Here is a 52,779-nt window from a genome sequence, read left to right as displayed (position 1 = left end):
CGGCCCGCCTCGTCCTCGCCATAGACCAGTTCCTTGCGGTAGGCCGCCTCGACCCGCTGGTTGGCGAAGTTGAGGCCGGGCAGGCGGACGCCCGCCACCGCGAACAGCACCGTGCCGAACACCGCCTGGAACAGCGCCAGCCACACCAGGCTCCCCTCGACGTGGCCGAAGAACGGCAAATCGACGATGTGGCTCGACAGCCCCCACAGGATCGGCAGGAACACGATCAGCGTCATGAACGACGAGATGATGTTGAGCCCGATGCCCTCGACGATCTGCGAGAAGTTCTGCGTGTCTTCCTGCACGCGCTGCGCCGCACCCTCGATGGTGCGCACCTGCGGCCAGTTGGCCATGTAGTAGAACGTCATCGCCCGCCGCCAGCGGAACAGGTAATGCGCGTTGAGGAAGGCGTTGAGCACCAGCACGAAGATGTTGACCGCGAACACGATGGCCACGGTCGCGATCTGCCCCAGATACTGGTCGATGCTGACCGAATTGGGCTTGGCCAGGGCGCTCTGGATCAGGTCGTAGAACGAGCCGTACCAGTCGTTCAGCCAGGCGCTCACCTGCACGTTGAAGTAGATCACCTCGAAGATCGTCACCGAGCCGACCACGCTCCACCAGTACCAGCGCCGGTTGTCGTTGAAGATCGCCCAGGGCACGCAGAACAGATAGCCGGCGAGGATCACGTATTCGTACAGCCACACCCGGTGCGCGTCGAAGAACGGTTCGGCGGCGCCCGGCGTCGGATGCACCGCCAGCCATGGCCCGAGGCTCAGATACGGCTCCAGCGCCGGTCCGGCTGTGAACCAGAGCGTCATCGCCACGGCGGTCCAGGCGACCGCGGAGATGAAGAAATTGACCGGCGAGGGGAAGAACGAGCGGAACACGGGAAGCAGCTCTCCTCGGGCGCTAAGGTTCTGTTATGTAACTGGAAGAAACGGGCCGGAGCAAGGAATTGGCATGGCCTTACCCCGATGTAATCCACCTAAACGCATTGTTATCTCGGGGCCTGCGGCGTAGGACACCGCCATGAACGAGATCGTCAGCGCCGACCGCATCGAAGAGAGCGCCGAGGACGCCGCCGGCGCCCATCCGATGTTCCGCGCCGCGCCGCGCTCGGTCGAGTTCAACAAACTCAGGAAGCGCCTCGTCCGCCTCACCCGCGAGGCGATCGACAAATTCGCCATGGTCCGGCCCGGCGAGCGCTGGCTGGTGGCGCTGTCGGGCGGTAAGGACAGTTACGGCCTCCTCGCCATCCTGCTCGACCTCAAATGGCGCGGTCTGCTGCCGGTCGAGCTCATCGCCTGCAACCTCGACCAGGGGCAGCCGAACTTCCCCAGGCACATCCTGCCCGGCTTCCTCGAGGCCAACGGCATTCGCCACCGCATCGAGTATCAGGACACCTACTCCATCGTCACCGACAAGCTGCCCGAGGGCGCCACCTATTGCTCGCTCTGCTCGCGGCTCAGGCGCGGCCATCTCTACCGCATCGCGCGCGAGGAGGGCTGCTCGGCGCTGGTCCTCGGCCACCACCGCGAGGACAGCCTCGAAACCTTCTTCATGAACCTCTTCCACGGCGGCAAGCTCGCCGCCATGCCGCCGAGACTGCTCAACGACGAGGGCGACGTCGAGGTGCTGCGGCCGCTAATCTACTGCGCCGAGCCCGACCTCGCGCGCTTCGCCGAGCACATGGCCTTCCCGATCATCCCCTGCGATCTCTGCGGCAGCCAGGAGGGGCTGGAGCGCAACGCCATGAAGGCGATGCTCGACGACATCGAGCGCAGGATGCCCGGCCGCAAGGACGTGATGATCCGCGCCCTCGGCAACATCCGCCCCAGCCACATGCTCGATCCCAAGCTGTTCGACTTCCTCGGCCTCCGCCCGCTTGCCTGACATCTGAAAGACCGTTCCACATGCCTGAGATCGACGTCATCGAGCTTGCCGACATCCTGCGCGATGCGGCCAGGGCGGAAATCCTGCCGCGCTTCCGCCGGCTGGACCCGGAGACGGTGCACACCAAGAGCAGCCCGACCGATCTCGTCACCGAAGCCGACACCGAGGCCGAAAAGCGCATCACCGCCGTGCTCAACCGGCGCTGGCCTCAGGCGGTGGTGATCGGCGAGGAGGCAGTCTCCGCCGACCCCGGCGTGCTGCAGCGGCTCGCCGGCGCCGATCTGGCGGTGACGCTCGATCCCGTCGACGGCACCGCCAATTTCGCCGCCGGGCTGCCGCTCTATGCGGTCATGGCCGCAGTCGTCGCCCGGGGCGAAACCGTCGCGGGCATCATCTACGATCCGATGGGCGACGACTGGGTGCTGGCCGAGCGCGGCGCCGGCGCCTTCCTGCGCCGCCCCGACGGCGAGACGCGGCGCCTCAGGGTGGCCGAGCCGGTGCCGCTGGCCCAGATGGTGGCGCATGTCTCGATCGGCTTCCTGCCGCCGCACGCGAAGGTGCAGGTGCTGGGCAATCTCGCCAAGCTGGCGATCTCGGCCAACTATCGCGTCGCCGGCCACGACTACCGCACCTTCGCCAGCGGCCACTGCCACGCCGTGATGTTCAACAAGCTGATGCCGTGGGACCATCTGCCTGGAACGCTGATCTCGGTGGAGGCGGGGGCCTGTGTGCGCAAATTCGACGGCTCCGCCTACCGCCCGAGCGATCTCGGTGGCGGCCTGCTGCTCGCCACCGACCAGGACAGCTGGAGCCTTTTGCGTCGCGAGGTGTTCACGGTATAGGCTCGGCAGAGCCATGCAGGGCGGAGGAGCGCCGTGGATCTCAAGGACTATTGGGCCATCGCCGAGGCCGACATCGAAATCCAGAACCCGGTGACCGACCGCAAGCTCCGGCTGCTCGACGATTATTGCGACATCCGCGACGGCCTGCGCGTCCTCGACGTGGGCTGCGGCAAGGCCTGGCTGATGCGGCAATGGGCCGATCGCCACGCCATCGACGGCACCGGGCTCGAGCTCAATCCGGCGTTCATCGACTTCGCCCGCCGCCGGCAGCCGGCGCGCGGCCGCATCGACTATGTCGAGGGCCCGGCGGAGGATTTCGTCCCCGAGCCCGATAGCTATGACGTGGTGCTCTGCCTCGGCGCCACCTTCGCCCTCGGCGGCTTCGTGCAGGCGGTGGAGTGGATGGTCGCCGCGACCCGGCCCGGCGGCGCCGTGGTGGTCGGCGACCTGACGCTGAAGCACCGGCCGGCCGTCAACACCCACCAGCACCTGCCGCTCGACGCCATCGAATCCCTGGGCGTGGTGCAGCGCCACGGCGCCGACGTGTCGGCGATGATCTCGGCCTCCGACGCCGATTTCGAGCGCTACGCCAGCCACCACCGGCACGCCACGCTGCGCTGGGCCAGGGAGCACCCGGACCATCCCGACCACGACGAGGTGCTCGACAAGAGCCGCGCCGGCTGGGACTACTATTTGCGCACCATCCGCCCGATGCTGGGCTGGACCGTGCTCGTCGGCCTCAAGACCTGACCGCAGGTCGCCGCCACCGATATCGCAGTCGGGCCCCGCTGGGGTGGGGCCACCAGCACCGGCCGGCGGATGCGTCCGCGCTACTCCGCCATCGCCGTCGCCGGCGGCGCCTGGTACTCGACGCCGACGCCGAACAGCCGGCCCTTTTCGGCGATCAGCACGCAGCCCAGCACCAGCACGCCCATCACCACATAGGCCAGCGAATTGGGGATCAGCGTGCCGTTGAACTGCTGGCCGATGAAGGTGCCGATCAGCGCGCCGCCCACCGTCTGCATGAAGCCGAACACCGCCGCGGCGGTTCCGGCGACCGCGCCGAGCGGCTCCATGCTCAGCGAATTCATGTTCGACGTCGCCCAGGCGAACACGAACTGCAGCACCATCAGCAGCGCGTAATACACCCAGAAATTGACCGGCCCGAGCAGCGCCAGCACCAGCATCGCCACGCCGCAGGCGACGTAGATCAGCGTCGCGAGGTGGCTGATGCGGCGCATGCCGAAGCGCTTCACCACCACCGAATTGAGGAAATTGGCCAGCGCCATCAGCAGCGCCACGCTGGCGAAGGCCACCGGGAACAGCGTTCCGAGCCCGTAGATGCCCACGAAGATCTGCTGCGTGCAGATGATGAAGCCGAACATCGCCGAAAAGAACAGCATGCCGGCGAGGCCGTAGAAGAACGCCACGCGATTGGTGAACACGACGCGGAATCCCGCGCCGATCACCGACAGCTTGAGCTCGCGGCGATATTCGGGGTGCAGCGTTTCGGGCAGGCGCAGCCAGGCCCAGATGCCGAACACCGTGGCGAGCCCCGCCATCAAGAGGAAGATGTAGTGCCAGCTGCCGAACAGCAGGATCACCTGGCCGATGCCCGGGGCGATGATCGGGATCGCCATGAACACCATGAAGGCCAGCGACATCACCGAGGCCATCTCGCGCCCCGAATAGCGGTCGCGGATCACCGAAATGGCGATGACGCGCGTCGCCGCCGCCCCCAGCCCCTGGCAGAAGCGCAGGGCGAGCAGGATGGCGAAGGTCGGCGCGAACGTTGCAAGGAACGCGCACAGCACGTAGAGCGCCATGCCCACGAACAGCGGCGCCCGCCGGCCGAAGCGGTCGGTGATCGGCCCGAAGGCGAGCTGCGCCGCGCCGAACCCGATCATGTAGGCCGACACCACGAGCTGCCGCTCGTTCTCGTTCGATACCCCCAGCGCGTCGCCCATATAGGGCAGGGCCGGCAGCATGACGTCGATCGCCAGCGCGTTGAGCGCCATCAGCGCCGCAACAAGGCCAATGAATTCCGGCCGGGAAAGGACCCGGTTGAGGTGGGACTGCTCTGCCATGTGATATCCATCGGGCGAGGAGGAGGCGACCCGAGAGGGTCGGACCATGAACCTGCCGTCCCGCCTTTGCAAGCTCGGGATGCCAGGACGTTTAAGAACTTAGGCGGCAACCGCGTGAAATTTGCGGTCCGCAATCTCCCGGATCGGCAAATTGATCGCCGCCGAGCCGAGCCCCAGCAGGATGCCGAGGTACCACACCAGGCTGTACGAGCCGGTGGTGTCGTAGACATAACCGCCCAGCCACACCCCGACGAACGAGCCGATCTGGTGGCTGAGGAAGGCGACGCCGTACAGCATCCCCATGTAGCGCGGCCCGAAGAACAGCGTCACCAGCCCCGCCGTCAGCGGCACCGTCGACAGCCACAGAAAACCGATGGCGGCCGAGAACAGGTACGCCGTCAGCGGCGTCACCGGGAAGAACACGAAGCCGGCGATGGCCAGCGCCCTGAGGAAATAGATCGAGGCCAGCAGCAATTGCTTGGGCAGCTTGCCGCCCAGATACCCTGAGGCCAGCGAGCCGGCGATGTTGAACAGCCCGATGATGGCGATCGACCAGCCGCCCACCTCCGGGCTCAGCCCGCATTGCACCAGATAGGCCGGCATGTGGACGTTGATGAACGCCAGGTGGAAGCCGCACACGAAGAACCCGATCACCAGCAGCCGGTACGAGCCGAAGCCCCAGGCCCGCGACAGCGCCTGCATGAACGGCAAATCGGCGGCGCCCGACGCCTGCTCGGTCTTGCCGCGCAGCGCGAAGGCGAGCGCCAGCGCGATGGCGAGGAACAGCGCCAGGTAGACCAGCGCGCTCTGCCAGCCGAAGGCCGAAATGAAGCCCTGGCCGATCGGCGCGAAGATGAACTGGCCGAACGACGAGGCGGCGGTGGCGACCCCGAAGATCAGCGGCCGCTTCTCCTGCGGCACGTTGCGGCCGAAGGCGATCATCACGATCGAGAACGACGAGGCCGAAATGCCGACGCCGCACAGGATGCCCGCGGTCAGGTTCAGCAGCAGCGCGCTCGGCGACACCACCATCAGCACCAGCCCCGCGGCATAGATCACCAGCCCGGCGACGATCACCCGCGCCGTGCCGCGCTTGTCGGCGATGGCGCCGGCGAACGGCTGCACGATGCCCCACACCAGGTTCTGGATCGCCATCGCCATGCCCCACGCCTCGCGGCTCAGCCCGAGCTCGGCGGTGGCCGGCAGGGTGAACAGCCCGAAGCTGGTGCGGATGCCGTTGGTGATCGCCGCGATCACGCAGCCGGCGACGACCACGAGGATCAGCGGCACGGCGGCGGAGCGGGCGGCAGGTGCGGAGACGGCAAGGCTCATGGGCAAACTCTAGCCGAGGTTCGGAACAGCCCGAAACGACATGTTGTGATGGCACCCATCATCGCCGCTCATGCGCAAAAACGAAATCCCCGGCCGCGGGGCCGGGGATTTGCGAGAGACGGCGCAGGCGTCAGGCGGTCTGCTTGACCGCGATGCCCTTGTCCGTGAGGTGCGCCTGCAATTCGCCGGCCTGGAACATCTCGGTCACGATGTCGGCGCCGCCGACGAACTCGCCCTTGACGTAGAGCTGCGGGATGGTCGGCCAGTTGGTGTAGGCCTTGATGCCCTCGCGCAGCTCCTGGTCCTCGAGCACATTGGCCGATTTGTAGTCGACCCCGAGATAGTCGAGAATCTGCACCACGCGGCCGGAAAAGCCGCACATCGGAAAGTCCGGCGTGCCCTTCATGTAGAGGAACACGTCGTTGGACTTCACCTGCTCGTCGATGCGGGCGTTGATATCGCTCATGACTCTGCCTTTCGCCGCCGGGGAGACCGGAATTTGCCGACTAGATAGGCCCAGTTTGCCCATCTGTCGAGCCGTTCATCGGGATGTGACGATGAAGCGCGGGCGCAGCAGTCGGGGTTCCCGCAGTCGGGACTCCCTTCTCCCCAAGGGGGAGAAGGTGGATCGGCCCGTAGGACCGAGACGGATGAGGGGGCCTTGCCCCACCCACTGGAGGGGCCCGCCCCGCGCGAGCATCGCACGCGCCTAGTTGCCGCCCGTCTTCACCTGCGCGGCGTCGCCGCTCGCCGGCGCCGAGGTCTGGATGGCCAGCGAATGCAGCACCGTGCCCATGTCCGCGCCGAACGCGGCGTTGACCATCTGGTGCTGCTGCACCCGCGATTTGCCGCGGAACTGTTCGGAGACGATCGTCGCCGCCCAATGGTTGTCGTCGCCGGCGAGGTCGCGCAGCTCGATCCGCGCATCGGGCAGGGCGGCCTTGATGCGTTTTTCGATTTCGGATGCCGTCATGGGCATGGGAACCTCCGCCGCTGATCTGCCTGCAGATATGGCATGGCCGACCGGCAGCGACAACGCGCCGGCCACGGCAATTAACCTCACGATTTTACTGTGCTCGCGACAATCGTTTGCCTCGAGGACTGCGCAGGTCTTTCATCCCGGCGTTGCCGACAAGTCGTTTTGAGGGATGCGTATGATGAAGTCCGTTTCTCGCAAGAAGAAGCCGCTGGACGCCGTGCTCGCCGGGCTCGAGGCCGATATCGCCATGGTGGTGGCGGGCATCGCCGCCGAGCGCAAGGCCGCCCAGGCGGCAGCCCGCCGTCGCTCCCGCGCCCGCACCAGGGAGCACGCCCACGCGGCGTGACCTTACGATGTGGATGCAGCCGCTGCTCGATTTCACCGACGTCGCCATCCTCGTCGCCTTCGCGGCGTCGACACTGGCCCTCATCGTCTATGTCTGGCGCGCCGAGCACGGCCGCCGGCACGACCGCCTGAGTTGAACGCCTACGCCGCGATCTCGCCGGCCATATAGGTCGGGAACCAGCTTTCGTGCGCGCTCCTGAGGTCGGTGACCGCGATCGGCCGCGCCTTGCCCAGCACCAGTTCGGTGCCGCCGGTATTGCCGATCCACGGCGCGAACACCCCGGCATAGGGGTAGATCTCGTCGTAGAATGTGTCGACGAAATCGCGCTTGAGCGTCACCAGATAGCGCCCCTGGTCCTCGCCGAAGAATTGCGGGATCGGGTCGCCCCCCTCGAGCTGGTTGACCACGGCGCCGATGCCCGAGGCCATCGCCATCTCCGCCAGCCCCACCGCCAGCCCGCCGTCGGACAGGTCGTGCACGGCGCTGGCGTGGCCGTCGCGGATCAAAAGCCGCACCAGGTCGCCGGCCTTCTTTTCCATCGCCAGGTCGACCGGCGGCGGCGGCCCGTCGGTGCGGCCGAACAGGTCGCGCATGTAGATCGACTGCGCCAGATGCGTGCCCCACCAGTCGGGCGCCCCGACCAGCAGGATGCACTCTCCCTCGCCGGCAAAGCCGATGCGCGCCGACCGGCGCCAATCGTCGATCAGCCCCACGCCGCCGATGGTCGGCGTCGGCAGGATGCCCTGGCCGTTGGTCTCGTTGTAGAGCGACACATTGCCCGAAACGATGGGGAAGCCGAGCGCCCGGCAGGCATCGCCGATGCCGCGCACCGCCTCGACCAATTGCCCCATGATCTCGGGTCGCTCGGGATTGCCGAAATTGAGGTTGTCGGTCGCCGCCAGCGGCTCGGCGCCCACCGCGGTGAGGTTGCGCCACGCCTCGGCCACCGCCTGCTTGCCGCCTTCGTACGGATCGGCCTCGCAATAGCGCGGCGTCACGTCCGAGGTGAAGGCGAGGCCCTTGTGCGGGTTTGGTCCATCGACGCGGATCACCCCCGCATCGCCCCCCGGCCGCTGCAGCGAATTGCCCTGGATCCAGGTGTCGTACTGCTCGTACACCCAGCGGCGCGAGCTGAGGGCAGGGCCTCCGACCAGCTTGAGCAGCGCCTCGGCCACCTCCATCTGTGGAATATCGTTCTCGGCGAGCGGCGCCACCACCGTCGGCTGCGTCCACGGCCGGTCGTATTCCGGCGCTTCGTCGCCCAGCTCCTTGATCGGCAGGTTCGCGACCTCCTCGCCCCGCCACGTCACCCGGAAGCGGAGGTCGTCGGTGGTGATGCCCACGGTGGCGAAATCGAGCTCCCATTTCTCGAACACGGCGCGCGCTTCGGCTTCCTTCTCCGGATGCAGCACCATGAGCATGCGCTCCTGGCTCTCGCTCAGCATCATCTCGTAGGGCGTCATTTCGGCTTCGCGCACCGGCACCCGGTCGAGATCGAGCGCGATGCCGAGGTCGCCCTTGGCGCCCATCTCCACCGCCGAGCAGGTGAGGCCGGCCGCCCCCATGTCCTGGATGGCGATCACCGCGCCGGTCGCCATCAGTTCGAGGCAGGCTTCCAGCAGCCGCTTTTCGGTGAACGGGTCGCCCACCTGCACCGTCGGGCGCTTCTGCTCGATGTCGTCGCCGAATTCCGCCGAGGCCATGGTGGCGCCGCCGACGCCGTCGCGCCCGGTCTTGGCCCCGAGATAGACCACCGGCAGCCCGACCCCTTCGGCCTTCGAGTAAAAGATCTTGTCGGTGTCGACGAGGCCCGCCGCGAAGGCGTTGACCAGGATGTTGCCGTTGTAGCGCGCGTCGAACTCCACCTCGCCGCCCACCACCGGCACGCCGAACGAATTGCCGTACCCGCCGACCCCCGCCACCACGCCCGACACCAGATGCCGGGTCTTGTCGTGCTCCGGCGCGCCGAAGCGCAGCGCATTCATCGCCGCCACCGGCCGCGCCCCCATGGTGAACACGTCGCGCAGGATGCCGCCCACGCCCGTCGCCGCCCCCTGATACGGTTCGATGAACGAGGGATGGTTGTGCGACTCCATCTTGAACACGATCGCCTGGCCGTCGCCGATGTCGACCACCCCGGCGTTCTCGCCCGGCCCCTGGATCACCCGCTCGCCCGTCGTCGGCAGGGTGCGCAGCCATTTCTTCGAAGATTTGTACGAGCAGTGCTCGTTCCACATCGCCGAGAAGATGCCGAGCTCGGTGTAGGTCGGTGTGCGCCCGATCAGGCCCAGAATCTTCTGGTATTCGTCGGGCTTGAGGCCGTGGTCGGCGACCAGGTCCGGCGTGATCTCGCGATGATTGTCGAATGTCATGGCACCGCCAGCGGGGAGAGCGCGATGCGGCCCTCTTAGCCCAGCTCTCCGCGAGCGAACAGGGGACGCGCCCGCTTATCCGGCCTCAATCGAAGCCATAGTGCAGCCGCACGCAGCCGGCCGCCAGGGTTTGCGCCGAGATCAGGCGCGGCGTCCGGCGCAGGCCGGTGGCCGGAAACAGCGGGGTTCTGCCGCCGATGATCTCGGGGATCACGAAGATTTCGATCTCGTCGAGCGCCCCCCGCTCGAGGAATGCCATCTGCAGGCGTCCGCCGCCGACCATCCAGACGTCGCCGTCGTCGAGGCTGCGCAGGTGCGCCGCCAGCGCGTCGACGCCCTCGCGCCAGATTTCGATGTCGGCCGGCGCCCCGGCGAGCCGCTTCGAGGTGACGACGATGGTGCGCTTGTCGGGGTAGGGCGAGGGCGACCCGTGCGCCGCCGACCACTCGTAGGTGGCGCGCCCCATCACCGTGGTGCGGATGCGGCCGATGAACTCGGCATAATGCCGCTGGTAGTCGGGGCCGAGCAGCTCGTCATATTTCGGCGTCAGCCAGTCCAGGCTGTCGTTGTGGCCGGCGATGAAGCCGTCGAGGCTGCTGGCGATGTAGCCGACGATGCGCGCCATGGGGGCCTCCGTGCTCAGCTCAGATCCAGTGCATACGCCTTGAGCGTGGCGAGGTCGGTGTAGTCGAGCGCGCCTTCGTGCGTCGAGAGCAGCGCCACGCGCGGCGCCACCCCGGCGGCATGCGCCTCCACCCAGCGCGGCGCCACCAGGCACCAGCGGTCGCCCGGCTTGAGGCCGGGAAAGGCCATCTCCGGGCGCGGCGTGCTGAGGTCGTTGCCGACCGTCTTGCTGAAGGCGAGGAACGCCGCGCTCATCTCGCAGCAGACGAGGTGCCGCGCCCCGCCGTCGGGGCCGGCGGCGCAATAGCCGGACCGGAAGAAGCCGGTGAGCGGGTCCATCGAGCAGGGCACCAGCGGCTCGCCATAGACATTGCGTTCGCCCGGGCTCACAACGGCAGCCTCCGCGCCCGGGCCAGCAGCCCGTCGGCCCCGATGGCGAGGGCGCACAGCACCGTGAGGCCAACCAGCACCAGCACCACGTTGAGCGCCACCAGCATGTAGCCGATGCGGTTGGCCTCGAGGATGGGGTAGGGATATTCGCCCACCACGGCGCCGCGCGCCATCGCCCAGGCCAGATAGATCGTCGGCGGCAGCAGCATGGCTGGAATGTCGCTCCAGCGCAGCGCCCCGTGCCGGCTGCATAGCACCCACCACAAAAGGTACAGCAGCGGCGTCACGTAGTGCAGCGCCACGTCGCAGACGAGGCTCAGCCCTTGCGGGTCCCACGTCTCGGCCAGGATCAGATGGTAGAACACCATCACCAGCGTGATCGCCGCGGCCATCATGCCCTGCGTCACCGGCCGGCGGAACCAGCCGAGCGGCGCGCGCGGCCACAGCTCGGCAGCATAGATCAGCACCAGCGCCAGATTGGTGAGGATGGTGAAGAAGCTGAAATAGAACACCAGCCCCCCCACCAGGCTGTCGCCCTTGTCGAGGCGGGCTGGCAGCGTGATGGCGAGTTGCAGGATCAGGGCGGCGGCGCCGGCGACGAAACCAACCCAGGTCAGCGTCTGTTTCACCTTGCCCTCGGCCGCTGTTGATCCTGCCGGATCAAACCGTCAATGGCCGGCCGGAGCAAGCCGGAATCACGCGACCTGCAGCAGCCCCGCAAACAGCGCCCGGCCGTCGAGCCCGCCATGCGCGCTTTCGATCAGATTCTCGGGGTGCGGCATCAGGCCGAGCACGTTGCGCTCGCGGTTGAGCACGCCGGCGATGTCGTTGACCGACCCGTTCGGATTGGTGCCCTCGGCATAGCGGAACGCCACCTGGCCGTTGTCCTCGATCGCCTTGAGCGTATTGGCGTCGGCGAAATAATTGCCGTCGTGATGCGCCACCGGCGTCGTGATCACCTGGCCTTGCGCATAGCCGCGGGTGAAGGCGGTATCGGCCGTCTCGACCCTCAGCCGCACCTCGCGGCAGACGAAGCGTAGCGAGGCGTTGCGCATCAGCACCCCCGGCACCAGCCCGGCCTCGGTCAGGATCTGGAAGCCGTTGCACACGCCCAGCACGTGCACGCCCTTCGCCGCCCGCTCGCGGATCGTCGCCATGATCGGCGAGCGCGCCGCGATGGCCCCGACGCGCAGATAGTCGCCATAGGAAAAGCCGCCCGGGATGACGATCAGGTCGACATCCGGCAACTCCGTCTCCTTGTGCCAGACGACAGCCGGCGCCCGGCCCGAAATCGTGCCGAGCGCCGCGATCATGTCGCGGTCGCGGTTGAGGCCGGGGAAGACAACGACGGCTGATTTCATAGGCCGACTAGTGCTGCGTCCACCGCCAAAAGGCAAGCCCGACCCAAGGTGTCATCCCACCGAAACCGTTGCTGGCAGTCAGCCTCACCTCGCCCCTTCAGGGGAGAGGTCGGCGCCTTGGCGAGCGTAAGCGAGCCTAGAAGCCGGGTGAGGGGTGCGATCTCTCGGCGCACACACCGCCACCGCAACGCCCCGTCCTATTCCGCCGGCACCGCCGCCGGGCGATACGACCGGCTGCCCTTGACGCCGCTGAGATGCGCCCAGGCCGGGCGCTCGAACAGGAACTTGCCGCGGCCGGTCTTCTGTACCAGCAGGTACAGCCCCACCGAGGCGCCGATGGCAATCACCATCACCAGGAAGCTCGACAGCGTCACGTCCTGGATCAGGCCGAGCTTGCTGAGCCCGATGCGGGCGAACGACATCGGCAGCACGAACACCAGGTAGACCACGATCGAATGCTCGCCCAGCCAGCGCAACCAGGTGACCGCCTTGAAGTTGGTGATCAGCCCGGCGGTGACGCACAGCGCCAGGGCGCCGGCGATGGCGAGCAGCAGCCGCACCCCCGGGACGCCGCCCCAGCCGAGCTGGATTTCGCCGGGCAGCACCTCGAAGCCGGGCGAGAACACCAGCACGACGTTGACCACGGCATAGGCGGCGAGCCCGAGCAGCGCCAGCCGTGTGTTGGCGGCGGCCCAGTCGACCAGCCGGAAGATCATCGGCGCAAAGATGTAGCCCGAGTAGAAATAGACGAAATAGGCGCAGAACTGGTCGACCAGGTAGCTGCCGGTCTGCACGTGCGCCATCTGGAAGGCGGCGCCGAACGCCCACACCGCCCATTTCGGCGCCTTGAGGTCGTAGAACAGCTTGGTCACGGCGCTGAAGGCGGCGAGCAGGTAGATGAACCACAGCACGCCATAGGGCTCGACGATGGCCCACAGCACGTCGTTGGCCGCCTCGATGGGCGCCGCGCTCATGATGCCGATCTTGAGCACGATGTGGATCACCGCCCACACGGCGTAGAAGTAGAAATAATGCAGCACGCGCCGGTCGGCATACGCCTTCCAGGTTCGCGACAGCACCTGGTCGAGGAACAGCCCCGAGATCAGGAAGAATTCCGGCATCCGGAACGGGGTGGCAAAGCCGATGACGTAGTGGAACAGGCCGATGCCCTCGGCATCCTGGCCGACGTTGAACACCGAATACATCATCACCACGAGGATGATGGAGATTCCCTTGGCCGTATCGACCCACGAAAGCCGCGCGTTCTGACCTGACATGCCGCAAAACTCCAGGTTGGAGCTTCCGACATAGAGCAGCGGGCGCGTTAACGCCCGTGACAACCGTCGCGACGGTTACCCGGCGTGCTTAATGCCGAAAATTGTCAGGAAATCAGAAGCCCGTCGGCACCGACGCATAGGCGGCGAACATCACGCCCAGGGTCAGGAAGAACAGCACGGACAGCGAGAAGGTCTTGAGCATTTGGGGCGGGCTTTACTGGTGGTCGCGCGCGCTACGCAGCGCATGTCTCGGTTATAGGGTCGGCCGGTTAAGCCGTGTTGAATCGGTTTGGTTAAGCGGCCGGTAACGACTACCGCACCGCCGCCGACGCGCTTGTGACGGCGTCCGGCTGAACGTGACCTGAACGCCGCGCGCCGGTGCGCTCGATGAGATCGGCGGCGGCCGCGAACCCGCCGGCCGCTTTGAGGCTCTCGCCCAGCGCCAGCGCCTTGCTGCGGTAGCCCGCGAGGTCGGCGAACACCGTATCGACCGCCCGCCGTAGCTCGGCCGGGCTGACCGTGCCGCCATGCGCCTCGTCCGGCAGCGTGATGCCGGCGCCCCGCGTGCTCATCGCCTCGGCATTGTGCAGTTGCTCGAAATGCTGCGGCACCGCCACCATCGGCACGCCGAACCACAGCGCCTCGTGCAGGCTGTTGAGCCCGGCCGGGGTGATGAACAGGTCGGTACGCTGCAGCACCTCGAGCTGCGGGAAGGTCTCGGCGACGATGAAGTTCCCGGGCGCCTTGGCGAAGCGGCCGAGGTCGGAGCCGCGCCCGGCCGACAGCAGCACCTGGCCGGAGAAGTCGGCCAGCGCCTGCATGCAGCGCTCGTAGAAATCGGTCTTGCCGAAGATCAGCGTCCCCAGCGACACATAGATCACCGGCCGCCCGTCGAGCCGCGAGAAATCGAAGCTGTCGAGCCGCGTCGCCGGGTCGATCATGGCGCCGACGAAGGCCCAGCCCTTCTTGTCGAAGATGGGCGAGGGCGGGTGCACCTCGCGGCTGGTCAGCATCAGCGTCAGGTCGCCGCGCACCGGCTGGATCGGCCAGTGCAGCGGCAGCAGCCACACCCCCTTGAGCGCCACCGCGATCCAGCCCCAGACCAGCGGCCCCAGATGTCTGAGGAAGCTCTTGAGGCTGGCCGGGAACTCGCCCGGCGCCTGGTTGCGCCCGATCTCGTAGGCAAAGAACGGGCTGGTGATCACATGCGGCACCCGCAGCGCCCGCCCCACCATTTCGCCCCACAGCGCAATGCCGTCGGCGACGATGATGTCGGGCTTGTCGCGCTTCAGCGTGCGGTAGCAGAATTCGTGCAGCGCCGGGGTCGAGCGCACGAACAGCTCGAACGTCGCCATCAGGTCGCCGCTCATCAGCACGGCGGCCATGTCCTCCATGCTCATCACCGGCGGGTAGGCGACGAATTTCGCCCCCGTCGCCGCGATTACCGGGGCGAAGGGCGGCTCGTCGAACACCGTGACCTCATGGCCGCGGCGCACCAGCTCGCGCACGATCGGCAGCACCGGATTGAGGTGTCCGTAGGCCGGCACGCTGAGGAAGACGATACGAGCCAATTCGGCCCCGCCGCTGGATCAGGTTGGGATGCTGGAATAGGCCGCGATCATGAGCCCGAGGGCAAGCATGAACAGCAGCGACAGCGAGAAGGTCTTGAGCATGGCAGGGGCAACCGGACGAACGGCATCGCTCTAGCGGATTCGCCGGCCCGAAACAGGGCACTTTGGCGTCGCAGGCGCGATTGCCTCGCGGTGTGACTCGAACGCCGCACCTGCCGCCATGACAGAGCCTGCGAGACGCCCTGACAGAGTATTGTCGATTTCGCCCTTCGTCGCGCGATTACCTGCGACACAAGCATGGAGACTCCAGATGAAATTTATGTGCCTCGTCTATTTCGAGCCCGGCGCCTTCGATGGCGTCTCCGAGGCCGAGCTGACCAAGCTCACCGACGACACCATTGTCGAGGACATCGATATGCGCCGCTCCGGCCATCTGATCCTCGGCCAGCCGCTGCAGGGCCCGGAAACCGCGGTCACCATCCGTGGCGGCCGGCGCGGCATCAGCCGCACCGACGGCCCGTTCCTCGAAACCAAGGAATGGCTCGGCGGCTTCACCCTGATCGAGGCCCGGGACATGGACGAGGCCATCGCCCTGACCAGGGACAGTGCCCTGATGAAATACGCCAGCGTCGAAATCCGCCCCACCCTGGAGCAGACGCACAGCGAGACCGGAGAAGGCCGCCCGCAGGTGAAATTGTAGCGGGCAGCAGACGGTCCGAAAGCCCCGCCCGCCTTCCCGCGTACGCAACGACGGGAGGGCGGGCGGGGCTTTGCGGTTCAGACGATCTCGATCGCGTAGTTCTCGATCACCGTGTTGGCGAGCAGCTTCTCGCACATCGCGGCGAGGCTGAGCCGCGCCTCCGCTGGGTCGGTCTCGCCCAGCTCGAGGTCGAACACCTTGCCCTGCCGCACGGCGGAAACCCCGGAAAAGCCGAGGCTCTTGAGCGAACCGGTGATGGCCTGGCCCTGCGGGTCAAGCACGCCGGCTTTGAGGGTGACGGTGACGCGGGCTCTCATGCGCGCTTCTTACTGGACCAGGCGCGGCCCGGTCGTCAGCGCGTTGTCGGTTTCCACAAGAATGCCGAGCCGCTGCGCCACTTCGCGATAGGCGTCGACCAGCCCGCCCAGATCCTCGCGGAAGCGGTCCTTGTCGAGCTTGTTGCGGGTCTTGATGTCCCACAGCCGGCAATTGTCCGGGCTGATCTCGTCGGCCAGCACGATCCGCATCGTGTCCCCCTCGTAGAGCCGCCCGCACTCGATCTTGAAGTCGACGAGCTGGATGCCGACGCCCATAAACAGGCCGGTGAGGAAGTCGTTGACGCGCACCGCCAGGCTCATGATGTCGTCCAGCTCGGGCGGGGTGGCCCAGCCGAACGCGGTGATGTGCTCTTCGCTCACCATCGGGTCGTTGAGGGCATCGTCCTTGTAGTAGAATTCGATGATCGAGCGCGGCAGCTGCGTGCCGGCCTCGAGCCCGAGGCGCTTGACCAGCGAGCCGGCCGCGACGTTGCGCACCACCACCTCGAGCGGAATGATCTCGACTTCCTTGATCAGTTGCTCGCGCATGTTGATGCGGCGGATGAAATGCGTGGGGATGCCCAGCGTATTGAGCTTGGTGAAGATGTATTCGGAGATGCGGTTGTTGAGGACGCCCTTGCCGTCGATGATATCGTGCTTGGCGCCGTTGCCGGCGGTGGCGTCGTCCTTGAAGTACTGAACCAGAGTGCCCGGCTCCGGACCCTCGTAGAGGTCCTTCGCCTTGCCCTCGTAAATCTTCCGCCGACGGTTCATTGGCAAAATCCTGACAGCGATCGGGTGGGGGAGGTTGGGCCGTTCATGCGCCAGAACCCCTCCCGAAAGCAAGCTCTTTCGGGGCGTGGCCGGGCTGCCCGGAAATAGCTGAAGCCGCAGAACGGCTTGCCCCGGATTCCTCGCTCCATGTGGCATGCTTCACGGGCCGTTGATTAAAGCCATCGCACCGACTATCTCCTCTACGGAGGCGGCGCGCGGCGCCGCGTTTGAGAGCACGAGGCGAGACCGAGATGGCCCAGTTTGACGACCGCGAAAAAGCCCAGGAAGCCAAGTTCGCGCGCGACGACGAGCTGCGGTTCAAGGCCGAGGCCCGCCGCAACAAGCTGTTGGGCCTGTGGGCGGCCGAGCACATGGGATTGTCCGACCAGCACGCCAGGGACTACGCCGCCGAGGTGGTTGCCGCCGACTTCGAGGAAGCCGGTGAGGAAGACGTGTTCCGCAAGATTTCCGCCGACCTCAAGGCCAAGGGCGCCTCGGTGTCCGACGACATGATTCGAAAGAAGATGGCCGAACTGACCATCACCGCCCGCGAGCAGGTGCTGGCCGAAGGCTGAGGCCTTGCCGCGACGAGCCTCGCGGGCATAACCTGCCGGCATTTGCTTGCGGGAGTATGATCATGCGTCAGCTTGCCAATATGCTTGCGGTGCTCGCAGCCTGCCTGTTCATCTTCACCAGTGCCGCTTCGGCCGTCGAGCGCGACGTCCGGGTCGCGGTGCCGGATGTCCCGGGCGGCGTCATCGTCTCCAACTGCTATGCCGCCGTCGGCAATATCTATGACAAGTACAGCTTCAGCTTTTGCCTGAAGCATCGCGGCACCTATTCGGTGCGGGGTGGCGGGCTGCGCTGCGATGGGCGGTTGAACTGGAACGTCGCCGGCGTGTTCGTCGACGTCAGGCTGAGCCGCACCTCGTGCAACAAGGGCATGGCCTGGACGGCTGACACCATGACGTGCCGGCCGAGCCTGGTTCTCGGCTTTATCGCCGGGCTGCTCAAGGAAAAGCGCCCGCTGCTCGACAATCTGGTCTGTGAGTATACGCCGGCCAAGGGAACGGGGCACAAGAAGATCTCGTTCATCGCCCACCGCCGCTAACGCGTTCGCGCCGAAGGAGCGCAGGCCGAGGCCGCAATCCTCGCACTCCTGCGCGACGACACCGTTCTGCGACGGGTTAGGCCTTCAGCCGCTGCATCAGTTCCGCGAACATCAGCAGCCCTTCCGGCCATGGGCCGTGGCCGGAGGCGGCGTTGATGTGGCCGGCGTCGCCCGCGAGCTTTAAGGCGCTGCCCCAGTCGGCGGCAAAGCCCTGCGCGCGCTCGACCGTCACCAGCGGGTCGGTGGTCGAGGCGATGACCATCGAGGGAAAGGGCAGCGGATCGGTCGGCGGCTTGAACGGCCTGGCTTCGGGCGGGAGGTCAGGGCCGTCGAAATCCGGCGGCGACACCAGGAATGCGCCGCGCACCTTGGTGTCGGCGAGGCGCTGCGCCGTCAGCACGATCGCGGCGACCGACAGGGAATGGCCGACCAGCACCACCGGCCGGGTCGCCAGCATGATCTCCTGATGGATGCGGCCGATCCAGTCGGCCGGCGCCGGCGTCTGCCAATCGTCCTGCTCGATGACATGCGCATTGGCCATGCGCCGCGCCCAGCGGCGCTGCCAGTGCTCGGGCGGCGAATTGCCCAGCCCCGGCGCGATCAGGATGTCGGCTTCCGCGATCTTCACCGGTCAGAGATCCGGCCCGAACACCCGCTCGAAGATCGCATCGACGTGCTTGAGGTGATAGAAATCGTCGAACATGGCGTCGATCTCGGCCGGACTCAGATTCTGAGAAACCTCGGGGTCCGCCTTCAAAAGACTCGCGAATTTCCCGGCGCGGTCGCCGCGCATCTCCCACACCTTCATGGCGTTGCGCTGCACCGCGGCATAGGCGGCCTCGCGGCTCATTCCGGCCTGCGTCAGCGCCAGCAGTACGCGTTGCGAGTTGTGCAGCCCGCCCAGCAAATCGAGGTTGCGCTTCATGGCGTCGGGATAGACCAGCAGCTTGTCGATCAGCCCGGTCAGCCGCGCCAGGGCGAAGTCCAGCGTCACCGTGGCGTCCGGCCCGATCATGCGCTCGACCGACGAGTGCGAGATGTCGCGCTCGTGCCAGAGCGCCACATCCTCGAGCGCCGGCGTGACCATGCCGCGAACAAGTCGAGAAAGGCCCGTCACGTTCTCGCTTAACACCGGGTTGCGCTTGTGCGGCATCGCCGACGAGCCCTTCTGCCCCGGCGAAAAGAACTCTTCCGCCTCAAGCACTTCCGTCCGCTGCAAATGCCGAATCTCAGTCGCCAGCCGCTCCGCCGAGGACGCAATCACCCCCAGCGTTGCAAAAAACATCGCATGCCTGTCCCGCGGGATGACCTGCGTCGACACGGTCTCGGGCACCAGCCCGAGCTTGTCGGCGACATAGGCTTCGACCGACGGGTCGATATTGGCGAAGGTGCCGATGGCGCCGGAGATGGCACAGGTGGCGATCTCGCGGCGGGCGTTGACCAGGCGCTCGCGGGCGCGGGCGAACTCCGCATAGGCCTGGGCGAGCTTGATGCCGAAGGTCGTCGGCTCGGCATGGATGCCATGCGAGCGCCCGATCGTGATCGAATATTTGTGCTCCTTGGCGCGGCGCTTCAGCGCCGCAAGCAGCGTGTCGATGTCGGCGAGCAGGATGTCGCTGGCGCGCGCCAATTGCACCGCGAGCGTCGTGTCGAGCACGTCGGAACTGGTCATGCCCTGGTGCACGAAGCGCGCCTCGGGGCCGACGATTTCGCTGAGATGGGTGAGGAAGGCGATGACGTCGTGCTTGGTGGTCGCCTCGATCTCGTCGATGCGGGCGACGTCGAAGGTGGCCTTGCTGCCCTTGTCCCAGATGGTTTCGGCCGCCTCTTTCGGCACCACGCCGAGATTGGCAAGCTGCGTCGTGGCGTGCGCCTCGATCTCGAACCAGATGCGGAATTTCGTCTCGGGCGACCAGATGGCCACCATCTCGGGACGGGAGTAGCGCGGGATCATGGTTAAGTCCTCGATGGTGCCGCGGCAGCATAGGCCGCCAGCCGTTCGGCTAGTGTGCCGGTGTGCAGCTCGAACAGATGATTGTCGTGGTCGTGGAAATAGAGCGAGCGGCCTTCGCCGGCGATTCGCGGGCGGCTCTCACGCAAATCCAGCCCTAGGGACGCGATGCGCGCGCGATAGATCTCGAAATCGCTATCGTCGATCTTGAAGGCCACGTGATTGTAACTGCGAGCCGGAAGGGCCTCGCCCTGCATCGTGGCGACCCACAGCGGCTCTTCGCCGATTTCGAAGAAGCGCTCCTCCGACAGCGAGAACTGCTTGGGGCCGCTATCGTAGACTTTCCGTGCGCCCAATACGCCGACGAGGATCGCCTCCATCGCATCGAGGTCGGCCACGACGAAGGTCATGTGGCTGAGACCCGAGGGCACAGGGCTAGACATCGAGCGTCGAGGCGGCATCGCGGATCGCCTTGATGCGCGGAGCGTAGGTCTTGGGGTCGTTGCCGGCGAACACCGCATTGCCGGCCACCAGCACATTGGCGCCCGCGCGCGCCACGGGCCCGGCGGTTTCCGGATTGATGCCGCCATCGACTTCGAGGTCGATCGGCCGTCCACCGATCAGCGCCTTGGCCTGTTTCAGCTTGGTCACCGCCTCGGGGATGAAGCTCTGCCCGCCGAAGCCGGGGTTGACGCTCATCACCAGGATCAGGTCGACGCTGTCGACAACGTGCTCGAGCGCCGACACCGGCGTCGCCGGATTGATCGCAACGCCCGCCTTCTTGCCCTCGGCCCGGATCGCTTGCAGCGAGCGGTGCAGATGCGGACCGGCCTCGGCGTGCAAGGTGATGATGTCGGCCCCCGCCTTGGCGAACGCTGGAATATAGGGATCGGCCGGCGCGATCATCAGATGGCAATCCAGCACCTTGGTCGTGATCGGGCGTATCCATTGCACGAGGATCGGGCCCAGCGTGATGTTGGGCACGAAATGGCCATCCATCACGTCGACATGGATATAGTCTGCGCCCGCTGCCGCGATGGCCCGGATTTCCTCGCCCAGACGCGCGAAATCGGCGCTGAGGATCGATGGCGCGATACGGATCGGTAGGGTCATGCGCTTTGTATCCGATGTTGGGTAGATATCCGAAAGCGGGTAGATGCGACTTAGCCGCGGTTGGTGTGGTGAGCAAGAGGCGCGTCTCGCCCCGATGCCATCACGCGACGTTGAGGCAGTTGCCTTGCCGACAACCCCCTGCCACAAGCCCGGCATGAACGGGTTTTCGTTTCCGCTGGTGTTCGGGGCAGGGGTGCTGAGCTTCCTGAGCCCCTGCGTGCTGCCGCTGGTGCCGCCCTATCTTACCTATATGTCCGGCTCGAGCTTCGACCAGTTGCGGGCAGATGGCGCGACAGCGGGGGTGATCTGGCGCAAATCCGTCTTCACCTCGGTGTTCTTCATCCTCGGCTTCTCGCTGGTGTTCGTCACCTTTGGGGCGACGGCGACGGCCTTCGGCCAGGCGTTCCGGCAGGCGCTGCCGGTGATCACCCCGGTCGCCGGTCTGTTCATCATCGCCATGGGCCTGCATTTCCTTGGCGTCTTCCGTATCGGCTTTCTCGACCGCCAGTTCCGGCATTCCGGCCCCGGCGCCGCGAGCGGGCCGATGGGCGGCTTTCTGCTCGGACTGGCCTTCGCCGTCGGTTGGACACCGTGTATCGGCCCGGTGCTGGCGGCGATCCTGTCGGTCGCGGCGGTACAGGATACGGCCTGGCAGGGCGCCGGCCTGCTCGGCATCTATTCGCTGGGGCTGGGCGTGCCGTTCCTGCTCGCCGGCATTGCCATCGGGCCGTTCCTCACCTTCTTCGCCAGCTTTCGCAGACATCTGGGCACGGTGGAGAAGGTCATGGGCGTGCTGCTGGTGCTCACCGGCCTGCTGTTCCTGACGGGTCAGTTCACCCGCCTCAGCTATTGGTTCCTCGAAACCTTCCCGATCCTGCAAAGCTTCGGCTGAAATTAACCCTGGCGCCAGAAAAGCCAGTCCTCGCGCGGGATTAGCGGCAAAGTGAACCGCAGATTCATGCCTGCCCGCCAGCTTGCAAGCGGGAAGATGAGGATTGCCGGAATGGCGCAGAGTGCAGCCCTCGCACGCACGTCGCTGGTCGAGGCCATGCCGCGGACGATCGAGTCCGCGGTGGGAAGCTTCCATGTTTCGGTCGGCCACCGGCTGGAGGGCGTCGAGGCGGTCTGGCGCCGACTCACCGCCGGCGGCGTCGAGTCGCCGGGCCAGATTTTCGAATTCGTACGGCTGTGGATCTCGAACCTCGGCGTCGCCGAGGCGAACCAGTATTTCATCCTCGCCGAGGACGCCGGCGTGCCCGTGGCGCTGCTGCCGCTGCAGCGGCGCTGGGACAAGGGCGTACGCCTGCTCTCCTGGTTTCCCGGCGCCCATGTCGGCTGCAACGCCCCCCTGGTCGACACATCGCGGCTCGCCGCGATGCCACCGGCGCGCCGGGCGGCGCTCTGGCGGCAGATGCTCGCGGACGTTCCCGGCGCCGATCTGGTCTACCTCAAATCGGTGCCGCAACTCGTCGTCGACGGAGTCGACCTGTTCGCCGAGCTTGGCCAGTCGATCGAAGCCGACACCCTCTATCGCGCCGCCTTCGCCGGCTTCGAGGACGCCGACAAGACCCAGCGCAACAAGTCGCGCCGCAAGCATGACCGTCAGCAGGGCGACAAGCTCGAGGCCATGGGCGAGGTGCGCTTCGAGGAGATGGAGAGCGGCATTCCGGCCGGCCTCGTGCTCGACACCATGTTCCGCCAGCGCGCGGCACGGTTCCGCGAGATGGGTGTGTTCGATCCGTTCTGCGGCCCCAATATCCGCGCCTTCTACGATGCCACGGCCACTCTGGGCTCGCAGGTGCCGGTGAAGCTGCATGTGCTGACGCTGAACGGCGACGTCGTCGCGGTGCGCTACAACATCGTCTATGGCGACCGCATCTTCTGCCTGATTTCGTCGATGAGCGAGGACCCGGCGCTTCGCCCCGGCTCACCGGGCAAGCAATGCCTGCTGCGGGTGATGCAGACCGTGTTCGACGCCGGCTATCGCGTCTTCGACATGGGCGAGGGGCTGACCGACGAGAAGCGCCATTGGTGCAATGTGCAGGTGCCGGTGCGGCACCACTACGTGCCGGTGACGCGCCGCGGCCTGCTGGCGGCCGCCGGCCACCGCGGCCTGCACCAGCTCAAGGCGCGGGTGAAGTCCGATCCCAAGCTGCTGGCGATGGCGAAATCGGTGCGTGGCGCAGTCCTGAAATTGGGCGGCAGGGCCGCCACCTCGGCACCGGACTCCGAGTAGCGTACCCGTCAGATCAGCCGCTGCGCCTTCATCGAGGCGTGGCCGGACTTGCCGATGATGATGTGGTCGTGGACGGTGATGCCGAGCGGCTTGGCGACGTCGATGATCTGGCGCGTCATCTGCACATCGGCAGTGGAGGGCGCCGGATCGCCCGACGGGTGGTTATGCGCGAGGATCAAGGCGGTAGCGCCGAGTTCGAGCGCGCGCTTGATCACCTCGCGCGGATAGACCGGGGTGTGGTCGATGGTGCCGCGCTGCTGCACTTCGTCGGCGATCAGCCGGTTTTTCTTGTCGAGGAACAGTACGCGGAACTGCTCGACGTCCTCGAACGCCATGGCCGAGCGGCAGTAATCGATCAGGGCCGCCCATGAGCTGAGGATCGGCTGCGTCTGGTCCACCCGGTCACGGGCATAGCGCTGCGCCGCCGCCTGCATCATCTTGAGGCTGGTGATCGTGGTATCGCCAAGCCCGGCGAATTCGTCCAGTTGCGCCCTTGGCGCCGCGAGGACCGCGGAAAACGAGCCGAAGCGCCTGAGCAGGAGCTTTGCGAGGTCCTTGGTGTCGCGGCGCGGTATCGCCAGATGCAGCACCGCTTCCAGCAGTTCCGCATCGGTGAAGGCCTCGCCGCCGACGCGCTTGAAGCGCTCGCGCACCCGGTCGCGATGGCCCGTCTTGAGGTCGACCGCAGGGGCTTCGGCCAGTCCGTCCAGCGCCGGCTTGGCCTCATCCCCCATCGCTATTTGCGGGCGTCGAGCGGGTTGAACAGGCCGCGCGGGGAGAGGGTGAAGATTTCGTGCCCCGTCTCGGTGATGCCGATCGAGTGCTCGGCTTGCGCCGACAGCGTGCGGTCGCGCGTCACCGCCGTCCAGCCATCCGACAGGATTTTGACGTGCGGGCGGCCGAGATTGATCATCGGCTCGATGGTGAAGATCATGCCCGGCTTGAGCTCCACGCCGGTGCCCGGCACGCCGAAATGCATGATGTTGGGCTCGTCGTGAAACAATTGGCCGACGCCGTGGCCGACGAAATCGCGCACCACCGAGGTGCGCTCGGCCTCGGCGTGCGCCTGGATGGCGGCGCCGATGTCGCCGGTGGTGTTGCCGGGCCTCGCTGCCGCGATGCCGGCATAGAGCGACTCGTAAGTCACTTCGATCAGCCGCTCCGCCTTGCGCGAGATTTCGCCCACCGGGTACATGCGCGAGCTGTCGCCGTACCAGCCGTCGACGATCAGCGTCAGGTCGATATTGACGATGTCGCCTTCGCGTAGCGGGCGCTCTTCCGGCATGCCGTGGCACACCACATGGTTGATCGAGGTGCAGATCGAATAGCGGTAGCCCTTGTAGAACAGGGTCGCCGGGATCGCCCCGTGATCCATGGCGAACTCATAAGCCATCCGGTCGAGAAAGGCCGTGGTGACGCCGGGCCTCACATGCTCGGTCAGCAGGTCGAGCGCCTCGGCGGTGAGGGCTCCCGCCTTGCGCATGCCGGCAAACCCGGCCTCGCCGTGCAGCGGAATGATGCCCGAGGTGCGGCGGGTCTTGGTTTCGGCGTCGACGTACGTAATCATCTCGATATCTTTCGCGTCGTTCAGAAATAGTCCGTCGGGGACGGATTTGGAAGGCCGGGCTGCCTTGCGTCGGAGGGAGCGAACGATCGGGCACTCCCGCGACCGATCCGACAGAGCGCGAAAAAAAGCCGGGAGCAGCCGCGAATCGGCAATCCCGCTCTGGTGCAAAAGCCCGTGCGCCCGTTGCTTTTGCCGCGCCGGCGCGCGATGCATGCGCCTTTCCCGCTCCGGCCGACGAAGATGACTGACGATCCGAAGAACCCGACCGCCGCGCTGCTCGTCATTGGCGACGAAATCCTCTCGGGGCGCACCAAGGACGTCAATATCGGCGCCACCGCCGATTTTTGCACCGACCTTGCCATCGACCTGATGGAGGTGCGGGTGGTTGCCGATGTCGAGGACGACATCATCGCCGCCGTGAACGCGCTGCGCGCCCGCTACACCTACGTCTTCACCACCGGCGGCATCGGCCCGACCCATGACGACATCACCGCCGACGCCATCGCCAAGGCGTTCGGCGTGGCGCTTCCGATCAACCCGGAGGCGCGGGCCATGCTCGAAGCCCGCTGGAAGGAGCGCGGCACCGAGCCCAACGAGATGCGGCTCAGGATGGCGCGTATTCCCGAGGGCGCGAGCCTGATCGTCAACTCCGTGAGCGCCGCCCCCGGCTTCCGCATCGGCAACGTGCACGTGATGGCGGGCGTGCCGGTGATCATGCGGGCGATGCTGGATTCGATCGCGCCCACCCTCAAGGGCGGCCGCAAGGTGCATTCGCTGACGGTCAAGTCGCGGGTAGGCGAGGGCAATATCGGTGGCCCGCTGGCCGCGCTGCAGCAGCAATTCCCCGACGTGAAGATGGGCAGCTACCCGCGCATGGGCGACGGCACGGTGATGACCGAGCTGGTGCTGCGCTCGGCCGACGAGGCACGGCTCAGGCAGGCGGCGAAGGCCGTGTACGACATGGTGGCTGCGGAACACGCCAAGGGCGGCTTCCCGTCGCCCGATCCCTATTGAGATTGCGAGGAGAGCAGTCGTGAACGATCCGCGTACCAAGAGTTTCCCGGTGAGCTGGGACCAGTTCCATCGCGACAGCCGGGCGCTCGCCTGGCGGCTGAATGGCGAGGGACCGTTCGAGGCCTGCGTCGCCATCACCCGCGGCGGCCTGGTGCCGGCGGCGATCGTCGCCCGCGAGCTCAACATCCGCACCGTCGATTGCGTCGCGGTCAAGAGCTACGATCACCAGTCGCAGGGCGAGATCAGGCTGCTGAAGCCGATCGATCCGCAGATCGTCGAGAAGGCGAAGGCCGGGCGGAAAATCCTGATCGTCGACGATCTGGTCGATACTGGCGCCACCGCCCGGGCCGTACGCGACATGCTGCCGGGCGCCCACTTCGCCACCGTTTACGCCAAGCCCAAGGGCCGCGAGATGGTCGACACCTTCATCACCGAAGTCAGCCAGGACACCTGGATCTTCTTCCCCTGGGACCTCGACGTCGCCTACGTGGCGCCGATCGCGGGCGGCACGGACTAGCCATTGCCTTGCCGCACCGCTCCACGTACGTCCAGCATGTGCGGGCGTGATGGAATGGTAGACATACGGGACTTAAAATCCCGAGGGGGTATCCCCGTGCGGGTTCGAGTCCCGCCGCCCGCACCACTTATTGATGCGTGTAGACGCCGAGCCAATCGTGGGGCGTCAGCGCCTCCGCCTGCGGCGCCGTGACCAGAGCCAGCCGGGTGGCCGCGGGCAGCACCAGCACCAGGTCGCCGCGAGGCCGATGGCAGAAAACATTGCGCGTGCTCCTTCCCCCCAGAGCCGCTATCAAACGCCCGGCGCGGTGCGCCGCGAGCCGGTTATGAGGAGGGCAGGGCGATGTTGATCAAGGCCGAGGTGCTGGAGGCGATCAGGCGGGGCGACATCACGCTGCAGTTCCGGCGCTGGACGCGGCCTTCGGTCAAGGCGGGCGGCACGCTCAAGACCAGGATCGGGCTGCTGCGGATCGGTCGCATGGACGAGATGGACCCGGCGGACGTGACGGCCGCCGATGCGCGCAAGGCCGGATTCCGGGATCGCGCCGATTTCGACAAATGGCTGTCCGGCATGAAGCAGGGACCGCTGTTCCATCGCATCGAGGTGAGCTATCTCGGCGAGCCGAGTTCCGCGGCCGCCCCCGGCGTTCCGCCCCGTTGACCCCTGACGTCGTGTGAAGAATGGCGTTCCGGCCGACGGCCGCGCTTTTTGGACGTCACGCAGCGGCAATGAACGCCTGTGCAGCGCAGCTTGCCGCTGAGATGGGCCCCGAATTCATGAAACGGACGGGAACCGCCGCGGCGTCCGGCCGTTTCCTCACCGACTGCATTCTGAGGAGGTTAACCAGATGCACAAGGACCAGATCGAAGGCGCGGGCAAGCAGATGAAAGGCGCCGTGAAGGATGCCGCCGGCAAGATGACGGGCAACGTCAAGCTGCAGGCGGAAGGCAAGCTCGACAAGGCGGCCGGACAGGTACAGTCGGCCGTGGGCAAGGCCAAGGACGAGGCCCGCAAGGACCTCAAGCACTGAGAATCGACGACATTTAGGATTGGCAGGTGAACTCACGCACGTGCCGCGACAGGGCCGCCCTTCGGGGCGGCTCTTTATTTATGGCACCCGCTCACGCGCAGATGTTGCGTTCCGCCAGCGCCGCCCCGAACAGCGCCTTGACGTTTTCCGGCGTTCCGCCGAGGAAGCCGGCAAAATCGGTGGGGGCGACGAGGCCGTCGCGCGCCAGTGCCCGAATGGCCTTGGCCACTCGCCCATTGTAGGTCTGCATGAAGGCGAGGACTTCGGCGCGCTGCGCCTCATAGATGCCGGAACCGGCGGCGGCTTCGCCGCCGACGATCTGCCCCATGATCGCCATCGGCGCGCCCTGCAATCCCAGCGCCCCGACGATGAGGTCGGTGCGGGTGAGATAGTCGTTCACGGCCTCGACCAGCTTGCCCTTCTGCTCGGGATCACAGAAGCGCTCGACCTTTCGCGTAATCTTGCATTCCAGCAGGCTCGCCATGCCGGCAAAGCCCGGCGCCAGCGACGGGTTGGGCGAGATCACCTGCCGCGGCCCCTTCGACTGCGCCTCGGCGCGGGCCTTTTGCACACATCGGGCGTCGTCCGCATCCGTCCAGGGCTGCGGTGCCGGCTTGGCGGGGAGAGCGGCGGCGAGCGCGGGCGGTTGCTGCGGGGCGCCAGGGCCCGAAAGGCGCGGCTGCAGCCAGTTCGTGTAGCCAAAATAGCCCACGCCGGTGAGCGCGACGATTGCAACGAGGGCGAGCGCGATGTCGACAAGTCCGACGGAGCGCGCGGCGCGCGGCGGCGGCTTCGCACCGCTGCGCAAATCTTCGACGAGATCCCGTCCCGACACCGTTGCCCCCAAGGCTTCCGATCGCCGCGAGACTACGGCCGGCGCGTAAACGAAGCTTTGCGGAATTGCCGGCGTTTCGCCGTCGTTGGCCATGGACGGGGGAGGCTGTAAGAAAGACCTCATGATCGCCAACATCCTCACCGGCCTTGTCGCCGTCATCCATCTCTACATCGTCGTGCTGGAGATGTTTCTCTGGGACACGCCGCGCGGCCGCAAGGCGTTCGGCACGAGCGAATCCTTCGCCCGGGAAAGCAAGGTGCTGGCCGCCAATCAGGGGCTCTACAACGGCTTCCTGGCGGCCGGGTTGATCTGGGGCATCTGGCTGGGTGACGCCGGCGACCCGGTGAAGATCTTCTTCCTTCTCTGCGTTGCGGTGGCGGGTGCTTACGGGGCGGCAACCGTCGGTGTCCGCATCCTCCTCATCCAGACAATTCCGGCATTGCTTGCACTGGCCGCCGTGCTTTTCACCTGATCGACAGGCGTCGCCTGCGGTGAATTGCCGCCGCGGCGCGATTCGCGATAACCTCGCACCGCGCGGGGCGCGCATCGAGGTTCGCCATGTGGGACTTTTCCGTCGGCCGCACGCTCGGCCTTATGGGCCAGACGCTTCCTTTCATCGTCTTCCGCGTCATCGTTTATTTCGGCATCGCCGTCGCCTATGTGCTGGTGACGGGAACCGGCGTCGGCATCGGCTGGGGCGTCGGGGCCTTCGGCGATCCGGACTTCCGTGTCGGCGCCATGGCCTGGGGCGGCATCATCGGCTTTGCGGTGACGGCCGGCACCATCTGGTTCCTGCGCGAATATCTGCTCTACATCGTCAAGGCCGGCCACATCGCCGTACTGGTGGAACTGCTCGACGGCCGGCAGATCCCGCAGGGGCAGGGCCAGATCAACTACGCCACCGAGATCGTGCGCAACCATTTCACCGAAACCAGCGTGCTGTTCGGCGTCGACCTGCTGGTCCGCGGCGTGCTGGCGGCGATCCTCGGGCTGATCCAGGGCATCGCCTCGTTCCTGCCGATCCCGGGGCTGCAGAACGTGCTTGCCGTGGTCCGCGCCTTCCTGCGCGTCGCCATCGGGCTGATGGACGAGGTGGTGCTCGGCTATCTGTTCCGCGTGCGCACCACCAATCCGTGGCAGGACGCCGAGACTGCCGTGGTGCTCTACGCGCAGAACTACAAGGTGATGCTCAAGAACGCCGCCTGGCTGACCATCATCATGTACGTGCTCAGCTTCGTGGTGTTCCTGCTGATGCTGGCGCCCGCCGCAGCGCTGGTCTGGTTCATTCCCAACGCCTGGGGGGCAGGCGGCTTCGTCTTCGCCATCCTCTTCGCCTGGGCGGTGAAGGCGGCGCTGATCGAGCCCTTCGCCATCGCCGCCATGATGGACGTCTATTTCCGCGTCATCGCCGGACAGTCGCCCGACCCCGCCTGGGACGAGCGCATCGGCCAGGTGAGCCGGAAGTTCCGCGAGCTCAAGGACAAGGCCGCCAACTGGGCAGGCATCGGCCGGCCCGCACCGGGCGCGCCATTCACCGCGCCGGGCGGCCCGGTCGCCTGAGCGGGCTGGTGCCCCGCATGGAGGCAACGAAGGAAGATGGGAACATGGCGCACCGATGGCTGCTGGTTCCCTTCGCCGCCGCGACGCTCGCTGTTGCGGGCCTCATGGCGTTCCTTACCGTTGTTGTGATCGCGCGAGGGCTTGCCCTGGCTGGCTATCCCGAATGGCTGGGGCTGTTCTTGATATGGGGGCCGATCGCTTGGGTAGTAATCGTAGCTGGCGCGTTCGCTGTCGTCGGAAAGCGGGCTCGGTTTCTGTTGATCAGCCTGCCTTTCGCCTTCGGGCCATGGATATGCATTGCCCTCGCCTTCGTTTCATTGCCGTTCCTGTGCTTGTTTTCCTCATGCTCACTTTGATTGACGCTGCACCGCCAAAACCGGGTTGGGTCCGTCGCAGCCCGCGACTATATTGCCGGCCATGCGCTACTGCCTTGTCGACACCGCGCTCGGCACCTTCGGCCTCGCCTGGACCGATACCGGCGTGGCGCGTGTGGCGTTGCCCGGCCGCGACCGGGCGAGGACCGAAATCTGGATTTCGCGCGATCCGGCCGAGCCGGGTTTCCCCGACGGCCGCTTCGCCGCGCTTCCCGATATGATCCGGCGCTATGCCGAAGGCGAAAAGATCGACTTCACCGGTGTGCCGCTCGACCTGGACGGCATCCCCGAGTTCAACCGGCAAGCCTATGCCGAGCTGCTGAAGATCGGCTATGGCGAAACCACCACCTACGGCGCCATCGCCCGTACCCTCGGCGACGTGGCGCTGTCGCGTGCCGTGGGGCAGGCGATGGGCGCCAACCCCATTCCCCTGATCATTCCGTGCCATCGCGTGCTGGGTGCCGGCGACAAGGCGGTGGGCTTTTCCTCGCCCGGTGGCGTCGGCGCCAAGATGCGCATGCTGGCGCTGGAGCACGCCGCCAGCCCCACCGGCCAATACGCGTTCGGCTTCTGACGGTGGCCCCGCGTGCCTAGATCCCGCTCCGTCGGTCCCATGGAGCGTTATCGCCGCTTCGTCGCCGAGACGATGGCGAAGCGCATCCCGATGATCGTTCGCAATGCCGGCGACGGCTTCGACACCGAAACCGTGGCGCGGCTCGAGGCCATCTCGCGCGCCATCGCCGCCGGCGCGCCGATGGTGGTTGACCTCGGCAACTGGCCGTTCGCGGGCTGGGAGGGATTTCCGGCGCGCGTCAACGGCCGGCGCATCGGCGAGGCGCCGTTCTTCGATTTCGAATTCTGGATGTATTTCCGCATCCTCGAAGCGGTACGCTTCGCCGACACCCGTGCCGATCCGTTCCGCGCCACCAAGCACCGCGATCTCGACCGGCACCTCAAATGGGCCGACGACGCGCTCGGCCGCGTCTCGACGCTGGCTGAGGGTCTGGCGCTGGCGCTCGACGCCAATGCGCACGATCTGTCGCAGATCGGCTCGCCCACCGGCCGCTACGAGCTTGGGCGCGAGGCGCTGGCGCTCGACGCCGGCTCCGTCCGGCGGCTGAACCTCATCGCCGACAATTTCGGCGGCGAGTTCGTCGCCGACCTGATCCTGTGCGTCATCGCGGCGGAGGCTGGCGTCGAGGTGGTGGTGCACGTCAAGCAATTGCCGATGTTCGTCTCCGACACCACCGCCGACGACGTCACCATCCTGTTCGACCGGCTGGGCAGCGACGGCTTCGGCAAGCGCCTGCAAAACGCGGTGCAGCGCGGCGGAATCCGCTTCGCCGCGCATGCCTTCTGGTCGTCGCCGAAATTCTTCGACCGGCTGCCGCTCGACGAATTGGGGGAAGGGCCGGATGTCCTCAACGTCCTCAAGGGCGACCTCAATTTCCGCCGGGCTATCGGCGACGTGACCGTGCCGGTCGAGACGCCCTTCCAGGACCTGCCCGTGCTGCCGGCCGCGCCGCTCCTGTCGCTACGCTCGATCAAATCCTACTGCCTTGCCGGCATGACGGATTGGCCGACGGCGCTGTCGAAGCACGAGTTTCCGATGGATGGCTCGATCGTCGCGGTGCAGCAGGTGCCGGTGCGCGACGCTACTGCTTCCGCCGGAAGCTCTTCAAATGCGGAACCGCCTTTACGACGCGCTCGGCGATGGTTTCGACGGGCAGGGTGACCGGCTCGCTGATAGCGTTTTCGTCCGCGCCGGGGACTTCGAGCGTCTCGAACTGGCTGCCGACCAGCGACGAGGGCATGAACTCGTGGTGGCGAGCCGAGGCTCGCTCCTCGATCAGCTTCTGGCTGCCCTCGAGATAGACGAACAGGATCGGCTCGCCTGCCTCCTTCAGCAGATAGTCGCGATAGCTGCGCTTGAGCGCCGAGCAGGCGCCGACGGCCACGCCCTTTTGCTCCGCCGCCTCGTGCAGCGCCTTGGCCAAGGCCGACAGCCACGGCCAGCGGTCGTTGTCGTCGAGCGGAATGCCCGCGTGCATCTTCTGCTTGTTGGAGTCCGGATGGTAGTCGTCGCCATCAAGGAACGGGGCGTGCAGGCGCCGCGCGATGGCCTTGCCGGTCACGGTCTTGCCGCTGGACGAAACGCCCATGACGATGAGGATGCGGGCAGGCTGAAGACTCAAGAGAGAAGGACTCGTACGGCTGAAAGCGCTTTTCAGCCTTATCTGATACGACCTCGCGAGAAAAGGGCGCCGCTACACCGTCGCCATGAAGGCACCGTCGACGTAGAGGATGTGGCCGTTGACGAAGCTCGCGGCATCGGACGCCAGGAAGATCGCTGCGCCGCCCAGTTCGGCGACCTCGCCCCAGCGGCCCATCGGCGTGCGGCGGCCGATCCAGGCGCTGAACTCGGCATCCTTGACCAGCGCCTCGTTGAGCTCGGTCTTGAAATAGCCCGGCGCGATGCCGTTGACGTTGAGCCCGTGCCGCGCCCATTCGGTCGCCATGCCGCGGGTGAGATTGGCGACGGCCGCCTTGCTGGCGGCATAGGGGGCGATCGATGGGCGCGCCACCCCGCTCATCAGCGAGCAGATGTTGACGATCTTGCCGGCGCCGCGCGGGATCATCCGCTTCGCCACGGCCTGCCCGACCAGATACACCGAGGTGACGTTGGTCGACATGATCCGCTCGAATTTGTCCTCGGGGAACTCCTCCAGCGGCGCACGGAACTGCATGCCGGCGTTGTTGACCAGGATGTCGATCGGCCCAATGTCGCGCTCGATGAACTCGACCGCGTCCCCGACGCTCACCGAACTGGTGACGTCGAATGCCACCGCGCGGGCCCGTGCCCCGGACTCGGCGAGGTCGGCAGTGGCCTTGCCCAGCGTTTCGGGATCGCGCGAGTTGAGGATGACGTCCGCACCCGCACCGGCCAGCGCAGCAGCGATGGCAAAGCCGATGCCGCGGCTTGATCCGGTGACCAGGGCGCGCTTTCCGGCGAGACTGAACTGGGACAGGCTATCCATTCACGGGCCTCCGATCCAATGGGCCGGCAGTAGCGCAGCCGCGGTCGGCTGTTAAGGGCTGACAGCGCTTGCAGCCTTGGATTCCCGGCCGCTTTTAGGCTGGCAAAAGCCGGTGTCGCGTGCCAGAAAGTTCACCGAAAAGAACACTTTGCGCCTTGGAGGAGCTTTCATGCCGTCTGCCGATATCGGCCTTATTGGTCTTGCCGTGATGGGCTCCAACCTGGCGCTGAACATTGCCGAAAAAGGCTACACCATCGCAGTGCACAACCGCACCGCCAGCAAGATCGACGATTTCATGGTGGTGGCGAAAGCGCAGGGGCTCGACGGCAAATGCATTCCTGAAGCCGACATCAAGGCCTTCATCCAGTCGGTGAAGCGGCCGCGCTCGATCATCATCATGGTCAAGGCCGGCAAGCCGGTCGACGAGATGATCGAGCAATTGCTGCCGATGCTCGAACCCGGTGACGCCATCCTCGAATGCGGCAATTCGCTCTATACCGACACGCAGCGGCGCTTCGACTATCTGCAGCGCAAGGGCATCGGCTATCTCGGCATCGGCGTTTCCGGCGGCGAGGAGGGGGCCCGGCACGGTCCCTCGATCATGGTCGGCGGCGCCGAGGCGCAGTGGAAGAACGCCCAGCCCATCCTCGAAGCCATCTCGGCCAAGTTCAACGGCGAGCCGTGCTGCGCTTATCTGGGCGAGGGCGGCGCCGGCCACTTCGTCAAGACCATCCACAACGGCATCGAATATGGCGACATGCAGATGATCGCCGAGGTCTATGGGGTGATGCGCGACGGCCTGGGGATGAACCCAAAGGCGGCGTCCGACGTGTTCAAGGCGTGGAACAAGGGGCCGCTCAACTCCTACCTCATCGAGATCACCGGCTACGTGCTCGAGGCCATTGAGCCCAAGACCGGCAAGCCGCTGGTCGAGCTGATCCTCGACAAGGCCGGCCAGAAGGGCACCGGCGTGTGGTCCGCCATCGCCGGCCAGCAACTCGGCGTGCCGGCGACGGCCATCGAGGGCGCCGTGGCCGCCCGCTCGATCAGCTCGCGCAAGGACGAGCGCGTCGCCGCCGAGAAGGTCTACGGCAAGCGCAGCGCCGGCAAGGCCGACGTGCCGCTCGCCGAGCTGGAGAAGGCGCTGCTCGCCGGCAAGATCGTCTCCTACGCGCAGGGCTTCGCCGTGCTGGCCAAGGCGTCCGAGGAGAACGGCTGGAACCTGCCGCTCGCCACCATCGCCAAGATCTGGCGCAATGGCTGCATCATCCGTTCGCGCTTCCTTGACCAGATGTCTGCCGCCTATGCCAAGGGCGGGGCGCAGAACCTGCTGATGGTGCCCGATTTCGTCGCCATCATGCAGGACGCGCACAAATCGCTGCGCAAGGTGGTGGCCGAAGCCGCCCTCGGCGAGTTCCCAATGATCTGCCTTTCCGCCTCGCTCGCCTATTTCGACAGCTACCGTCAGGCGCTGGGCACCGCCAACCTGACGCAGGGCCAGCGCGATTTCTTTGGCGCCCACGGCTTCGAGCTCATCGACCGCCCCGGCGAGCAGCACGGCACCTGGCCCAGCACGATCGGCAAGTAGCGTCCTGCCGCCTCACCACGGGCCCGGCTGGGCGCATGGCGCTGCCGACACGGCGCGGCGCTCCCGCTTGTCCTGACAAAGTCCTAGAGAGGCGGCTGTACGTCCTCGTGGGCATCGCGGGGAATGTGCATCTGGCCCGGGGGCGACATTTCCGGAGTTCGCGGATGCGTCGCGACGCTCGGCTTGTGGCCGAGATCGAAGCGGAGCGCGATGGCGGTGAACAGCACCACCGCGCCGGCGGTCAGGACGGCGGCGCCGACGAACGGCGCCCCGGGGAAATAGCCCGGCGAGCCCTCGCCATAGGTGAAATAGGCGAAGATCTGCGTGGCCGCGAGCGGACCGATGATGGTGGCCAGCGAGTTGGCGGCGTTCACCGCGCCCTGCAATTCGCCCTGCGCGTTGTCGGGCACCTGCCGCGACAGCACGCCATTGATGGCCGGCGCAGCGAGCCCGCTGACGGCGCCGATGACGATGTACACATAGACCCAGACTTCGTGCTTGATGAAGGCAATGCCGGTGAAGGCGACGACCGCCGCCAGCATCCCGACGACCACCACCGGCGTCTCGGTGAAGCGCTTGACCAGCGGGCCGACGCCGAACGCCTGGAACAGCGCGAAGACGATGCCGAACAGCCCGAGCGTGCGGCCGATCTGCGACGAGGTGAAGTTGAACACCTCGATGGTGAAGTAGTTGTAGACCGAGGGGAACGCCTGCGCCGCCGTGGTGAACATGAACAGCGCCAGCATCAGCCACAGCACCACCGGGAATTTCCGCAGCGACAGCAGCGCCCCGAACGGATTGGCGCGGCGGATGCTGAAGGGCCGGCGATGCTTGTGGTCGAGCGATTCCGGCAGCACGAACAGGCCGAAGAGGAAGTTGGCGAAGGCGAGCACCGCCGCCGCATAGAACGGCACCTTGGGGCCGAATTCGCCTAGTTCGCCGCCGATCACCGGGCCGATGATGAAGCCGAGACCGAACGCAGCCCCGATCAGGCCGAAGCGCTGCGTGCGCTTGGCGGGATGAGTGATGTCGGCCATGTAGGCGGTGGCCGTGGCGACCGCGGCGCCGGCGACCCCCGACACGAAGCGGCCGATGAACAGGTACCAGACGACGGGGGCGAACCCCATCATGGTGTAGTCGAACGTCAGCCCCAGCAATGAGCCGAGCAGCACCGGCCGGCGGCCGAAACGGTCGCTGAGGTTGCCCAGCACCGGCGAGAACAGGAACTGCATCGAGGCGTAGACGAAGACCAGCCAGCCACCGAACACCGCCGCCTCGGCCACGCCGCCGCCGGTCAGATCCTTGATCAGTTCGGGCAACACCGGAACGATGATGCCATAGCCCACCATGTCCAACAGGATGGTAATGAGGATGCAGGCGAGGGTGAGCGGCGAGTCTTTGCGGTCAGAGGCCATGGAGTCTCGGGCGTTGCAAGGGCGGCAGTTGACACAGGGGCGCGGGCAAGCGCAAGCGCTAAGGCCCGCTGCCCTCGGCCAGCCTTGCGGCGCGGTCGGGCGGTGGGACTGCCGGCTCGGGAGCGGCGTCGAAGCCGTAGAGCCAGTCGAGGCGCTTGAGATGGCCGCGCGGACCCTGCGCGCGCAGCACGGCGTCGCGTCCGAGCGTGAACGGCCATTCGAGATGGTAGGCGAAGCCGTTGAAGTCCGAAATCTTGCGGACGCGCTCGACCCGCTCCTTGCGCATGGCGCCAAAGCGCTGGAAGGCCGAGGCGGCGTCGGGTTCGGTCATCAGCAGCGGCGCGAGGATGGCGGCATCTTCGATGCCCATCGCCGCGCCCTGCGCCTGGAACGGCAGCATCGCGTGCGCAGCGTCGCCGATGAGACCTACACCCCCGTCCGACCACACGGCGGCATCCACCGTGTCGACGATCCAATAGCCCCAGCCGCCCTGCGCCAGGCGCACGACGGCATCGATGGTGGGCGAAGACATCGCGGCCCAGGGGAGCTTGGGCTCTTTCGGCGGCGTATCGCCGGCAAGGTCCTTTGCCTTGGTCTTGACGAATAGCGCGACGTTGACCTGTTTCCGCGCCGGCAGCGGGTAGCACACCATGTGGTAGCCCGGTGCCAGCAGCATCGTGGTGCGGTCGAGCGCCAGCACGCCCTGGAGCAGGTCGGCCGAGATCGTCGTACGCCACGCAACGAAGCCGGAATAGGTGGCCGCAGGGCCATTGAGCACACGCGTGCGCGTTTCCGAGCGCACGCCGTCGGCCCCGACCAGCGCGAACACCCGGGCGCTCCGATTGCCGCCATTGGCTTCGTCGACCACCAGCGACGTGCCGCGCGCGTGGTTGACCGCATCGAAGCCGCGTACCCCGAACAGCAGGTCGATATTGGCGAACCGCTTGCAGGCCCGGTACAGCGCGTCGGCAAGGTCGGCGCGGTGCATCACGGCATAGGGCACGCCGTACCGCTCGCGCATGACCGGGCCGAGCTCGAGGCTGACCACCGGCGCCTTGGCGCGGTAGGGGTAGACGTCGATGGCCCTGGGCTCGAAGCTGCGCGCCGCAATGGTCTTGTCGAGGCCCAACTGGTTGAGGACGCGCCGTGCGTTCGGGCTGATCTGCAGCCCGGCGCCCACCTCCTGCACCTTGCTGTTGCGCTCGAGCACGACCACGGTGGCGCCGAACTTCGCCAGCGCCAGCGCCAGCGTCATGCCGGCGATGCCGGCTCCGGCGATGTAGATGGTCCGGCCATTGGCCATGACGCGAAACTAGGCGTGTTCGGCCTGGTACACGGCCGACAGCGGCTGCGAGGTGCCCGGGGCCAGCTCCGGATTGTACACGTAGAGCGTCGAGCAATAGGAGCACACGATCTCGGTGTCCTTGCCCATGTCGATGTAGATGTGCGGATGGTCGAACGGCGGCAGGGCGCCCACGCACATGAATTCCTTGGAGCCGACCTCGATGCGCTTCAGGCCCTCGGTATTGTGGAAATGCGGGGTGCTCTGATGGGCGGCCATGGACGTCTCGCGAATGAGGAGGTTGCGGTCGGCGCGACCATATAGGGCCTAAAGTGGCTTTTGAAGGACCACCAGGTCGAAATCGGTCCGCAGCGCGCCCGGAGCCTCGTCGAACGGGAACGGCTCGCGCTCGCCGGTCACGACGAAGCCGCGGCGCTCGTACCAGGCGATCAATTCGTGCCGGAGGCTGATGACGCCGAGTCGCAGATATCTTGCCGCCCAGAGCTCGCGCACCGCGGTTTCGCATTGCGCCATCATGGCCTTGCCCAGCCCCTGCTGCTGCCGCGCCGGATCGATGGCGAACATGCCGAAATACGCCCCGTCGTGGTGCCGCTTGATCAGGGCGGAGCCCGCGAGGATGTCGTCGTCCAGCGCCAGCACGAAGCGCGACTCGGCCGCCCGCACCAGCCGCTCCACCTCCTGCGGCGAGCTGCGCGGACCGGTGAGGAATGCCGCTTCGTTGGTCCAGCCGGTGGCCGCGGCCTCGCCGCGATAGGCCGTCTCGACCAGCGCGGCGACACGCGGCACATCGTCGAGAGTGGCGTAGGCGAAACGGATGTCGGTCATCTCGCCCGCAGAGCAACCATGTCCGCTGTTGGAGGGCAAGGGGCGGCGTGCTACTCGGCCGGCATGCCAATGTTTCGCTCCGCCGGGATCGACCTCGCCTATGACGTGTACGGCGAGGGCAGGCCCATCCTCCTGATTCACGGCTTTGCGTCGTCCGGCGCGATCAACTGGCTCAACACCGGCTGGGTCGAGGTGCTGCAGCAGGCCGGCTGGGCGCCTGTCACCATCGACAATCGCGGCCATGGCGGGTCCCGCAAGCTCTACGACCCGAACCTCTATTTCGCCCACGACATGGCCGACGACGCGGCGCGCCTGCTCGACCATTTGGGGCACGCCAGCCTGCCGGTCATGGGCTATTCCATGGGCGCACGCATCGCCGGCTATCTGGCGCTGCGCCACCCCGAGCGCGTGACGCGGGCGGTGTGGGGCGGCATGGGCATCAACCTCGTCACCGGACTTGAGGACTCCGAAGAGATCATCGCCGCGCTGACCGCGGATTCGCTGGCTGAGGTAAAAGGCGCAACCGGCCGCCAGTTCAGGATTTTTGCCGATCATTCGAGGGCCGACCGGGCGGCGCTGGCCGCCTGCATGATCTCCTCGCGCGAACCCATGCCGGAGGCCGAGGTCCGGCGGATCGTGCAGCCGACGCTGGTGGCGGTGGGCAGCGCCGACGACATGGCCGGCAACCCGGAGGCGCTGGCGCGGCTGCTGCCGCACGGCGAGGCCTTCGTCATCCCAAGGCGCAACCACATGCTGGCGACCGGCGATCCGAAGTTCAAGGCGGCGGCGCTCGAATTCCTGGCTCGCCGCTGACGGCAAAACGTGAACCATTTTGCCCCTCGGGGCTTGGTCCCCGGCATGGGTTTGCCGTATATCGGCATCCTGCGATGGAGATCTTTCGATGAGCGTATCGCTCAAATCGCCAGTGGCCGTGGCATCCATGGACCCCGTCTGGGACGCCGTCCGGGCCAACGCCCGCGACGTCCTCCAGTCCGAGCCGAGCCTCAGCTCGATGGTGATGGCCAATGTGCTGAACCACGAAAGCTTCGAGGCGGCGCTGGCGCATCGGCTGGCCGAGCGGCTCGACCATCCCGACGTGTCGGCCGATTTGATCCGCCAGGCCTTCCATGACGCGCTGGACTTCAGGCCGGCGATCGGCGCCGAGGCGCGCGCCGACCTCGCCGCCACCCTCGAGCGCGATCCGGCGACGCACCGCGCCATCGTGCCGTTCCTCTATTTCAAGGGCTATCAGGCGATCCAGACGCATCGCTTCGCGCACGCGCTGTTCCTCGCCGGCCGCAAGGATTTTGCCCTCTATCTGCAGAGCCGCTCGAGCCAGGTGTTCCAGGTCGACATCAATCCCGCCTGCCGCATCGGCAAGGGCATCATGCTCGACCACGCCACCGGCTTCGTTGCCGGCGAGACTGCGGTGATCGGCGACAATGTCTCGATCCTGCAGGGCGTAACGCTGGGGGGCACCGGCAAGGCCGATGAGGATCGCCACCCCAAGATCGGCGATGGCGTGCTGATCGGCGCCGGCGCCATCATCCTGGGCAATATCAAAGTCGGCGACTGCGCCCGCGTCGGCGCCGGCTCGGTGGTGGTCAAGGACGTGCCGCCGCGCGTCACCGTCGTCGGCATCCCCGCCAAGGTGGTGGGCGAGGCAGGAGCGCTGCAGCCGGCTTCGGCCATGGATCAGGTGGTCGCCGATCTAAGCGGCTGAATTCCGCCGCGTCGGGTCTGCGGAACGCCGCAAGCGCGATTAGCGCGGGATCGGGCCAAAAACCTCTGCCCCTTTCGGCGATCCCGCTCTATTGTGGCCCACCCTGAAGCGACTGGAGCGGCGGACTTTGAACCACCCCGAGATCATCAAGCTGCAGAAATACCTGCAGATCAAATTCAACAACCGCAGCATCGACGTGCGTCCGCGCAAGCAGAACGACAGCGTCGAGGTCTATCTCGGGGAAGAGTTCTTGGGCCTGATCTATGTCGACGACGAGGACGGCGACAAATCCTACAATTTCCAGATGGCCATCCTCGAAGAGGACCTCGACGAGGTGAACTGACCATGATCGTCGCCACCACCAACGATTTGCCCGGCTATCGCGTCGTCGAGATCCTTGGTCTGGTGCGCGGCATCACGGTGCGCTCCCGCAACGTCTTCGGCACCATCGGCGGCGCGCTGCAGTCGATCGTCGGCGGCAATCTCTCGCTGTTCACGACGCTGGCCGAGACGTCGCGGCAGGAAGCGCTCGACCTGATGATCAAGCACGCCGAAGAGCACGGCGCCAACGCCGTGATCGCCATGCGTTACGACAGCAACGACATCGCCGACGGCATCACCGAGATGCTGGCCTACGGCACCGCCGTGCGGGTTGAAAAACTCTAGAGCGCGCCGATCCGGTCGAGCAGCGGATGCAGGGCGGCGTCGAATTTGCGCCAGTTCGGCAGCACGTCGTCGTCGAACGCGTAAACCGCTGCGATGCCCGATCCCAGATACACCGTCCGCAGGCATTTGGCCGGCGCGCCGGCCACCACCGCCGCCTGGCATTTGGCGACGAACGGGTTTGATCGGAGCGGATCGTACCAGACCGTCTCGCCTTCGAACCCGTCGCTCGCCCGCAACGGCTTGCCGATGAGCCCGACCGGGCCGCTCAGTTGCGCCTGCTGGAACTGATGCAGGTACACCCCGTCGAGCAGCGATGCGCTCGGCCGCACGCGGCTGCGCTGGGTGAGGGTAACGTCGATTTCGCGCGGTGCGGCGTCGGGGCCGAGCGGCAGCGACAGCCGCAGATCGACCTGCTTGGCAAAGCCGCCCTGCTGGCCGCTGTCGTCCGCAAGCCAGTCGGCGGGAATGGTGAGTGTCGTGCCGCCCAGGGTTCGCGTGACCAGCGCCGTACTGGCAGAGGCCGGCGTGCCGCTTGACCGCTCCATCGCATCGATGGCGTAGGCGAGGCCGAGCGCGGCAAGTCCCACCAGCACCGCGATCGCACCGAGATTGTAGCCCAGCGGGTGGCGGTGAGGCGTCCGATGTGCCGACGCAGCGGTCGAATCCATGTGCGAATTAACCAGTCGCTCGGGGAGCAGGTGACAGCCGATATGGCCGCTCTTATGATTAATGGAGAGTTAACGAGGCCGCGCGGCAGACGCGGCGGTGAGGCGTGGTGCGATGATGTTCGAGTTGCTGCTGGCAGGGTTCATCATGGCTGTGGGGCTCGCGATCGCAGGGGCCGGAACCTACTTCTACCAGTGGACGATCGGTCAGCAGGCGATGCTGCGCTACGACGGCAAGACCGTCGTGCACATGTTCGGCCATCTGTTCATGAGTTTCGTCTGCGGCCCGTTCATCATGCTGCAGATGGGCTGGCGTCAGGAAGATGATGGCACGCTGTCGGTCGGCTCGGTGCTGGTAAGTGCGCTCGTCGCTTTCGGCTGGAGCTTCCTCACCGGGCTGTTCTTCCTCGGCATCTATTTCGCCATCGTCGGCTGAGTTTCTCCAGGGGGAGAAGGGCGGGGCCGGCCTCGGGGGAGAAGCCGGCCCCTCTTCATCGGGCACCGTATCAGGGGGGAAGGGCCCGAGAATTCTGCTCCAGCGGCGGCTAGCGGCGCGCCGCGACGATGGTGGCGCGGTCGTCGACCAGTCCGACCCACTTGCCGGCGTCGGTCTGCGACTGGCGCTTGATGTATTCGTAGTTGGTGTCCTTCCAGACGAGGACGCGGCCCACCTGATTGTCGAGGATGAGGTCGCCGCGGTCGGTGCGAACCATCAGTACCGCATGGCCGTTGCCGTCGCGCTCGCGCACCACGGTCATCAGCAGCGTGCTCGCATCCCATCCGGCGCTGATGAGCTGGCGCTGCTTTTCGAGCGCGATGTCTTCGCAATCGCCGCGGCCGTCGGTGGGATAGGTCCAGTATTCGGCGAGCTGGTAGTTGTCCTCGTCGGTCTCGGGCGTGATCGTGGCGTTGACGTTGTCGTTGATGGCGACCAACTGCTGCCAGCTCGCCGGTGTCAGCGTTTCGACCTCGACGACACGGGCCTCCGCCCGGCACGCCTGCGGCACGCGCCGGCAGAAATCGTCGGCGCCCACTGGAATGCTGGTCTGGCCGCTGACCGGCGCGAACGCCGGATTGGAGAGATCGACCGACGACGACGCGGCTGCCGGCGACGTGAACATGACGCTGGCGATCAGCATGCCGCCGAGCGTGATGGTGACTGAGTTGGACATCTTGAAACCCCCTGATGGAGATCAAGATGCCGCCGCCAAATTGCCTCACTCGCAAAAGTCGCGACGAGTTTTTAAGCGAATTGTCCTGATTGCAGAAAGGCCGGCTTAACCATGCCGGGCCGCCGGACGGCTCAGTTGATGCGCAGGTTCTGCTGCACCACGGTCAGCATTTCCTGCGCCGAGGCGAACTCGACCGCGACGCCGTCCTGGAAGTGCCGCACCACGCGGGCCCGCATGCGCCCGAGGGTCACGGGCGTGCCCATCGCCGGCCTCACGGCCAGCTCGATCGCCGCGCCCGACAGCGAGATGTCGATGATCTTGCAATTGTAGCGGCGGCCGTCGTCCAGCACCACGGTCGAATGCCGGTTGTCGGGCACCACGCGCTCGTGCCGCCGATCCTCGGGCAGGTTGAGGATGTCCTTGTTGGCGAGCCAGGTGAGCTGTGCCGCCATCTTGTCGCGTTTGCGCGGGCTGGCGGCGACGTCCATGGTGAAGCCGCCATCGATCGAATCGATGATCGCGCCTTCGACACGCCCGATGTGGTCGAGATAGGCGATGACCTTTTCGCCGGGATTGCCGGCGACAGGGGCAATCACCACGGCGTCGCCGGGAGACATTTCCAGTACCTGGCAGGGGAACTCACGACGGTCGGCGAGCATGTAGCGGCCGAGCACCGAAATCTTGACGCGCTGGAAACGCGGGAGCTGCACATAATTGCGCGAGGCTCGGGCGCTGCGTTGCGGGGCAGGGTTGTCGGTCAGCATTTGGCCGCGTCACTCGATTGACCCGACAGACGCTACCGGCGTTTGGTTAACCGAATATGAGGATGCCCACGAAGATTGCCGGGAATCCGGGGTTTTTTACGTGCGCCCGCCGTCGATGACGGCAAGGTGCGCGTAACGCCGTGCCTGCCGGCCGAACACCACGCCGGCGATCGGCTGCGGCGGCCCGCCGGCGCTGGCGAACATCACCTCCTGCGGCACCGAAGCGGAGATGTCGCGGGCGATCTCGGCATGCGACTGGTCGTCCGGCCAGATCAGCCGGAGGCCGGTGATGCGCTGCTCGACCACAGGCTGCACGCCGAACCAGTAGGGTTCGTCGAGCACGGTCATGGCGCCGAGCAGGCGGGTCTGCGTCGAGCCGTTGTGGCGCACGGGCAGGAGGATGGTCTCGACCGACAGCCGGGTATGGATCGCCGTCATGCCGGTGAAGGTGATGAGCGCCACCGCATGGTCTTCGGTGACGGCGCGCACCAGCGTGCCCATGGCGTCGCGGTCACGCGGATGCCAGAGGCGCGAAAACGACCGCCCCTTCAGCTCCCGTGCGTACGCCGCGCAGATGTGCGAGCCGGCGAGCCGGAAGTCGAACTCGCTGTTGTCGTTGAGCTCGAGGATGAAGGTGTTGGCGAGGGCGCCGCGGATCCTGGTGGGGTCGATGTCCCGCCGGTCGGGAGCGCTGCGCGAGCCGCGAAGCGTATTCCAGTAGTCGTAGAGCGTTTTGGTGCTCTGTTTCTGCATCGACGCCAACCTATATCCAAGCCTCGGCCGGCGTTCCCCGAAGGTCCGCATTGCCGCCCGAGGCACAGTCGCAAAAGCTTGGGCGGAAATCGCCTTTAAAGCTTTCTTAGGGTTAATGGCGGGGGTGTGGTGTGGATAAGTCGGTGAACAGGGCGTTAAAGCCCGAAGACCCTGGAGTTCAGATGCGCGGCGACGAAAAACCTCAATCAGATCAAGACCATGCTGCGCCGCCGCAGCGCCAGCCGATTTTCAACCTGCCACTTTCGGTCTTGCTTCTGGGCGGGCTTCTGCTGGCCATCCAGGCCGCCAGCGACCTGATTCTTAACCCGGACGGGCACGAGGCGCTGCTCACCTGGTTCGCCTTCGTACCCTATCGCCTGATCGATCCGGCGAGCGTCGAGGGCGGCTACTGGCCGCTGCTGTGGACGCCGTTCACGCATGCGTTCCTGCATGCCGGCTGGGAACATGTCGGCCTCAACACCGTGTGGCTCGCCATCTTCGCCACCCCGGTGGCGCAGCGCTATGGCGGCGTGCGCATGGTGGTGCTGTTTCTCGCCGGCGCCCTGGCCGGTGCGCTGGCCTTCGCCGCGACCACCCTGCCGCACGTTCAGGTGCTGCTGGGCGCGTCCGGCGGCGTCGCGGCGCTGACCGGCGCGGCGGTGCGCTTCATCTTCCAGCCGCCGGTCGTCGCCATCGACGAAAAGACCGGCGAGCGGCATCTGCTCGGCCGGCACCTCGCGAGCCTGCGCGAGTTCGTCCGCAACCCGACGGCTCGGTTCTTCTCGCTGACCTGGATCGTGCTCAACGGCATCGTGCCGCTGATTCCGATGTTCACCGGCAACAGCGATTTGCAGGTAGCCTGGCAGGCCCACATCGGCGGCTTCCTCGCCGGTCTGCTGCTGGTGCCGCTGTTCGAACGGAGGCAAGCATGACCGACGCCGAGCGCCTCGAGCGGCTCGAAACCACCGTCGCCTACCAGGATCAGGCGATCGAGGATCTGAGCAGGACCGTCACCGCGCAATGGGCCGAGATCGCCGAACTCAAGCGGCTGATCGGCAATCTCGGCGAGCGCCTGCGCGACATCGCCGACAACCCCGCTTTGGTCGAACCCCCGGAGCCGCCCCCGCCGCACTACTGACGGATGTAGTGTAACCCCTGGAATTGCTGCCGGAAGGCGGCGGTGCGGGGAGCGATGGTGCCGGGATCGTTGGCGCGCAGCGCCTCGGCGATCAGCGCCGCGAGTCTCGGCATGTCGGCTTCGCTCATGCCCCAGCGCACCAGCTCCGGCGTGCCGAACCTGAGCCCGTTCATGTCGCCGGCGACCGGCTCCCCCGGCAGGCCGATGCCGCAGGCGAGAAAGCCTGCCTTGCGCAGCGTCTTGCTCGCCGCCTGTCCGCCGCCGAACGGCGCGGCGTCGAGCGCGAACTGGTGGGAGCGGGTGAAGCGGTGATCGGCGCCGTGCACCGCGAGCCCCTCTGACGCCAGCGCCGAGGCGAGCACGCGCGCCGTCGCCACCATCTTCTGCGCGTAGGCTTCGCCATATTCGCGCCAGTCGAGCAGGGTGATCGCCAGCGCCGCGGACTTCGCCGCGTCGAAATTGGCGGTCAGGCCCGGGAAGGCGATGGCGTCGAGCCGCTCGGCGATGTCGGCGTCGTTGGTGACGATCAGCCCGCCGGCCGGGCCGCCAAGGCTCTTATACGTGCTCATCGTCATCAGATGTGCACCCTGCGCCAGCGGATTGGGGAAGGTCTTGCCGGCGATCATGCCGCACTGGTGTGCCGCGTCGAACAGCACCTTGGCGCCGATCTCGTCGGCGATGGCCCGCACCTCGGGCACCGGGTGCGGGAACAGATTGAGGCTGCCGCCAACGGTGATCAGCACCGGCCGGCGCTCGTGCGCGAGCTCGCGCAGCGCGGGAATATCGATGGTGTAGTTCTCGGCATCGACCGGCGCATCGAGCGTCGTGAGCCCGTAGAGCCCGGCGCAGCCACCGGCGTGGTGCGTGACGTGGCCGCCGATGCTCGCCGGCGGCGCGATGATGGTGTCGCCCGGCTTGCTGAGCGCCATGAAGCCGTAGAGGTTGGCAAGCGCCCCCGAGCCGACGCGGATTTCGGCATATTTCGCCTCGAATACCTCCGCCGCGAGCTCGGCGGCGATCACCTCGATCTGCTCGATCGCCTCCAGCCCCATCTCGTATTTGTCGCCGGGATAGCCGAGCGAGGGACGCGAGCCGAGCTTGCGGCTCAGCGCCGCTTCCGCTCGCGGATTCATCACATTGGTCGCCGGGTTGAGGTTGAAGCAGTCGCGCTCGTGGATTTCCTCGTTGCGCGCGATCAGCTCCTCGATGCGCATCGCCACCGCCTCGTTGGACTGGCTTGCGGTCCTGGCGGCGAGCGATTGCACGTAGTCTTCGGTCGGAACCCAGGGGCGTGGGGCGAGGGCGGTCATCGGTCTCTCCTGCTGGAGACGCCATGCGAGCAAACTTGCGGACCCACGGCAAACCAGTATTCTGGAAATCTAGCCCTAGGAAATTTGCGGCTCATCGATGCCCGTCGCCCCGCCACGTCCCCGCAGCCTGCCGCTCAACGCCTTGCGCGCCTTCGAGGCCGCCGCGCGGCTCGGCAGCTTCGTTGCCGCCGCGGAAGAACTGGGCGTCACGCCCGGCGCCGTCGCCGCACATATCAAGGGGCTCGAGGCGGAAATCGGCGCGCCGCTGTTCGACCGGCGGGCGCACGGCATCGGGCTGACGCCGTTGGCCGGCCGCCTGCTGCCGGACTTCGTCTCTGCCTTCGACACGCTTTCCGCCGCGACCCAGAGGCTGCGGTCCGAGGCGGCGCCGCGCGTCCATATCGCGGCGCTGCCGGCAATCGCCCAGCTCTGGCTGTCGCCGCGGTTGCCCGCGCTCCGTGCCGCGGCGCCCGACATCGCCATCTCCATCACTGCGATGGAACGGCCACCCAACCTCAAGCGCGTGCCGTTCGACCTGTCGATCTTCTATCGGCCGGTGGGGGAGGGGCAGGGGCTCGACGACGACGTGATTTTTCCGGTGTGCGCCCCCTCGCTCGCGGCGAACCTCGATGATCCTAGGGACCTGCTGTCGGCCACCTGCCTGACCGACGCCATCTGGGCCGACGACTGGTCGACCTGGATGCACGCGGTGGCCCCGGACCTCGCCTTCGCGCCGCGCGGCCCGTTGTTCTCGCTCTACGCCCTGGCCGTCACCGAGGCGGTGAACGGTGCCGGCGTGCTGATGGGGCACGAGGCGCTGATCCGCGAGCACCTCGCCAGCGGCCGGCTGGTGGCGCCGTTCCCGATGCGCGTGGCGCTGCCGCGCGCGCTGGCGGTCACCACCGTCGGCCCGGCCCGCCGCCGCGACGCCGTGGCGCGCGTCGTCGACCTGCTGGCGGCTCAGCGGCGATAAACGGCGTCCGGATCGAACAGCCGCGGCTCGCCGGTGTCGGCCAATGCACCGTCCTGCAGCACCCGGTAGAAGCAGCTCTTCCGGCCGGTGTGGCAGGCGGCGCCGCGTCCCGTCTGCTCGACCGTCAGCAGCAGCACGTCCTGGTCGCAATCGGTCGCGAGGCGGATGAGCTTCTGCACCTCGCCCGAGGTCTCGCCCTTCTTCCAAAGCTTGCCGCGCGAGCGGGAGAAATAGTGCACGTCCCCGCTCTCGATCGTCAGCCGCAGCGCCTCGGCGTTCATGTGCGCCACCATCAGCACGCGCCCGGCCGCGTCCTGCGCGATGGCGGTGATCAGCCCCTGCACGTCGAAGCGCGGGGCAAAGACGGTGCCCTCTTCCAACTGCGCGTGGCTGAGGGCGGCGGGATCGGCGAAAACAATGCTCATGGCGGGCTTTTACCGCGCGCCCTGAGCCAAAGGCTAGCGCTTCAGGGCAAGCCAGATCTCGACCGTGCCTCACGAAGCACGCAGTCAATACCACCCGGCGAACGGCTTGATCGGCATTGCGACATTCGTGGATCACGGATGCGTGAACGACCGTTAGGGGTCTCTCAATGTTTGTCATCAGTATTTGTGCCATTGAGGATTCTGGCTTTTTGGGGGCAAGGATGAGGACGAAGTCGATCGCGCTGGCTGCCACGGTACTGGCCGCGGGGACCATGGGCGCAATGGCGCAGGATCCGACGGTCGACTGGACCGGTGGCTATGTGGGCGGAAATCTCAGCTACACGGCGTCGGATTCGCACGCCGCGTTTATCGCGACCAGCCCGTACGCGTCCGTCGCCATCAACTCGCTGCCCCACGGTTTCACTGGTGGCGTGCAGGCCGGCTACAACCAGCAGATGGGCAACGTCGTGCTGGGCGTCGAGGCAGGCGTCAGCGCCGGCGACATCAGCACCACCATGCCCGATCCGCTGATCGCCTCGAGCGGTGGATACATGCTGTCGAGCAGCACGGTCACGGCCTCGTCCGACATTCAGGCGACGCTGCGCGGGCGCCTGGGCTTCGCGGTCGGCAATTTCCTGCCTTATGCCACGGCGGGCCTCGCGGTCGCCCATCTCAAGACCTCGGCGACCAATACCCTGGCGCCGCCACTGGTCAGCGCGCCGCTCTCCGACGAGGGCATCGGCTATGGCTGGACCGCCGGCGTGGGTGCGGAAGTGGCGCTCGATGAAAACTGGAGCCTGACGGCGCAGTATCTTCACACTGCACTGACGGCGCCGAATTTCTATGTGGGCCAGAACTACGAGACCAGTTCCCACCCCACCAGCGACTCCGTCACCGTCGGGGTGAATTTCCGCTTCAACTGATCAGCGCTGGCCGCGGATCATCTGGAAGAAGCGGTCCTGTTCCGCTTTTTCCTCGGCGAACACGCCGGTGAAGCGTTGCGTCACGGTCTGTGCGCCGTGCGCGTGCACGCCGCGGATCGACATGCACATATGTTCCGCCTCGAGCATCACCGCGGCGCCGCGCGGGTTGAGGTGCTCGTTGATGGCGTCGATGATCTGCGCCGTCAGCACTTCCTGCACCTGCAGGCGCCTGGAGAACACCTCGACCAGCCGCGCCAGCTTGGAGATGCCGACCACACCGTCATGCGGCAGGTAGGCGATGTGCGCCTTGCCGAAGAACGGCACCATGTGGTGCTCGCAGTGGCTCGAGAACGGGATGTCCTTGACCATCACGATGTCGTCATAGCCGCCGACCTCCTTGAAGGTCTTGCTCAGGATGGCCTTGGGATCTTCCTCGTAGCCGGCGAAGAATTCGCGATATGCCTTGGTGACCCGCCGTGGCGTGTCGAGCAGGCCTTCGCGCGTCGGATCGTCGCCGGCCCAGGCGATCAGGGTGCGCACCGCCGCCTCGGCCTCTTCCCGCGTGGGGCGCGCGAAGGGCTTCAGGCTTGACGGCGTCGCGGCGGTCGGCTTGGCGCTGGCGTCCATTTGAGGTTTTCCTTTTGATCTCGGGCATTAGATGCTGGCGGAGCCCGAAATGTTCCGGACCACGTGCCTCAGGCAGGGCACGCTGACATCGGCCGGTGGGACGACTATATGAGCATGGGGCAAAAGGCCTCAAGAAACAGCGATGTAACTACAATGGAACTGAGCGATCTTTATTCCCAAAAGATCCTCGAAATCGCGGCCAATCAACCAATTCCGGGGCGGCTGGCCCATCCGGATGCGACGGCGCGCCGGGTGAGCCGCGTCTGCGGGTCGTCCATCGAGGTCGATGTCGCCGTGTCCGCCGACGGCAGGATATGTGCTTACGGGCACAAGATATCCGCGTGCGCGCTGGGCCAGACCTCGGCGGCGATCGTCGCTGCGCACATCGTCGGGACGCCCGTGGCCGAGTTCCGCGCGTTGCGCGCGCAGATGACCGAAATGCTCAAGGCCGACGGCGCGCCGCCCGCCGGGAAGTGGGCCGACCTCGCTTATCTCGAGCCTGTCCGCGACTACGTTCCGCGTCATATCTCGACCTTGCTGGTGTTCGACGCGGTGGTCGACGCGCTCGACAAGATCGAGGCCGGCCAAGCCGTTGCGGCCGCCAGTTGACTCGTTTTGTGAGCACTTTCTGGCGCGTCGTCGACTTTCCGTTCAAGCTCGCCGCCTACGGACTGATCCAGCTTTACCGCTACACGCTCTCGGCCTTTACCGGCCGCACCTGCCGGCATGCGCCGACGTGCAGCGAATACACGCGCGACGCCATCTGGCGCTTCGGCTTCTGGCCCGGCGGCTGGATGGGGCTGGCCCGGATCACCCGCTGCCGGCCGGGCGGGACGCACGGATATGACCCGGTGCCCGTGGCACTACCATCACGCGCACGGTGGTATTTACCGTGGAGATACGGTCGCTGGGCCTGACATTCTCGCAGGTTATTGCCCGCAGCAGGCACTGAGCGCGTCGGTGAGCCGGGGGTGAACGCCTTGCGCGCGCCGCGGGCGGGTGACACCCCGACTCCGGCCATGATAAGAGCCGCACGCCGCCGTTTTCCGGCGTTCCCGCCAATATTGGCAACTCAGGAGACCAAAATGATCAAGGTGACGTTCCCCGACGGTGCAGTACGCGACTATGCGCGTGGCACCACCGGGACCACCGTGGTCGAAGCGATCTCCCCCAGCCTCGCCAAAAAGACCGTCGCCATGAAGTGGAACGGGGTGCTCACGGATCTGAGCGACCCGCTGAACGAGGACGGCCGTATCGAGTTCGTGCTGCGCGACAGCGCGGACGGACTGGGACTCATCCGCCACGATGCCGCGCACGTTCTCGCCGAAGCCGTTCAGGAGCTTTGGCCCGGCACGCAGGTGACCATCGGCCCCGTCATCGAGAACGGCTTCTACTACGACTTCAAGCGCGACACGCCGTTCAGCGAGGAGGAATTCCCGGCCATCGAAAAGAAGATGGCCGAGATCATCGACCGCGGCGCCGCCTTCACCAAGGAGGTGTGGTCGCGCGACGAGGCCAGGCGCGTGTTCGCCGCCAAGGGCGAGACCTTCAAGGTCGAGCTGGTCGACGCCATCCCCGCCGACCAGTCGATCAAGATCTACAAGCAGGGCCAGTGGTTCGACCTCTGCCGCGGCCCGCACATGCGCACGACCCGCGATGTCGGACAGGCCTTCAAGCTGACCAAGGTGGCCGGCGCCTATTGGCGCGGCGACAGCAACAACCCGGTGCTCAGCCGCATCTATGGAACGGCGTTCGCCAACCGCAAGGAGCTCGACGACTACCTCAGGATGCTGGAGGAAGCCGAAAAGCGCGACCACCGCAAGCTCGGCCGCGAGCTCGATCTGTTCCATCTGCAGGACGAGGCGCCCGGTTCGGTGTTCTGGCACCCCAAGGGCTTCGTCATCTACAACCAGATGGAGGAATACATCCGCCGTCGGGTGAACGCCGGCGGCTACACCGAGGTGAAGACGCCGCAGCTCATGAGCTCCAAGTTCTGGGAGGCCTCCGGCCACTGGGGCAAATACCGCGAGAACATGTTCGTGGTTCCCGACGAGGTGCCCGGCACCGAGGAAGAGGGGCCGGTGCTCAGCGGCAAGGCCGACCTCATGGCGCTGAAGCCGATGAACTGCCCGGCCCACATCCAGATCTTCAACCAGGGCACCAAGAGCTACCGCGACCTGCCGATGCGGCTGGCCGAGTTCGGCTGCTGCCACCGCAACGAGGCGCATGGCGCGCTGCACGGCCTGCTGCGCGTGCGGCAGATGACGCAGGACGACGCCCACATCTTCTGCACCGAGGAGCAGATCCAGTCCGAAACCGAGCGTTTCGTGCACCTGCTCTATTCGGTGTACGAGGACATGGGTTTCGACAATGTGGTGATCAAGCTCGCGACGCGGCCGGAGAAGTTCGGCGGTACCATCGAGCGCTGGAACGCTGCCGAGAAGGCGCTGGGGGACGCGTTGCGCGCCACCGGCTACGACTTCGTCATTGCCGAAGGCGAGGGCGCCTTCTACGCGCCCAAGCTGGAATTCCATCTGAAGGATGCCATCGGCCGCTCCTGGCAGGTGGGCACGCTGCAGCTCGACTACGTGCTGCCCGAGCGGCTCGACGCCACCTATGTGGCCGAGGACGGCTCGCGCAAATATGCCGTGATGCTGCACCGCGCCATCCTCGGTTCGCTCGAGCGCTTCATCGGCATGATGCTCGAAAGCTATGCCGGCAAGCTGCCGATGTGGCTGTCGCCCACCCAGGTGGTGGTGGCGACCATCGTCTCGGACGCGGATGCCTATGCCGAAAAGCTGGTCGGGCAATTGCGCGACGCCGGCATCCGGGCCGAGCTCGACGTGCGCAACGAGAAGATCAACTACAAGGTGCGCGAGCACTCGACGCAGAAAGTGCCGCTGCTGTTCGTGGTCGGCAAGCGCGAGGCGGAGGAGGGGACCGTCTCCATCCGCCGCCTCGGCACCGAAGGCCAGAAGGTGATGCCGGCGATGGACGCCATCGTCGAGCTGATGACCGAGGCGACGCCGCCCGATCTCAAACGCTCGCCCCGGCTTGCCGCCTGACGCCGCAGCCGCGGCGCCGCCGGGCGGACTGGATTTGACACATCCCCTCGTCAGAAATGACGAGGGGATCGGTATTTCTACCGAGCGCCTGCCGGACGAAATTTCGCTCTACGGGTCTGCGCGAGCCGCCTTCTTCACGCTCTGTTAGGGTCGTTGCCGGAACACTTCCGTGCATGTTTTAGGGCTCTGGGAGCATTTCATGACGACGATATTGCGCCGCCTTCTCGGCG

Annotated in this window: 67 protein-coding genes and 1 tRNA gene (2 of these 68 cut by a window edge); 34 read left to right on the top strand and 34 right to left on the bottom strand. The window is 66.5% G+C overall.

Annotation, left to right across the window (positions count from 1 at the left end):
* Positions 1-890: the 5' portion of a peptide antibiotic transporter SbmA gene (gene sbmA / locus BGO82_RS10465; protein ID WP_291305495.1), read on the bottom strand. It extends 406 nt beyond the left edge of the window; 890 of the gene's 1,296 nt are visible here — the first part of the coding sequence; its start codon is at positions 888-890; the stop codon falls past the left edge of the window.
* A gap of 142 nt (positions 891-1,032) precedes the next feature.
* Between sbmA and ttcA the strand changes: the two genes are divergently transcribed.
* The 3 genes from ttcA to BGO82_RS10450 are packed head-to-tail and all read left to right on the top strand — an operon-like array spanning position 1,033 to position 3,488.
* Entirely contained in the window at positions 1,033-1,896 is an 864-nt protein-coding gene (gene ttcA / locus BGO82_RS10460; protein ID WP_291305494.1) for a tRNA 2-thiocytidine(32) synthetase TtcA, read from the top strand.
* Between the two features lie 20 nt (positions 1,897-1,916).
* Complete coding sequence (locus BGO82_RS10455) at positions 1,917-2,738, top strand: inositol monophosphatase family protein (protein ID WP_291305493.1); 822 nt, start codon at positions 1,917-1,919, stop codon at positions 2,736-2,738.
* Positions 2,739-2,771: 33 nt separating this feature from the next.
* A complete protein-coding gene (locus tag BGO82_RS10450; RefSeq protein WP_291305492.1) occupies positions 2,772-3,488 on the top strand; it encodes a class I SAM-dependent methyltransferase in 717 nt (238 codons plus the stop codon).
* 80 nt (positions 3,489-3,568) lie between these two features.
* Here the strand turns inward: BGO82_RS10450 and BGO82_RS10445 are convergent, their stop codons facing one another.
* The 4 genes from BGO82_RS10445 to BGO82_RS10430 form a co-directional block, all read right to left on the bottom strand.
* Positions 3,569-4,825, bottom strand: a complete 1,257-nt coding sequence (locus BGO82_RS10445; protein WP_291305491.1) for a multidrug effflux MFS transporter — start codon at positions 4,823-4,825, stop codon at positions 3,569-3,571.
* Between the two features lie 99 nt (positions 4,826-4,924).
* Complete coding sequence (locus BGO82_RS10440) at positions 4,925-6,157, bottom strand: MFS transporter (protein ID WP_291305490.1); 1,233 nt, start codon at positions 6,155-6,157, stop codon at positions 4,925-4,927.
* 130 nt (positions 6,158-6,287) lie between these two features.
* Entirely contained in the window at positions 6,288-6,623 is a 336-nt protein-coding gene (gene grxD / locus BGO82_RS10435; protein ID WP_291305489.1) for a Grx4 family monothiol glutaredoxin, read from the bottom strand.
* Between the two features lie 243 nt (positions 6,624-6,866).
* Complete coding sequence (locus BGO82_RS10430) at positions 6,867-7,136, bottom strand: BolA family transcriptional regulator (RefSeq protein WP_291305488.1); 270 nt, start codon at positions 7,134-7,136, stop codon at positions 6,867-6,869.
* A gap of 178 nt (positions 7,137-7,314) precedes the next feature.
* On the opposite strand from BGO82_RS10430, the gene BGO82_RS10425 reads away from it, so the two are divergent.
* Both BGO82_RS10425 and BGO82_RS10420 read left to right on the top strand, forming a co-directional pair.
* Positions 7,315-7,482: a hypothetical protein gene (locus BGO82_RS10425; RefSeq protein ID WP_291305487.1), complete on the top strand. Its 168-nt coding sequence runs from the start codon at positions 7,315-7,317 to the stop codon at positions 7,480-7,482.
* 13 nt (positions 7,483-7,495) lie between these two features.
* Positions 7,496-7,618, top strand: a complete 123-nt coding sequence (locus BGO82_RS10420) for a hypothetical protein (protein WP_291305486.1) — start codon at positions 7,496-7,498, stop codon at positions 7,616-7,618.
* 4 nt (positions 7,619-7,622) lie between these two features.
* Here BGO82_RS10420 and purL read toward each other — a convergent pair whose 3' ends face one another.
* From purL to BGO82_RS10385, 7 genes are all read right to left on the bottom strand, one after another.
* Complete coding sequence (gene purL / locus BGO82_RS10415; protein ID WP_291305485.1) at positions 7,623-9,854, bottom strand: phosphoribosylformylglycinamidine synthase subunit PurL; 2,232 nt, start codon at positions 9,852-9,854, stop codon at positions 7,623-7,625.
* Positions 9,855-9,939: 85 nt separating this feature from the next.
* Positions 9,940-10,479 carry a dihydrofolate reductase family protein gene (locus tag BGO82_RS10410; RefSeq protein WP_291305484.1) on the bottom strand — a complete coding sequence of 180 codons (540 nt, stop codon included), beginning with the start codon at positions 10,477-10,479 and terminating at the stop codon, positions 9,940-9,942.
* A gap of 14 nt (positions 10,480-10,493) precedes the next feature.
* A complete protein-coding gene (locus BGO82_RS10405; RefSeq protein WP_291305483.1) occupies positions 10,494-10,868 on the bottom strand; it encodes a DUF2237 domain-containing protein in 375 nt (124 codons plus the stop codon).
* Complete coding sequence (locus tag BGO82_RS10400; RefSeq protein WP_291305482.1) at positions 10,865-11,497, bottom strand: Pr6Pr family membrane protein; 633 nt, start codon at positions 11,495-11,497, stop codon at positions 10,865-10,867. The genes BGO82_RS10405 and BGO82_RS10400 overlap by 4 nt, the downstream gene beginning before the upstream one ends.
* Before the next feature lie 66 nt (positions 11,498-11,563).
* Positions 11,564-12,229 carry a phosphoribosylformylglycinamidine synthase subunit PurQ gene (purQ, locus tag BGO82_RS10395; RefSeq protein WP_291305481.1) on the bottom strand — a complete coding sequence of 222 codons (666 nt, stop codon included), beginning with the start codon at positions 12,227-12,229 and terminating at the stop codon, positions 11,564-11,566.
* Positions 12,230-12,426: 197 nt separating this feature from the next.
* Positions 12,427-13,506 carry an acyltransferase family protein gene (locus BGO82_RS10390; protein ID WP_291305480.1) on the bottom strand — a complete coding sequence of 360 codons (1,080 nt, stop codon included), beginning with the start codon at positions 13,504-13,506 and terminating at the stop codon, positions 12,427-12,429.
* Positions 13,507-13,817: 311 nt separating this feature from the next.
* Positions 13,818-15,077: a nucleotide disphospho-sugar-binding domain-containing protein gene (locus BGO82_RS10385; RefSeq protein WP_291305479.1), complete on the bottom strand. Its 1,260-nt coding sequence runs from the start codon at positions 15,075-15,077 to the stop codon at positions 13,818-13,820.
* Between the two features lie 310 nt (positions 15,078-15,387).
* Between BGO82_RS10385 and BGO82_RS10380 the strand changes: the two genes are divergently transcribed.
* Complete coding sequence (locus BGO82_RS10380; protein WP_291305478.1) at positions 15,388-15,777, top strand: YciI family protein; 390 nt, start codon at positions 15,388-15,390, stop codon at positions 15,775-15,777.
* 77 nt (positions 15,778-15,854) lie between these two features.
* Here BGO82_RS10380 and purS read toward each other — a convergent pair whose 3' ends face one another.
* Positions 15,855-16,094 (bottom strand): phosphoribosylformylglycinamidine synthase subunit PurS, encoded by a 240-nt coding sequence (gene purS, locus BGO82_RS10375; protein WP_291305477.1) that lies wholly within the window; start codon positions 16,092-16,094, stop codon positions 15,855-15,857.
* A 9-nt stretch (positions 16,095-16,103) separates the two neighbouring features.
* On the bottom strand, positions 16,104-16,868 hold the full coding sequence (purC, locus tag BGO82_RS10370; RefSeq protein WP_291305476.1) for a phosphoribosylaminoimidazolesuccinocarboxamide synthase: 765 nt from the start codon (positions 16,866-16,868) through the stop codon (positions 16,104-16,106).
* A 251-nt stretch (positions 16,869-17,119) separates the two neighbouring features.
* Here purC and BGO82_RS10365 point away from each other — a divergent pair, with 251 nt between their 5' ends.
* Together BGO82_RS10365 and BGO82_RS10360 are read left to right on the top strand one after the other, a co-directional pair.
* A complete protein-coding gene (locus BGO82_RS10365; RefSeq protein ID WP_291305475.1) occupies positions 17,120-17,443 on the top strand; it encodes a DUF1476 domain-containing protein in 324 nt (107 codons plus the stop codon).
* A 62-nt stretch (positions 17,444-17,505) separates the two neighbouring features.
* Positions 17,506-17,979, top strand: coding sequence for a hypothetical protein (locus BGO82_RS10360; protein ID WP_291305474.1), 474 nt, complete (start codon positions 17,506-17,508; stop codon positions 17,977-17,979).
* Positions 17,980-18,055: 76 nt separating this feature from the next.
* On the opposite strand, the gene BGO82_RS10355 is transcribed toward BGO82_RS10360, so the two are convergent.
* Genes BGO82_RS10355 through rpe form a run of 4 tightly spaced genes read right to left on the bottom strand, consistent with a single transcriptional unit; the run spans position 18,056 to position 21,043 of the window.
* Entirely contained in the window at positions 18,056-18,607 is a 552-nt protein-coding gene (locus tag BGO82_RS10355) for an alpha/beta hydrolase (protein ID WP_291305473.1), read from the bottom strand.
* A 3-nt stretch (positions 18,608-18,610) separates the two neighbouring features.
* Positions 18,611-19,933, bottom strand: coding sequence for an adenylosuccinate lyase (gene purB / locus BGO82_RS10350; RefSeq protein ID WP_291305472.1), 1,323 nt, complete (start codon positions 19,931-19,933; stop codon positions 18,611-18,613).
* A 2-nt stretch (positions 19,934-19,935) separates the two neighbouring features.
* Entirely contained in the window at positions 19,936-20,361 is a 426-nt protein-coding gene (gene fosX / locus BGO82_RS10345; RefSeq protein WP_291305708.1) for a FosX/FosE/FosI family fosfomycin resistance hydrolase, read from the bottom strand.
* 4 nt (positions 20,362-20,365) lie between these two features.
* Complete coding sequence (gene rpe, locus BGO82_RS10340; protein ID WP_291305471.1) at positions 20,366-21,043, bottom strand: ribulose-phosphate 3-epimerase; 678 nt, start codon at positions 21,041-21,043, stop codon at positions 20,366-20,368.
* Between the two features lie 154 nt (positions 21,044-21,197).
* Here rpe and BGO82_RS10335 point away from each other — a divergent pair, with 154 nt between their 5' ends.
* Together BGO82_RS10335 and BGO82_RS10330 are read left to right on the top strand one after the other, a co-directional pair.
* Complete coding sequence (locus BGO82_RS10335) at positions 21,198-21,935, top strand: cytochrome c biogenesis protein CcdA (protein ID WP_291305470.1); 738 nt, start codon at positions 21,198-21,200, stop codon at positions 21,933-21,935.
* Positions 21,936-22,046: 111 nt separating this feature from the next.
* On the top strand, positions 22,047-23,279 hold the full coding sequence (locus tag BGO82_RS10330; protein ID WP_291305469.1) for a GNAT family N-acetyltransferase: 1,233 nt from the start codon (positions 22,047-22,049) through the stop codon (positions 23,277-23,279).
* 8 nt (positions 23,280-23,287) lie between these two features.
* Here the strand turns inward: BGO82_RS10330 and radC are convergent, their stop codons facing one another.
* Both radC and map read right to left on the bottom strand, forming a co-directional pair.
* Entirely contained in the window at positions 23,288-24,013 is a 726-nt protein-coding gene (gene radC / locus BGO82_RS10325; RefSeq protein WP_291305468.1) for a DNA repair protein RadC, read from the bottom strand.
* Positions 24,014-24,015: 2 nt separating this feature from the next.
* Entirely contained in the window at positions 24,016-24,846 is an 831-nt protein-coding gene (gene map, locus BGO82_RS10320) for a type I methionyl aminopeptidase (RefSeq protein ID WP_291305467.1), read from the bottom strand.
* Between the two features lie 240 nt (positions 24,847-25,086).
* On the opposite strand from map, the gene BGO82_RS10315 reads away from it, so the two are divergent.
* The 5 genes from BGO82_RS10315 (at position 25,087) to BGO82_RS10295 (ending at position 27,407) form a co-directional block, all read left to right on the top strand.
* Complete coding sequence (locus tag BGO82_RS10315; protein WP_291305466.1) at positions 25,087-25,860, top strand: competence/damage-inducible protein A; 774 nt, start codon at positions 25,087-25,089, stop codon at positions 25,858-25,860.
* Between the two features lie 19 nt (positions 25,861-25,879).
* The gene (gene gpt / locus BGO82_RS10310; RefSeq protein ID WP_291305465.1) at positions 25,880-26,377 is read left to right on the top strand and encodes a xanthine phosphoribosyltransferase; all 498 of its coding nucleotides are present in this window, start codon (positions 25,880-25,882) and stop codon (positions 26,375-26,377) included.
* A 40-nt stretch (positions 26,378-26,417) separates the two neighbouring features.
* Positions 26,418-26,503: transfer RNA gene (locus BGO82_RS10305), tRNA-Leu, on the top strand.
* Between the two features lie 216 nt (positions 26,504-26,719).
* Positions 26,720-27,037 carry a hypothetical protein gene (locus tag BGO82_RS10300; protein ID WP_291305464.1) on the top strand — a complete coding sequence of 106 codons (318 nt, stop codon included), beginning with the start codon at positions 26,720-26,722 and terminating at the stop codon, positions 27,035-27,037.
* A 187-nt stretch (positions 27,038-27,224) separates the two neighbouring features.
* Positions 27,225-27,407 carry a CsbD family protein gene (locus BGO82_RS10295; RefSeq protein ID WP_291305463.1) on the top strand — a complete coding sequence of 61 codons (183 nt, stop codon included), beginning with the start codon at positions 27,225-27,227 and terminating at the stop codon, positions 27,405-27,407.
* Positions 27,408-27,498: 91 nt separating this feature from the next.
* Here BGO82_RS10295 and BGO82_RS10290 read toward each other — a convergent pair whose 3' ends face one another.
* Positions 27,499-28,242 carry a hypothetical protein gene (locus BGO82_RS10290; protein ID WP_291305462.1) on the bottom strand — a complete coding sequence of 248 codons (744 nt, stop codon included), beginning with the start codon at positions 28,240-28,242 and terminating at the stop codon, positions 27,499-27,501.
* A gap of 121 nt (positions 28,243-28,363) precedes the next feature.
* Between BGO82_RS10290 and BGO82_RS10285 the strand changes: the two genes are divergently transcribed.
* The 5 genes from BGO82_RS10285 to BGO82_RS10265 all read left to right on the top strand — a co-directional run bounded on the left by BGO82_RS10285 (position 28,364) and on the right by BGO82_RS10265 (position 31,911).
* Positions 28,364-28,714: a DUF1304 domain-containing protein gene (locus tag BGO82_RS10285; protein ID WP_291305461.1), complete on the top strand. Its 351-nt coding sequence runs from the start codon at positions 28,364-28,366 to the stop codon at positions 28,712-28,714.
* An 86-nt stretch (positions 28,715-28,800) separates the two neighbouring features.
* A complete protein-coding gene (locus BGO82_RS10280; RefSeq protein WP_291305460.1) occupies positions 28,801-29,802 on the top strand; it encodes a hypothetical protein in 1,002 nt (333 codons plus the stop codon).
* A gap of 17 nt (positions 29,803-29,819) precedes the next feature.
* Positions 29,820-30,158, top strand: coding sequence for a hypothetical protein (locus tag BGO82_RS10275; protein WP_291305459.1), 339 nt, complete (start codon positions 29,820-29,822; stop codon positions 30,156-30,158).
* 61 nt (positions 30,159-30,219) lie between these two features.
* A complete protein-coding gene (locus BGO82_RS10270; protein ID WP_291305458.1) occupies positions 30,220-30,750 on the top strand; it encodes a methylated-DNA--[protein]-cysteine S-methyltransferase in 531 nt (176 codons plus the stop codon).
* A gap of 12 nt (positions 30,751-30,762) precedes the next feature.
* A complete protein-coding gene (locus BGO82_RS10265) occupies positions 30,763-31,911 on the top strand; it encodes an ARMT1-like domain-containing protein (RefSeq protein WP_291305457.1) in 1,149 nt (382 codons plus the stop codon).
* Here the strand turns inward: BGO82_RS10265 and BGO82_RS10260 are convergent.
* Positions 31,832-32,371, bottom strand: a complete 540-nt coding sequence (locus tag BGO82_RS10260; protein ID WP_291305456.1) for a gluconokinase — start codon at positions 32,369-32,371, stop codon at positions 31,832-31,834. The genes BGO82_RS10265 and BGO82_RS10260 overlap by 80 nt on opposite strands.
* A gap of 72 nt (positions 32,372-32,443) precedes the next feature.
* On the bottom strand, positions 32,444-33,214 hold the full coding sequence (locus BGO82_RS10255) for a glucose 1-dehydrogenase (protein ID WP_291305455.1): 771 nt from the start codon (positions 33,212-33,214) through the stop codon (positions 32,444-32,446).
* A gap of 169 nt (positions 33,215-33,383) precedes the next feature.
* Between BGO82_RS10255 and gndA the strand changes: the two genes are divergently transcribed.
* Positions 33,384-34,802: an NADP-dependent phosphogluconate dehydrogenase gene (gene gndA, locus BGO82_RS10250; RefSeq protein ID WP_291305454.1), complete on the top strand. Its 1,419-nt coding sequence runs from the start codon at positions 33,384-33,386 to the stop codon at positions 34,800-34,802.
* A gap of 83 nt (positions 34,803-34,885) precedes the next feature.
* Here gndA and BGO82_RS10245 read toward each other — a convergent pair whose 3' ends face one another.
* From BGO82_RS10245 to BGO82_RS10230, 4 genes are read right to left on the bottom strand one after another with little or no spacing between them, the layout of a single operon-like run.
* A complete protein-coding gene (locus BGO82_RS10245; protein ID WP_291305453.1) occupies positions 34,886-36,217 on the bottom strand; it encodes a TCR/Tet family MFS transporter in 1,332 nt (443 codons plus the stop codon).
* Between the two features lie 58 nt (positions 36,218-36,275).
* Positions 36,276-37,520: an FAD-dependent monooxygenase gene (locus tag BGO82_RS10240; protein ID WP_291305452.1), complete on the bottom strand. Its 1,245-nt coding sequence runs from the start codon at positions 37,518-37,520 to the stop codon at positions 36,276-36,278.
* A gap of 9 nt (positions 37,521-37,529) precedes the next feature.
* Positions 37,530-37,778: a zinc-finger domain-containing protein gene (locus tag BGO82_RS10235; RefSeq protein ID WP_291305451.1), complete on the bottom strand. Its 249-nt coding sequence runs from the start codon at positions 37,776-37,778 to the stop codon at positions 37,530-37,532.
* 48 nt (positions 37,779-37,826) lie between these two features.
* Positions 37,827-38,345 carry a GNAT family N-acetyltransferase gene (locus BGO82_RS10230; protein WP_291305450.1) on the bottom strand — a complete coding sequence of 173 codons (519 nt, stop codon included), beginning with the start codon at positions 38,343-38,345 and terminating at the stop codon, positions 37,827-37,829.
* A 63-nt stretch (positions 38,346-38,408) separates the two neighbouring features.
* Between BGO82_RS10230 and BGO82_RS10225 the strand changes: the two genes are divergently transcribed.
* The 4 genes from BGO82_RS10225 to BGO82_RS10210 all read left to right on the top strand — a co-directional run bounded on the left by BGO82_RS10225 (position 38,409) and on the right by BGO82_RS10210 (position 40,734).
* Complete coding sequence (locus tag BGO82_RS10225) at positions 38,409-39,158, top strand: alpha/beta fold hydrolase (RefSeq protein ID WP_291305449.1); 750 nt, start codon at positions 38,409-38,411, stop codon at positions 39,156-39,158.
* A gap of 88 nt (positions 39,159-39,246) precedes the next feature.
* Positions 39,247-40,068 (top strand): serine O-acetyltransferase, encoded by an 822-nt coding sequence (cysE, locus tag BGO82_RS10220; RefSeq protein ID WP_291305448.1) that lies wholly within the window; start codon positions 39,247-39,249, stop codon positions 40,066-40,068.
* 127 nt (positions 40,069-40,195) lie between these two features.
* Complete coding sequence (locus tag BGO82_RS10215; RefSeq protein WP_291305447.1) at positions 40,196-40,411, top strand: DUF3126 family protein; 216 nt, start codon at positions 40,196-40,198, stop codon at positions 40,409-40,411.
* A gap of 2 nt (positions 40,412-40,413) precedes the next feature.
* The gene (locus BGO82_RS10210) at positions 40,414-40,734 is read left to right on the top strand and encodes a heavy metal-binding domain-containing protein (RefSeq protein ID WP_291305446.1); all 321 of its coding nucleotides are present in this window, start codon (positions 40,414-40,416) and stop codon (positions 40,732-40,734) included.
* Here BGO82_RS10210 and BGO82_RS10205 read toward each other — a convergent pair.
* Positions 40,731-41,402 carry a hypothetical protein gene (locus BGO82_RS10205; RefSeq protein WP_291305445.1) on the bottom strand — a complete coding sequence of 224 codons (672 nt, stop codon included), beginning with the start codon at positions 41,400-41,402 and terminating at the stop codon, positions 40,731-40,733. The two genes, BGO82_RS10210 and BGO82_RS10205, sit on opposite strands and share 4 nt — an antisense overlap.
* Positions 41,403-41,514: 112 nt before the next feature.
* Here BGO82_RS10205 and BGO82_RS10200 point away from each other — a divergent pair, with 112 nt between their 5' ends.
* Complete coding sequence (locus BGO82_RS10200; RefSeq protein WP_291305444.1) at positions 41,515-41,835, top strand: hypothetical protein; 321 nt, start codon at positions 41,515-41,517, stop codon at positions 41,833-41,835.
* 109 nt (positions 41,836-41,944) lie between these two features.
* Here BGO82_RS10200 and BGO82_RS10195 read toward each other — a convergent pair whose 3' ends face one another.
* From BGO82_RS10195 to BGO82_RS10185, 3 genes are all read right to left on the bottom strand, one after another.
* Positions 41,945-42,571, bottom strand: a complete 627-nt coding sequence (locus BGO82_RS10195; protein ID WP_291305443.1) for a transglutaminase-like cysteine peptidase — start codon at positions 42,569-42,571, stop codon at positions 41,945-41,947.
* Between the two features lie 131 nt (positions 42,572-42,702).
* The gene (locus BGO82_RS10190) at positions 42,703-43,335 is read right to left on the bottom strand and encodes a PilZ domain-containing protein (RefSeq protein WP_291305442.1); all 633 of its coding nucleotides are present in this window, start codon (positions 43,333-43,335) and stop codon (positions 42,703-42,705) included.
* A gap of 96 nt (positions 43,336-43,431) precedes the next feature.
* Positions 43,432-44,088: a PAS domain-containing protein gene (locus BGO82_RS10185; RefSeq protein WP_291305441.1), complete on the bottom strand. Its 657-nt coding sequence runs from the start codon at positions 44,086-44,088 to the stop codon at positions 43,432-43,434.
* A 182-nt stretch (positions 44,089-44,270) separates the two neighbouring features.
* Between BGO82_RS10185 and BGO82_RS10180 the strand changes: the two genes are divergently transcribed.
* Both BGO82_RS10180 and BGO82_RS10175 read left to right on the top strand, forming a co-directional pair.
* Positions 44,271-45,020, top strand: a complete 750-nt coding sequence (locus BGO82_RS10180; RefSeq protein WP_291305440.1) for a rhomboid family intramembrane serine protease — start codon at positions 44,271-44,273, stop codon at positions 45,018-45,020.
* The gene (locus BGO82_RS10175) at positions 45,017-45,226 is read left to right on the top strand and encodes a SlyX family protein (RefSeq protein WP_291305439.1); all 210 of its coding nucleotides are present in this window, start codon (positions 45,017-45,019) and stop codon (positions 45,224-45,226) included. The genes BGO82_RS10180 and BGO82_RS10175 overlap by 4 nt, the downstream gene beginning before the upstream one ends.
* Here the strand turns inward: BGO82_RS10175 and BGO82_RS10170 are convergent.
* Positions 45,220-46,536 carry an aminotransferase class I/II-fold pyridoxal phosphate-dependent enzyme gene (locus BGO82_RS10170; protein ID WP_291305438.1) on the bottom strand — a complete coding sequence of 439 codons (1,317 nt, stop codon included), beginning with the start codon at positions 46,534-46,536 and terminating at the stop codon, positions 45,220-45,222. The genes BGO82_RS10175 and BGO82_RS10170 overlap by 7 nt on opposite strands.
* Positions 46,537-46,633: 97 nt before the next feature.
* Here BGO82_RS10170 and BGO82_RS10165 point away from each other — a divergent pair, with 97 nt between their 5' ends.
* On the top strand, positions 46,634-47,509 hold the full coding sequence (locus BGO82_RS10165) for a LysR family transcriptional regulator (RefSeq protein WP_291305437.1): 876 nt from the start codon (positions 46,634-46,636) through the stop codon (positions 47,507-47,509).
* Here BGO82_RS10165 and hisI read toward each other — a convergent pair.
* Positions 47,497-47,934 (bottom strand): phosphoribosyl-AMP cyclohydrolase, encoded by a 438-nt coding sequence (hisI, locus tag BGO82_RS10160; protein ID WP_291305436.1) that lies wholly within the window; start codon positions 47,932-47,934, stop codon positions 47,497-47,499. The two genes, BGO82_RS10165 and hisI, sit on opposite strands and share 13 nt — an antisense overlap.
* 221 nt (positions 47,935-48,155) lie before the next feature.
* Here hisI and BGO82_RS10155 point away from each other — a divergent pair, with 221 nt between their 5' ends.
* Positions 48,156-48,857, top strand: a complete 702-nt coding sequence (locus BGO82_RS10155; RefSeq protein WP_291305435.1) for an outer membrane beta-barrel protein — start codon at positions 48,156-48,158, stop codon at positions 48,855-48,857.
* Here the strand turns inward: BGO82_RS10155 and folE are convergent, their stop codons facing one another.
* A complete protein-coding gene (folE, locus tag BGO82_RS10150; protein ID WP_291305434.1) occupies positions 48,858-49,484 on the bottom strand; it encodes a GTP cyclohydrolase I FolE in 627 nt (208 codons plus the stop codon).
* Between the two features lie 153 nt (positions 49,485-49,637).
* On the opposite strand from folE, the gene BGO82_RS10145 reads away from it, so the two are divergent.
* The 4 genes from BGO82_RS10145 to BGO82_RS10130 all read left to right on the top strand — a co-directional run.
* The gene (locus BGO82_RS10145) at positions 49,638-50,093 is read left to right on the top strand and encodes an iron-sulfur cluster assembly scaffold protein (RefSeq protein ID WP_291305433.1); all 456 of its coding nucleotides are present in this window, start codon (positions 49,638-49,640) and stop codon (positions 50,091-50,093) included.
* Between the two features lie 8 nt (positions 50,094-50,101).
* Positions 50,102-50,401: a membrane protein insertion efficiency factor YidD gene (yidD, locus tag BGO82_RS10140; protein WP_291305432.1), complete on the top strand. Its 300-nt coding sequence runs from the start codon at positions 50,102-50,104 to the stop codon at positions 50,399-50,401.
* A 168-nt stretch (positions 50,402-50,569) separates the two neighbouring features.
* Entirely contained in the window at positions 50,570-52,549 is a 1,980-nt protein-coding gene (gene thrS / locus BGO82_RS10135; RefSeq protein ID WP_291305431.1) for a threonine--tRNA ligase, read from the top strand.
* 199 nt (positions 52,550-52,748) lie between these two features.
* Positions 52,749-52,779, top strand: partial view of a methyl-accepting chemotaxis protein gene (locus BGO82_RS10130; protein ID WP_291305430.1) — the beginning only. The gene runs 1,781 nt beyond the window's last position; 31 of the gene's 1,812 nt are visible here — the first part of the coding sequence; the start codon lies at positions 52,749-52,751; its stop codon lies off the right edge, out of view.

Source organism: Devosia sp. 67-54, assembly GCF_001899075.1.
In the GTDB taxonomy this organism is placed as follows: Bacteria; Pseudomonadota; Alphaproteobacteria; order Rhizobiales; family Devosiaceae; genus Devosia_A.
This window is presented reverse-complemented; position numbering and strand designations above follow the sequence as displayed.

Coding starts and splice junctions, on each gene's coding strand:
- ttcA (WP_291305494.1), top strand. CDS start 1,033: ATGAACGAGATCGTCAGCGCCGACCGCATCGAAGAGAGCGCCGAGGAC.
- BGO82_RS10455 (WP_291305493.1), top strand. CDS start 1,917: ATGCCTGAGATCGACGTCATCGAGCTTGCCGACATCCTGCGCGATGCG.
- BGO82_RS10445 (WP_291305491.1), bottom strand. CDS start 4,825: ATGGCAGAGCAGTCCCACCTCAACCGGGTCCTTTCCCGGCCGGAATTC.
- BGO82_RS10440 (WP_291305490.1), bottom strand. CDS start 6,157: ATGAGCCTTGCCGTCTCCGCACCTGCCGCCCGCTCCGCCGCCGTGCCG.
- grxD (WP_291305489.1), bottom strand. CDS start 6,623: ATGAGCGATATCAACGCCCGCATCGACGAGCAGGTGAAGTCCAACGAC.
- BGO82_RS10430 (WP_291305488.1), bottom strand. CDS start 7,136: ATGCCCATGACGGCATCCGAAATCGAAAAACGCATCAAGGCCGCCCTG.
- BGO82_RS10425 (WP_291305487.1), top strand. CDS start 7,315: ATGAAGTCCGTTTCTCGCAAGAAGAAGCCGCTGGACGCCGTGCTCGCC.
- BGO82_RS10420 (WP_291305486.1), top strand. CDS start 7,496: ATGCAGCCGCTGCTCGATTTCACCGACGTCGCCATCCTCGTCGCCTTC.
- purL (WP_291305485.1), bottom strand. CDS start 9,854: ATGACATTCGACAATCATCGCGAGATCACGCCGGACCTGGTCGCCGAC.
- BGO82_RS10410 (WP_291305484.1), bottom strand. CDS start 10,479: ATGGCGCGCATCGTCGGCTACATCGCCAGCAGCCTCGACGGCTTCATC.
- purQ (WP_291305481.1), bottom strand. CDS start 12,229: ATGAAATCAGCCGTCGTTGTCTTCCCCGGCCTCAACCGCGACCGCGAC.
- BGO82_RS10390 (WP_291305480.1), bottom strand. CDS start 13,506: ATGTCAGGTCAGAACGCGCGGCTTTCGTGGGTCGATACGGCCAAGGGA.
- BGO82_RS10380 (WP_291305478.1), top strand. CDS start 15,388: ATGAAATTTATGTGCCTCGTCTATTTCGAGCCCGGCGCCTTCGATGGC.
- purS (WP_291305477.1), bottom strand. CDS start 16,094: ATGAGAGCCCGCGTCACCGTCACCCTCAAAGCCGGCGTGCTTGACCCG.
- purC (WP_291305476.1), bottom strand. CDS start 16,868: ATGAACCGTCGGCGGAAGATTTACGAGGGCAAGGCGAAGGACCTCTAC.
- BGO82_RS10365 (WP_291305475.1), top strand. CDS start 17,120: ATGGCCCAGTTTGACGACCGCGAAAAAGCCCAGGAAGCCAAGTTCGCG.
- BGO82_RS10360 (WP_291305474.1), top strand. CDS start 17,506: ATGCGTCAGCTTGCCAATATGCTTGCGGTGCTCGCAGCCTGCCTGTTC.
- purB (WP_291305472.1), bottom strand. CDS start 19,933: ATGATCCCGCGCTACTCCCGTCCCGAGATGGTGGCCATCTGGTCGCCC.
- rpe (WP_291305471.1), bottom strand. CDS start 21,043: ATGACCCTACCGATCCGTATCGCGCCATCGATCCTCAGCGCCGATTTC.
- BGO82_RS10335 (WP_291305470.1), top strand. CDS start 21,198: ATGAACGGGTTTTCGTTTCCGCTGGTGTTCGGGGCAGGGGTGCTGAGC.
- BGO82_RS10330 (WP_291305469.1), top strand. CDS start 22,047: ATGGCGCAGAGTGCAGCCCTCGCACGCACGTCGCTGGTCGAGGCCATG.
- radC (WP_291305468.1), bottom strand. CDS start 24,013: ATGGGGGATGAGGCCAAGCCGGCGCTGGACGGACTGGCCGAAGCCCCT.
- map (WP_291305467.1), bottom strand. CDS start 24,846: ATGATTACGTACGTCGACGCCGAAACCAAGACCCGCCGCACCTCGGGC.
- BGO82_RS10315 (WP_291305466.1), top strand. CDS start 25,087: ATGACTGACGATCCGAAGAACCCGACCGCCGCGCTGCTCGTCATTGGC.
- BGO82_RS10300 (WP_291305464.1), top strand. CDS start 26,720: ATGTTGATCAAGGCCGAGGTGCTGGAGGCGATCAGGCGGGGCGACATC.
- BGO82_RS10295 (WP_291305463.1), top strand. CDS start 27,225: ATGCACAAGGACCAGATCGAAGGCGCGGGCAAGCAGATGAAAGGCGCC.
- BGO82_RS10285 (WP_291305461.1), top strand. CDS start 28,364: ATGATCGCCAACATCCTCACCGGCCTTGTCGCCGTCATCCATCTCTAC.
- BGO82_RS10280 (WP_291305460.1), top strand. CDS start 28,801: ATGTGGGACTTTTCCGTCGGCCGCACGCTCGGCCTTATGGGCCAGACG.
- BGO82_RS10275 (WP_291305459.1), top strand. CDS start 29,820: ATGGAGGCAACGAAGGAAGATGGGAACATGGCGCACCGATGGCTGCTG.
- BGO82_RS10270 (WP_291305458.1), top strand. CDS start 30,220: ATGCGCTACTGCCTTGTCGACACCGCGCTCGGCACCTTCGGCCTCGCC.
- BGO82_RS10255 (WP_291305455.1), bottom strand. CDS start 33,214: ATGGATAGCCTGTCCCAGTTCAGTCTCGCCGGAAAGCGCGCCCTGGTC.
- gndA (WP_291305454.1), top strand. CDS start 33,384: ATGCCGTCTGCCGATATCGGCCTTATTGGTCTTGCCGTGATGGGCTCC.
- BGO82_RS10245 (WP_291305453.1), bottom strand. CDS start 36,217: ATGGCCTCTGACCGCAAAGACTCGCCGCTCACCCTCGCCTGCATCCTC.
- BGO82_RS10240 (WP_291305452.1), bottom strand. CDS start 37,520: ATGGCCAATGGCCGGACCATCTACATCGCCGGAGCCGGCATCGCCGGC.
- BGO82_RS10235 (WP_291305451.1), bottom strand. CDS start 37,778: ATGGCCGCCCATCAGAGCACCCCGCATTTCCACAATACCGAGGGCCTG.
- BGO82_RS10230 (WP_291305450.1), bottom strand. CDS start 38,345: ATGACCGACATCCGTTTCGCCTACGCCACTCTCGACGATGTGCCGCGT.
- BGO82_RS10225 (WP_291305449.1), top strand. CDS start 38,409: ATGCCAATGTTTCGCTCCGCCGGGATCGACCTCGCCTATGACGTGTAC.
- cysE (WP_291305448.1), top strand. CDS start 39,247: ATGAGCGTATCGCTCAAATCGCCAGTGGCCGTGGCATCCATGGACCCC.
- BGO82_RS10210 (WP_291305446.1), top strand. CDS start 40,414: ATGATCGTCGCCACCACCAACGATTTGCCCGGCTATCGCGTCGTCGAG.
- BGO82_RS10205 (WP_291305445.1), bottom strand. CDS start 41,402: ATGGATTCGACCGCTGCGTCGGCACATCGGACGCCTCACCGCCACCCG.
- BGO82_RS10200 (WP_291305444.1), top strand. CDS start 41,515: ATGATGTTCGAGTTGCTGCTGGCAGGGTTCATCATGGCTGTGGGGCTC.
- BGO82_RS10195 (WP_291305443.1), bottom strand. CDS start 42,571: ATGTCCAACTCAGTCACCATCACGCTCGGCGGCATGCTGATCGCCAGC.
- BGO82_RS10190 (WP_291305442.1), bottom strand. CDS start 43,335: ATGCTGACCGACAACCCTGCCCCGCAACGCAGCGCCCGAGCCTCGCGC.
- BGO82_RS10185 (WP_291305441.1), bottom strand. CDS start 44,088: ATGCAGAAACAGAGCACCAAAACGCTCTACGACTACTGGAATACGCTT.
- BGO82_RS10180 (WP_291305440.1), top strand. CDS start 44,271: ATGCGCGGCGACGAAAAACCTCAATCAGATCAAGACCATGCTGCGCCG.
- BGO82_RS10175 (WP_291305439.1), top strand. CDS start 45,017: ATGACCGACGCCGAGCGCCTCGAGCGGCTCGAAACCACCGTCGCCTAC.
- BGO82_RS10170 (WP_291305438.1), bottom strand. CDS start 46,536: ATGACCGCCCTCGCCCCACGCCCCTGGGTTCCGACCGAAGACTACGTG.
- BGO82_RS10165 (WP_291305437.1), top strand. CDS start 46,634: ATGCCCGTCGCCCCGCCACGTCCCCGCAGCCTGCCGCTCAACGCCTTG.
- hisI (WP_291305436.1), bottom strand. CDS start 47,934: ATGAGCATTGTTTTCGCCGATCCCGCCGCCCTCAGCCACGCGCAGTTG.
- BGO82_RS10155 (WP_291305435.1), top strand. CDS start 48,156: ATGAGGACGAAGTCGATCGCGCTGGCTGCCACGGTACTGGCCGCGGGG.
- folE (WP_291305434.1), bottom strand. CDS start 49,484: ATGGACGCCAGCGCCAAGCCGACCGCCGCGACGCCGTCAAGCCTGAAG.
- BGO82_RS10145 (WP_291305433.1), top strand. CDS start 49,638: ATGGAACTGAGCGATCTTTATTCCCAAAAGATCCTCGAAATCGCGGCC.
- thrS (WP_291305431.1), top strand. CDS start 50,570: ATGATCAAGGTGACGTTCCCCGACGGTGCAGTACGCGACTATGCGCGT.